Genomic DNA, 56,778 nt, shown 5'->3' with positions numbered 1-56,778 from the left:
CGGCGCTCGCCACCGACAGCCGCTTCACCGGCCCCGGCTGCGCACGGGTCCTGCTGCACTCACCGGTGGCCTTCGACGCCGCCACCTTCGAGGTCTGGGCGCCGCTGCTGAACGGCGGACGCGTCGTGGTGGCCCCGCCGGGCGCCGTGGACGCGGCCCTGCTGCGGCGGCTGGCCGCCGGGGGAGAGGTGACGGCCCTGTGGCTGACCGCCGGGCTCTTCCGGCTGCTGGCCCAGGACGCGCCCGACTGCTTCGACGGGCTGCGCCAGGTGTGGACCGGCGGCGACGTGGTCCCGGCCGCCGCCGTGCGCCGGGTACTGGCCGCCTGCCCCGGCCTGACCGTGGTCGACGGCTACGGACCGACCGAGACCACCACCTTCGCGACCTCCTTCGCCATGACCGACGCCGCCGCGGTCCCCGGTACCGTGCCCATCGGCCACCCGCTGGACGACATGCGCGCCCATGTCCTCGACGCCCGGATGCGGCCCGTACCACCGGGCACCGCGGGCGAACTCTTCCTGGCGGGCGAGGGCGTGGCCCGCGGCTACCTCGGCCGCCCCGGCGCGACCGCGGCCCGGTTCGTCGCGGACCCCTCCGGCCCGCCCGGCGGCCGGATGTACCGCACCGGGGACCTGGCCCGCCGGCGGCTCGACGGCACGGTGGAATTCCTCGGCCGCGCCGACGACCAGGTCAAGATCCGGGGCTTCCGCGTCGAACCCGGTGAGGTCGAAGGCGTGCTGGCCACCCACCCCGGCGTCGCCGACGTGGCGGTGGTGGCCCGCGAGGACCGGCCCGGAACCAAACGGCTGGTCGCCTACGTGGTGGGCCACAGCGGCGACAACGGGCACGACGGCGACAACGGCCACAACGGCCACAACGGCCACGACCGCCTCGACGCCGAGGCGCTGCGCGCCCACGCCCGCCGGACGCTCCCCGACTACCTGATCCCCACCGCCTTCGTCCCGCTGGCGGCGCTGCCGCTCAGCGTCAACGGCAAGGTGGACCGCGCGGCCCTGCCCGCACCCGCCGCCGGCCCGGACCGCCTTGAGCCGGTCGCCCCGCGCACCGAGGCCGAACGCCGCACGGCCGAGGTCTGGGCCGAAGTGCTCGGCGTGCCGGACGTCGGTGTCGAGGACGACTTCTTCGCGCTCGGCGGCGACTCGATCCTGAGCATCCGGCTGGCCTCCCGGCTGGCGGAGGCGTTCCGGGCCGAGGTGACCCCGCGCGCGGTGTTCACCCACCCGACCCCGGCCGCGCTCGCCGCGCTGCTGGAGCAGGAGGAGAGCGCCCCCGCGGGCCACGGAGCCATCCTCCCGGTCCCACGGGACACCGCGCCGCCGCTGTCCTTCGCCCAGCAACGCCTGTGGTTCCTCGACGCGTTCGCGCCCGGCAGCACCGAGTACATCACCCCGCTGGCGCTGCGCCTGCGCGGCCGGCTGGACACCGCGGCGCTCGGCGCCGCCCTGACCGCGCTGGCGGCCCGGCACGAATCGCTGCGCACCACCTTCGACTCCGAGGACGGCCAGGGCATCCAGGTCATCCACCCGCCCCAGGACGTGCCACTCCCGCTGCACGACCTGTCGGCACTGCCCGCGGCCGACCGCACGGCGGAGCTGGAAAGGCTGCTGGCCGAGGACCGCACCCGCCCCTTCGACCTGCGCCAGGGGCCCCTGCTGCGGGCCCAGCTGGTCCGGCTGGCGGACGACGACCACGTCCTGACGCTGACCCTGCACCACATCATCACCGACGGCTGGTCCACCGCGGTCCTCACCGGCGACCTGGCCCACCTTTACCGGGCCGCGCTCGGCGCCACCACGGCCGAACTGCCGCCACTGCCCGTCCAGTACGCCGATGTCGCCCACTGGCAGCGCACCGCACACGGCGCGGCCGCCGAGGAGCAACTGCGCTACTGGCGCGAACGCCTCGCCGGGGCCGAACCCCTGAACCTGCCCACCGACCGGCCCCGCCCGGCCGTACAGACCAGGAACGGCGCGACGGCCCCGCTCGTCCTCGCACCCGAAACGGCCCGCAGGCTGGCGGAGTTCGGCCGGGCCCGGCAGACCACCCTGTTCACCACGCTGATCGCCGCCGCGCAGACCCTCTTCGCGCGGCTGTCCGGACAGGACGACATCGCCGTGGGAACCGTCACCGCCGGCCGCGACCGCGCCGAGACCCAGCGCCTGATCGGCTTCTTCGTCAACACGCTGGTGCTGCGCTCGACCGTCGACCCCGACGAGCCCTTCCCCGCCTTCCTGGCGCAGGTGCGGGAGACGGTACTGGACGCCTTCGCGCACCAGGACGTGCCGTTCGAGCAGGTGGTGGACGAGGTCCAGCCCGTCCGCGACACCAGCCGCACCCCGCTCTTCCAGGCCATGGTCGTGCTCCAGAACGCGCCCGGCGCGGCACTGGACCTGCCCGGCCTCGACGTGAGCGACATCGAGCCGGACACCCACCACGCCGGCTTCGACATCACCCTGGAGTTCGCCGAAACCGACTCCGGCGCCCTGCACGGGCTGCTCACCTACAACACCGACCTGTTCGACGCCGCCACCGCCGAGCGGATGGCCGACCAGCTCACCACACTGCTGACCGGCATCGCCGAGAACCCGCACCGCCCCCTCGGCGCCCTGCCCCTGGCCCCGGACGACGCCCTGTGCCGCCTGCTGGCCCACGGACGCGGCACCGCCCGCCCCGTGCCCCCGGCCACCCTGCCCGAGCTGTTCCAGCGGCAGGCGGCCCGGACGCCCGACGCGGTGGCGCTGGCCGACGGCGCGCGCGAGCTGACGTACGCGGAGCTGGAGCGGGCGGCGAACCGGCTGGCACACCAGCTGATCGCCCGCGGGGTCGGTCCCGAGGACGTGGTGGCGCTGGCGCTGCCCCGCTCGGCGGAGACCGTGGTGGCCCAACTGGCCGTGGCCAAGGCCGGCGGCGCCTTCCTGCCCGTGGACCCGGCGTACCCGGCCGAGCGGCGCGCGTTCATGGTGCGCGACGCGGCGGCCGCCGTGGTCCTCGACGACCCGGCCGCCATCTGGCGAAGCGAAGGCCCCGACTCCGCGCCCACCGACGCCGACCGCCGCGCGCCGCTGACGGAGGCGCACCCCGCCTACGTCATCTACACCTCCGGCTCGACCGGCACCCCCAAGGCCGTAGTGGTCCCGCACACCGGACTCGCCGGCTTCGCGTCGGCCGCCGCCGAGCGGTACGAAGTGCGCCAGGGCGACCGGGTCCTCCAGTTCGCCTCACCCAGCTTCGATGCCTCCGTCCTGGAGCTGTGCCTCTCCCTGCTCGCCGGCGCCACGCTGGTCGCGGGGGAGGAGGGGCCGCTGCTCGGCGACCGGCTGGCCCAGGTGCTCGCCGAACGGCGGATCACCCACGCCCTGATCCCGCCCGCCGCCCTGGTCACCGTGCCGCCCGAGACCGCCGGCGCGCTGCCCGGCCTGCGCACCCTGATCGTCGGCGCCGAGGCCTGCCCCGCCGACCTGGTGGCGCGCTGGGCGCCAGGCCGCCGCATGATCAACTCCTATGGCCCGACCGAGGCGACGGTGGTGTCCACCTGGAGCGGCCCGCTGACCCCGGAAACGGGCACCCCGCCCATCGGCCGCCCCCTCGGCACCAGCAGGGCGTACGTCCTGGACGCCGCCCTGCGCCCGGTACCGGTCGGGGTGACCGGTGAGCTGTACGTCGCCGGGCCCGGACTCGCCCGCGGATACCTGGCACGCCCGGGCCTGACCGCGGCCCGGTTCGTCGCCGACCCGTTCGGCGCCCCGGGGGACCGGATGTACCGCACCGGCGACCTGGCGCGCTGGGGCGCCGACGGCGACCTGCGCTACGCCGGACGCGCCGACGACCAGGTCAAGGTGCGCGGCATCCGCATCGAGCCCGGCGAGATCGAGAGCGCACTGCGCCGCAGCCCCCATGTACGGGATGCGGTGGTCGCCGTACGCGCCGCGGCCGGCCGGCACCCCACCGGGCCGGCCCGGTTGGTCGCCTACGTGGTCCCGTCCGGCCTCCGGCCCGATGACCGGTCCGACGCCTCGCCCGGCTCCTCGTCCGACGTCGCGTCCGCCCGCACCCCGGAGCCGCCGCTCCTCCCGGAGCCGCTGCCCGTCCCGGAGCTGCGCGAGCACCTGGCCCGCCTCCTGCCCCCGCACATGGTCCCGTCGGTGTTCGTCCCCCTGGCCCGGTTGCCGCTCACCCCGAACGGCAAGACCGACCGGCGCGCCCTGCCCGATCCCGACCCGGCCTCCGTCACCACCGGCCCGCACATCGCGCCGCGCACCGACACCGAACGCCGGATCGCACAGATCTGGGCCGATGTGCTCGGCCTCGACACCGTAGGCGCCGAGGACAACTTCTTCGACCTCGGCGGCGACTCGATCCTGAGCATGCAGGTGGTGTCGCGGCTGCGCCGGGCCGGCCTGCACCTGGCCACCAAGGACCTGTTCACCCACCAGACGGTGGCCGCCCTGGCCACCGTCGTCACCACCGGCCCGGACCGGACCGACAGCGGTCCGGTGACCGGCGACCTGCCCCTCACCCCCATCCAGCAGTGGTTCCTCACCACCCCCCGCGCCAACCACCACCACTTCAACCAGTCCGCGCTGCTCGAACTCGACGGCACTCCCGACCCGGCCGCCCTCCACGCGGCGCTGACCGCCCTGCTGGAGCACCACGACGCGCTGCGTATGCGGTTCACCGAGGAGGGCGGCCGATGGCACCAGCACAACCCGCCGCCCTCCGAGCCGCACGGCCTCCTCACCCGGCACGACCTGACCGGTCTGGCGCCCGACGAGGCCGACACCGCCATGGAGAAGGCGGCCGACGACCTGCACACCGGCTTCGACATCGGCCGGGGCCCCCTCCTCCGGGCGGCGCTGTTCACCGGTGACCCGGACCGTCCCGCCTTCCTGCTCCTGGTGGCCCACCACCTGGTCGTCGACGCGGTGTCCTGGCGCATCCTGCTGGACGACCTGGAGACCGCCTACCACCAGGCCACGGCGGGGCGGCCCATCACGCTCGACGAGCGCACCACCGCCTTCCGGGACTGGGCCACGGGTCTGGCCGCCCACGTTGCCGAAGGCGGTCTGGACCACGAACTCCCGTACTGGGAAGAGGCGGTGACCTCTGCCCCGCTGCCCGTCGACCACGACACCGACACCCCGTCGGGCGCGTCCCGCACGGTCTCCGTGACCCTCGACGAGGCGGACACCACGGCGCTGCTGCGCGCCGCCCCCACGGCCTACCGCACGCGCATCAACGACGTCCTGCTGGCCGCCCTGGCCCTGGCCCTGGCCCGCTGGACCGGCCAGGAGCGGATCTGCGTCGACCTCGAAGGGCACGGCCGTGAGGACGTCCTCGACGGGGTCGACCTCTCCCGCACGGTCGGCTGGTTCACCACCGTCTACCCGGTCGGCCTCCAGGTCTCCGACCCCGCCGAGTTCGGCTCCTCCCGGGACTGGCGGGCCCTGGTCAAATCGGTCCGCCGCCAACTGCGAGCCGTCCCCGGCAACGGTCTCGGCTTCGGCGCCCTGCGCACCCACGGCCCCGCCGAGGTGCGCGAACGGCTGGACCGCACCGGCCGCGGGCAGATCGTGTTCAACTACCTGGGCCAGTGGGACGCGCGGCCCGGCGGCTCCTCCGGGTCACTCGTCCGCACCGAACACGGTTCCTTCGGCCAGGACCACGACCCCCGCGACGGCGGCTCCCACCTGCTGGAAGCCGTCGGCGCCGTGCAGGACGGCCGGCTCGCCTTCACCTGGCACTACCGCCCCGACGTGCACGAGGAGACCACCGTACGGGCGGTGGCGGAGGACTTCGCCGAAGCCCTCCGCCGGATCGCCCAGCACGCCCGGGACAGCGCATGAGGCGCCGACGGACCGGGCTGTCCATGCCCCCACCGCACCGTGTACGGCGGATTGCCGAAAGGCCCCCCGTACACCGGACGTTGACGGCACCCTGAACGAGATCAACTGCCGAATCAACTGCCGACGAATCCGCCCGACACGACGACCGCCCGACGAGACCTGCCGATCAGCAAGCCCCACGACCCCCGCCCGATCCAACCCAACCCAACCCAACCCAACCCGGCTCAACTCAACTCAACTCAACCGATGATGGGAGAGCGTGACATGGACGAGAACGCCCGCTACCAGGTGCTGCGCAACGACGAGGACCAGTACTCGCTGTGGCTGGCCGATCTGGAGGTCCCCGAGGGCTGGCACGCCGTGGGCAAGGAGGGCACCCAGGACGAGTGCTCCGCCTACGTCGACGAGGTCTGGACCGACATGCGCCCCCGCAGCCTGCGCGAGCGCATGGACCGCGCCGCCTCCTGACCGATCCGTCCCGCAGGGCCCCGGCTGACCGCCGCGCGCCCTGCCCGTTTCCGCATCACCCTCCGTGCGGGCCGCGACCACGAGCCACCGGCCGACGCGGCCCGCACGGCCCGTTCACCGCTTTCCCCTTGCGGCCGCACCTTTCGCGGCCTTCGAGCCGCCGCGCCTGCCGCGCCGCGCCGCCGTCCGCCGCGCCGCCGTCCGGGTCGCCGGGCCGCCCCGCGACCTTGCGCGCCGCCCGGCCGCCGAAGAACCCTCGCTGCTCACCGCCGGCGAAAACGATTTCCCGGCGCTGCTTCCCCTTTCCCCTGGTCGCAGTCCTGCGGCAGACATCCCGTTGTCCACGGTAAATGGCAGGGTACGCCTTAATTACCTGTCATATCGGATTTGGCGCCAGGTAGTGACGATAGGGCGTTATTACGCTATACCAGTGGCATGCGCCGCACAGGCCGGATGCCTGAGAGCGGAGTTCAAGACTTTTTACGGGGTGAGGGAACTGCGGATCGCGGGGGATTTTCTCAGTGGCCGGTCCGTGACATGGGCCTGTTTCGCCTGGCCGGAGCGTCGGGCACCACTCCGTTCCGCCATCGGGCCACGGCGGTCGACGGCATGACGGGGTAACTTCCGCCGCACGGCGCAGAGTTCGCACGAGATCACGCACTTTCACACATGCCCGGACACGGCCCGCGCCGCGCCCGCCGCACGACCGGCGCATTCCGGGAAGTCGGCCCCCATGTTCCACGCCGGCATTGCCTTTCATCTCACCTCATCTCACCTCACTTCACCCGGATCACTTGTGCTTTCCCATGAGAAGGGACCCTGAAATGACCCCGATCCTGCGCACCGACCGACTGATTCTTGCGCCCTACCGGCCCGAGGACGAGGAGGTCTTCGTGGCGCTGCTCGGTGACGAGGAGGTCTGCCGCTGGATGGGCCAAGACCGCGTACCCGAAGACCAGATCCGGGCCATATTCCAAGCGATTCTCAACGAGATCTATGCCAAGAACATGTTCGATGTATGGGCTGTGTGGTCCCAGGGCGTCTATGTGGGCCATGCGGAGATCAAGAAAACCGGCAACGTCGACGGCTACGAGATGATCGCCGCTCTGGTCAAGGAGAGCCGGGGCAGGGGGGTGGGCAATGAGTTGGTACGCGGTCTGCTGCGCTACGCCGCCGACACCCTGCGGCTCAACGAGGTCTACGGAATGGTGGGCGCCGAAAACGCCGCCAGTCTGGCGCTGGGCAAAAAGCTGGGGTTCACCCACGTCCGCGATGTCGTTGCGGACGACGGCACGGTGACGAAGATGCTGGTCATGCCCACCGGAAACAACCGGCACCCCGACCCCGGCGCAAATCCGGCCGCCGTCCCGGTGGGCTGACCGGGACCCTCCCGAGCGAAGGTTCTGCACACGGACCGGACCACAAGTCAGAGGCTGCCGGACCGGCTGCCGGCAGGCCGGTAGACCGGCAAACCGGCGGGCCGGTGGCTGTCCCGCCGTCGGCCCGCCCGTGGTGTCAGAGACAGCGCCCGAAGAGCTCCAGCATGCTGCGCCAGTGACGTGCGTCCGCCTCGGCGTTGTACGCGGCGGTGTCGGCCTGCGTATAGCCGTGGTCGGCACCTTCGTACAGCTCGCTGCGGTAGCGCACACCCGCGGTGTCCAGGGTCTGCTCCAGGCTCTTGATCTGGTCGGCCGGCATCGAATGATCGTGGTCGGCGTGGCCGAAGTACAGCTCCGCCGTGATGCGGTCGGCGAGCCGGTGCGGACTGTCCTCGGCGTCGGTCCCCAGGCGGCCGGCGTGGAAGGCGGCCGCGGCGCCGATGCGGTCGGGATGGGCCGCGGCGGTGCGGATGGCGAGGACCCCGCCCATGCAGTAACCGGTGGTGCCCATCGGGCCGTCGGTGACCTGCGGGGAGGCGGTCAGCCAGTCGAGGTAGGCTCCGGCGTCCCGCACCGCCAGGTCCGGAGTGAGGGTCTGCAGCACCGGGAAAAGCTGCTCGAAGATCTCCGGCCGCTGGGAGGGATCGATGAAGTCCGGCAGCTCCACCACCGGGGCGCGTCCGGCGCGGTAGAAGACATTGGGCACCAGCACCGTGTAGCCGTGTCCGGCCAAGCGCCTGGCCATCTCCTCCAGCGACGGCCGCAGTCCGAAGGCGTCCATGTACAGCAGGACACCGGGGTGGGGCGCGCCGTCGTCCGGGTGGGCGAGAAAGGCATCGGCGAGGCCGTCCGGAGTGGGGATGTCCAGGGGGCCACCGTGCACGCTCGTCATGTCCGCACCTTTCATCAGGTTCCGGGCAACCCGCAAGACGCCGCCCGCCCGCCGGCCGACACCCCGACGGACTCCCCACAGTAGCCACCCGCGCGAAACGGAGTCCTCTGACGAGACCGCACGGCCACGCTTCCGGCGGGGAGCTCCTCCGCCGGAAGCAACAGCAGACCCGCTTCCACATCGCCCCGCGCCCCCGCCCCGCACCCCCGGCACTGCCGGCCCCTGCCACTGTCGATCTGTCAGGGGCCCACCACGGACGCCCCTCAAGTCTGTGCACGCCCGTAGAAGTCCCTTACATTTCCCCCGTGTTGGAATCCAGGTATGGCCACTACCTCTCCCGACCCCGTGCCGCTGCCCCGCAACGAGCCCTTGAGCCGGCCGCGAGCCGAGGTCGAACGGCTGTGTGACGAAGCGACGCGGCAAAAGGACCTGGCGCACCGCAGGGCCGAGTTCTGGGTCAAGGCCGATATCGCTCTGGGCTTTCCCGCGGCTCTCCTGGCCGGTGTCTCCGGAGCCGCGGGCCTGGCGTCAGCGGACGCCCGCGTGCCTGCTGCGTTGGTGGCCCTGGCCGCGGCGGGGTGCGCGGCGGGCGCCGGCTTCCTCCGCAGCGACAACAGGCGCCTGGCCAACAAACGCGCCCGGCAGGCATGGGCTCTCGTGGAGGCCAGGGCCCGTATGAAACTGGCACAGGACCGCGTGCTCCCCAACGACCTCGCCGAGATCCTGGAGAGCCGCCAAGCAGCCCTGGCGGCCTACGAAGGCGAAGACCCTCCACCCGGCCCGACCCCGACGGCCACCCCGGGCTGACGGCTGATGCACCGCCGGCCCTCGACCGAGCGGCGGTTCACCGCCAAGCCGCGGTGCGCGGTCATGGTCATCGTCATGTGCCTGCAGGTCGTGGGGCTCAGACCAAAGTGGAGAGGCAGAACGGGTGTCCTGCGGGGTCCAGCAGGACGAGCCACCGGTCGGGGTCCGGCTGAAACGCGGGCTCGACGGCCCCCAGGGCGAGCATCCGGTCCCGGGCGGTACCCAAGTCATCAACGCCCAGGTCGATGTGGGCCTGCTTTTCCTGGGAGGGGTCCGGCCAGGTGGGACGGCGGTAGTCGGAAAGCCGGTTGAACCCCAGCCCGGCCCCGCCGTCTTGGCCGAGGAGGACGAAGTCGTCAGTGGAGAAGACGAGGGGCAGGCCAAGGGCCTCGCCGTAGAAGCGGGCCAGTTCGGCGGGGTCCGGGCAGTCGAAGGTGACGGCCGCATAGCGGAACGAGGGCGCGGAGGTGTGTGCCGTACTCATGAAGCAGACGCTATGGCGGGACCAGGACAGCTTCGGTCCTGGTCGTGTGGAACACTCCAGAATGTGATCAGCGCATCCGCCCGCCTGCTGCGACTGGTCGCCTTGTTGGCCGCCCGGCCGTCGTGGACCTGCGGCGAACTGGCCGACCGGATGGCAGTCACCGAACGCACGGTGCGGCGGGACATCGCCAAGCTCAGGGAACTGGGCTACGCCGTCGAGTCCGACCCCGGCCCGTGGGGCGGCTATCGCCTCCGGGCCGGAGCGCGGGTTCCCCCGCTGATCCTCGATGACGAAGAGGCGCTTGCCGTGGCCGTCGGGATGCGCGAGGCCGCGCTCAGCGGCGCTCTCGGCGGCGACCAGGCTGCCCTGTCAGCCCTGCTGAAACTGCGTCAGGTGCTGCCGCGGCGGATCGCGGAACGGATGGGTGAGATGGACGCCACCTTCGTCCACACGCCCAGATGTGACGAGCCGCAGATCTCGGCCGGCATGCTGCTGGAACTGGCGGCCGCTTGCCGCCGGGGCGAGCGCACCCGACTCTCGTACCGCGACTGGGAAGGGAGAGCCACGGTCCGGGACGTCGACCCGTACCGCCTCGTCCACACCGAACGCCGGTGGTACTTCGTCGCCCGGGACGTCACACAAGCCCGGTGGCGGACCTTCCGGGCCGACAGGGTCGACCGACTACAGCCAACCGGGCAGCTGGTGGAACTCGTCGACCCACCCGACCCGGCGCTGCTCGTCTCCCGCTCCGTCGCGACCGGTCCCTACCCGCTCCATGCGACGATCCGCCTCCCGATGCCCATGGACCGAGCTCTGCGGCTGATCCCGTCGTCAGTGGGTTCCCACCGTCCCGAAGGCCCCGATGCCACGATCGTCGACATCGGCGGCCCCGACGCAGAAGGCCTCGCGGGATACCTTCTCGGCCTGGCCACACCCCTGCACGTCCTGTCGCCGGAGGCGGTACGGCAGGCCCTGCTCCGCCGTATCCAGGAACTCTTCGAGCACAACGCGAACGGTCAGCTACCGATCGAAGCGACGCCACCTGGCGGCACCACCCGGCCTTCAGAGACCGGCATCCCGTTCGGCCAGTCTCTTGAGGGTCAGTAGCTGCTTGCGCATCATGATGAGATCGCCCCAGGCCAGAAGCGCGCGGCGCAGCCTGCGGGGGAGCGGCCCCCCGGCCTCGGCAGCGACCTTCACCACCAGACGGCAGCCCGCTCCGAGCGGAGTCAGGGTGTAGCTCACCGCCATCTGGCCGTGTCGTGCGGCGAGTTGGGCCGGCAGCACACCGGTGATGTGCGTCCCGGTCTCGAAGCTCGCGATCTCGAACACGAGGAAGGGCTGTCCCAGGGCCAGTTCCGGCAGTCCCTGGACCAGCGTGCGCGGGCTCTTCCGCCCGCGGACATCGATCCAGTCGTAGCTGTACGGCGCGAGGGTCAACTGCCGCAGCCAACGGAAGACGAGGCCGGGCGGCGCCGCCACGTCCACCGCCCGGACCCACCCCTCGGCAGGCCCCGCCACCAGAGGATCACAGGGATACCGTGCTTCCTGCTCCGTAGCGGTGGCGCCCCAGACCTTCCCGGTCAAGAACATGCCCTGACCCTACGTGACCTCCCGCCGTCCCTCGCCGGCGGACCTGGCGTCCGTCCGCCGTCACGGGTCCCTGGACCTCGACGACCGCCTTCTGCCCGTGGAATAGCGGCCGCTATCGCCTGCAGGCTGATGAGCAGGGGGTGACCTGTGAGCGTACTGAGCGGCGGTTCCGGCAGGGGGAGCCGGTCCGTGCGCTGTCCGTCCCTGATGAACTACGTTGATCATGCAAGGACCGGCACCGGGGCGTCGCGTGCAGGACAAGGCTGCCTGTCGGCAAGGGCAGTTCAGCGACGCCCGCCCGGCCGGCGCGCCACAGGCGGCGACGGTGGGGGAAAACAGCCGGCGATGACGTCACCAGAATCGGAGAACAGCAATGCGGTACGAGTCGTCCGCGCAACCTGACACGCGCGGTACGCCATCCCTCGTGAGGCCGACCTCGCGTCGTTGGCTGCTGGGAGTGTCCGGCGCGGCCCTCCTCACAGCGGCTTGCAATCCCCAGGGCAGTAAGGAGGCGAGCGGCGAGGGGAGTTCGCAGACGAATACGCAGACGAATGCGCGGAGCGGCAGCGCACCCATCGGCGAGGCGCCGGACGGCGCGCTCGGGGTGAACTTCAACGAAGATCCCTCCGACATGGATTTCGCCGAGGTGAGCGCCCTTTCGGCGAAGTGGGTGCGCGGCTTCGTCCCGATGACGGACGACCTCGACGCGAACCCCCCGGCCCAGCAGCAATCCATCGCCAGGCTGCTCGACGCGAGCGGGAAGGACTTCCGGACGATCCTCTCCCTGAAGTTCCCCTTCCTGACCCTCGGGCAGTCGCTTCCCAAGGTGGGCAGCAAGGAGATGGCAACGCAGCTGAAGCGCGTGGACCGGGTGCTGGACGCTGTCATGGGGAAGATGGACATCCTCACCATCGGCAACGAGCCCTTCCTCGAGACCGGGAAAGACGAGCGCGACGCACGCCTCAATGTGTTCTACGAGCACGTCGCCGAGCACGTCATCGACTACCGCGGGAAGAAGTTCCCGCACGGCTGCCGGACCCGCCTGTACATGGGTGCTCTCAATCACCTCGACACGAAGGAGGGGCGTACGCCGGCCACCGAGCGGTGGGTCACCTTCGTCAACAGGAAGCCGGAGCTGGAAGGCCTCGACATCCATCCGCACGTTGACTCCCTGGAGGCGGCCGGCAAGTACGTCCAGTACGTCGTGTCCCGCCTGGACAAGAACAAGAAATTTCTCGCCACGGAGTTCTCCCTGGTACAGCTCTGGGAACAGCACATGGGCGACAAGATCCCGGCGGCCTACGCAGAGAAGTACAAGGTGCCCCCGAACACCCGCGTGTGGCAGGTGATCGGCAATGCCATCGAGAAGCCCTTCCCCCAGAAGAGGTGGGACGACTTCCTCGCGATGAGTCCGTGGTTCGCGCCCCACAAGGACTATCTGACGCAGCAGATGCGGATGTTCCGGGAGACCGGGAAGCTCGCGGTGGCGACCTACGGGGTGACGCAGATCAAATCCATGCAGACGGGCTGGGGCGCTCACAAGAAGCCGTGGATTCTCAACCCCCTGTACGCGAACCGCACCGTCCGGAAGGAAAACGGAAAGGTCGGGCGGACCACCGTCTGGTTCGACTCGTTCCGCGCCCTGCAGGATTCCCACTGAAACGACGTTTGCGGCGGACGCCCTGATCCGCATGACGCACCAGGGCCACCGCAACACATCGAGGACAGGGCATGCCGCGCCCGGAAGTACTCGGGCGCGCGCTCGGCTCCGTGGCGGCCGGCTGCGGCGCTCAGCGTTGGTGGCGCTGCGCCTGGGCGATCTGCTGGACGAGGGAAGCGGGCGAAGCCCTGCGCTGGGCGGCAGCGGCCAGGGTGGGGAAGAGTCCGCCGATGGCGCTGCCCAGGCGTGGTTGCCGGTCGGCAACTGCGCCACACGCGACGGCCCTTGCTGTCAAAACGGGGCATCAAGGCCGGTCGAGTGAGTGGGCAGCGTTCGAAGGACGATAGAAAGGGGGGATGGCCGAGCGTGAAGCCCCTGCGGGGGACGTGAATGATGTGGATGCGGTGACCCGTGCGGTGCTCACGGCGTCGAGACTGCTGGTCGCGGTGTCCGCGCGTTCGCTGGCGGCGGTCGAGGAGCGGGTGACGCTGCCGCAGTTCCGGATGCTGATGGTTCTCTCCACGCGCGGAGCCACCAAATTGGTCGTCCTCGCGGAACTGCTCCAGGTCGCCCCTTCGACCGCGATGCGCATGGTGGACCGGCTCATCACGGCCGGCCTGGCAGACCGGCAGATCAACCCAGGCAATCGTCGCGAGACCCTGCTGACGCTCACGGGGGAGGGGCGTCGCACCGTTGAGGATGTCACCCGCCGACGCCGCGCCGAGATCAGTGAGATCGTCGAACGGCTGGCCCCCGGTGAGCGGGCCGCTCTCATCAAGGCGTTGACCGCTCTTAACGAGGCGGGTGGTGAGCCGCCCGCGCATGGTCTGGAGCTGCATCCGCTGGGGTGGACCGACGCCTCGGCGCAGCGTGGTGACTGAGGCCGGTGGAACCGGGACGGCGACGAGGCGAACTCGGCTGAAGCGTCAAGGGGCGCCCGGCGAGGCGGTCGCCGGAATCGTTGCGGCCCGCTGGCCCGCTGGCCCGCTGGCCCGCTGGCCCGCCACCTGGCGTCTTGCTCACTTGGGAATGGTTGAGGCGACGTCATCAAGGGTGGAGTCCTTGACCAGACCGGTGTCCTCCATGACATCCATGTGGTCCTGAACGGTGTTGTTCGTCTGCGTTGCCAGCCGCCGGATCAGGGTGTTCTTGGTGGATGCCCGGACCTCGCCGATGGTGATGAAGATCTTGCCGTGGGAGGCCCGCAACAGGTCCACGAAGAGTTGGTCGAAGGCGCGGCCTTGGGCGTTCTTCAACTGGGCGATCCAGCCCTGCTGTTCGGCAGTGGCCTGATCGGGGATCGGTACGTTCAGCGCATCGGAGTCCTCACGGGCCAGCTGGTCGAGTTTGCTGTGCCCTTCGAGCAGATGCATACCGGCGCGTTTGATGGCTTCGCTCGAGGCGTGCGTCTGCGCGAGCCGTCCGGCCGGTATCTCCCACAACCCGGCCTGCCGGACCTTGGTGAGGAAGGTCTTGTCCAGCGCCGTGACCGCCCCGGTGTTACCCGATGGAGGGGCCGCCGGGCCGGCCTCTGCTGCCGGGAGGTGGGCGGAGACCGCCTCGTCGGCGGAGCTGTCTCGCTGGGCGAGCCACACGGATACGGTGGCGATGACCGCGATGAGAGCGACGGTGATGGTGATCACCCGGCCACGGCCGGCCGGCTGCCTGACATTGCGAGCATGAGACTTCATCATGCCTCCTGGAGTGCGCGACAATGCGCTGACGAGCGCTGTGGCGCAGCGGACTGCTGGGGCATGAGCCACGCTAATCTTTGCATGGGGCAAAGAAATCGATTCAGCGATGATGCGCAAAAGCGGTTGACGCTCGATGCCTGTCGGATAGGATCCCCCGCCTTCGTCTCGCCGCTCGGCGTCCGTATACCGCAGACCGCCTGCCGCCTACCGTCGACCACCCACTACCGCCTACCGACCGCCGACTACCGACCACCGCCTACCGCCGCGGCCAGGCATGCCCTTTGCTCCTCTGAGACCTTCCGGGCTTTGCCGGTACGCACCGCCACGCGAGGCCTGCGGCGGCCAGGTAGGCGAGCGCGCCAATCGCCATGCTCAGGCGTGTCCCCGCGTTGTAGTCGGCGGCGGTGGCGAGCAAGGTGCCGCCGAGTGCAACCCCGGTGGCGCTGCCGATCTGGCGGGTGGTGTTGAACAGCGCGGAAGCGGTTCCCGAGTACTCCTCAGGCGCGGCGCCCATCACGGTGGAGGTCGAGCCGGTGAGGGCGAAGGAGGTGCCGAAGCCCGCGGCCATCATCGGGAGCACCAGCAGCGGGTAGGCCGGGGCGGCTCCCGCCGCGGCCCAGCCCGCCAGCCCCAGGGCCGCCAGAAGCATGCCGCAGACCACCAGCGGACGATCGCCGGTGGTGCGGGTCAGCCGCCCGGACAGGACGGAGGCGAACATGGTCATCGCCACGGCCGGGAAGAGGGCCGCGCCGGTGCCGAGGGCGCTGTAGCCGCGCTGGTGCTGGAAATCCAGGCTGGCGGTGAACACCATGCCGTAGAAACCGAAGTTGAACAGCAGGCCGATCAGGGCTCCGCCGCTCATCGCACGTGACCGCAGCAGGCGCGGTGGCAGGGCGGGAGACCGGGCCAGCCGCTCGCGCGTCAGCAGTGCCGCGACCGCCGTGGCGGACAGGCCCAGCCCCGCGAGCACGGCCGGATCGGACCAGCCGCGACGTCCGGCCTCGTTGAGGGCGGCCGTCAGCAGTGCCACCGCCGCCACGACGAGGCATTGCGCCGGCCAGTCCAAGGCCCGGCCGGCGCGGCGGGGCGAGGGTGCCACCTGCCGCAGCGTCAGTACCAGACAGGCCAGGCCAACGGGCAGATTGATCAGGAACACCCATCGCCAGCCCGCGGTGGAGACCAGCAGTCCACCCAGCAACGGCCCGGCGGACGCCGCGATACCCGCCATCGAACCCCATAGCCCGAAGGCCCGTGAGCGTGCGGCGGCTGCCGGGTAGGCCTGCTGGAGCAATGCCAGGGAGCCGGGCACGATCAGCGCCGCGCCGAGCCCTTCCACCAACCGGGCGACAATCAGGAACGGGGCACTCGGCGCGAGCGCGCACGCGGCCGAGGACGCGGTGAACACGGCCACGCCCGTGCAGAAGACGCGACGGTTCCCCAGCCGGTCGCCCAGCGCCCCGCCGGTCAGCAGAAACCCGGCGAAAACCAGGGTGTACCCGTCGGTGATCCACTGAATGCCGGTGAGCGAGGCCGACAGCTCCCGGCCCACCACCGGCACAGCGACGTTGATGATCGTCACGTCCAGGATCACCATGAAATACCCGGCGCACACCGCCAGCAGGGGCGCCAAGGACTGCCGCCCGGACTCCGGGGGCCGCTCCGGAGCAGGCACGGCCCCGCCGCCGTCGGCTGCCGCCGCGCACATCATGTCGATCACTCCATCCATCCCGCCTGCGGCGAATTGCCCGAGAGGAACCGTAAGGCGCGTGGGGCGCATCGTGCGGGATCCGGGCTGAGACGCCGGGGCCGTCGCGGCCGATCTTGCGCGGCCAGGCATCGCCCGGCTCCTGCTACGCCACACCTTCCGCGCCTTCCACCGGGCGGGCCGGCGCTCCTGCACCCTGTGGACGCACGCGGACACCGGCGCGCTCGACCTGTATCTACGGATGGGCATGACGGTCCGGCACAGCTCCACGGTCTTCCGCGAAGATCTGCGTGCCTGGCTAGGCTGCTGCCCCCGGCACCAGCCTCGACAGCCTCGGCCCAGGAGCACCCCTCATGTTCGACCACGCACAGAAGCCCCCGTACCCCGACGCCCTTCGACCGGACGAAGCACCGGCGCCGCACGCCCTGCTCGCTCCGGTGCTCGGGCTCCTCGGTACCTGGGCCGGACAGGGGCGCGGCGAGTACCCGACGCTCGACGAGCAGTTCACCTACGCGCAGGAAGTCACCTTCAGCCATGACGGGCGTCCCTTCCTCCACTACGAGGCACGCGCCTGGCTGCTCGATCCGGACGGTGCCCCGCTGCGCCCGTCGGCCAGGGAGAGCGGCTGGTGGCGGCTGCAGCCGGAAGGGCGGGTGGAAGCACTGATCACCCAGCCCACCGGCATCGCGGAGATCTCGGTCGGCCGCGCCGACGACAGTACGGTCGACCTCTCCACCCACGAGGTGGCTCTCACCCCCACCGCCAAGGAGGTCACCGCCACCCGCCGCCGCTACGCCCTCACCGACAAGGACACCCTCACCTTCGTCCACGACCTCGCAGCGGTCGGCCGGCCGCTGCAGCACCACCTGTCCGCGCGGCTTCGACGTCGGGGCTGACGCCAGCCACGCCGTTGCCGCACGCTCCTCCTGCATCGACTGCCGGTCGGTCAATCGACGGTCGGCCAGTCCCACCCCAACTGCAGGAAGAGGCCGAGCCGGTCGGAGACACCGCGGATCTCGTTGATCCGGCCGGTGGTGAGGGTGAAGACGAAGATCGCCTCGTTCTCGAAGCTGCGGCCGGTCGGCACGGGCATCCGGGGGTGAGCACCTGAGCTGACCCCGCTCTGGGTGACCCGGGCGACGACCTTGTCGCCCTCGGCGATCAGTTCGTCGATCCGTGCGTGGTAGGGCGCCAGCGCCGAGAGCTGGGTGGCGATGGCCGCGAAGGCTGCGCCGGGCTCATCCGGTTCACCGTGGATGACCTTGTTGTGGTCCACCACGTCCGCCGCCAGGTAGTTGCCCAGATCGGCTAAGCGGACTTGGTTGAGTGCGGTGAAGAAGTCCGTGACGAGCTGCTTGTTCTCGTGGGTGGTGACCATGCCCCTCACCCTTTCTCTTACGTCGTAAGGTTTCGGCTGCGTGCTACCTTCGCCTTACGGCGTAAGAAAGTCAAGGGAGCTGCCGGCGAATGGGAACGACCAGCAAGCGGGTGGGGCTCACCCGCGCCAAGGTGCTGCGCGCGGCTCTGGAAGCCGCCGACCGGGACGGCGTCGAAAAGCTGTCCATGCGCCGCCTGGGCGCCGAGCTCGGCGTCGAGGCAATGACCCTCTACCACTACCTGCCCAACAAGGCCGCCCTGCTTGACGGCCTGGTCGAGCTGGTGGTCTCGGCCGTGCGTCCCTCCTTCGACGGGCCGGCGGATGAATGGCCCCTGCGCCTGAAGGAGTTTGCCGTCGCCTTCCGGTCTGAACTGCTCCGGCATACGGGAGTGATCGCACTGGTCGCCACGCGCCCCGTCCGGTCCCCCGTAGCCCTACAGGCAGTTGAGGACACGGCAGCAGCGCTGGGGCGCGCCGGGATCGCACCCGTCGAGGCCCTGCGGGTCGTCAACTCCGTCACCACGCTGGTGATCGGACACTGCCTTGCCGAAGCAGCTGACACCCCCGGCCACCCTGAGCGGCCCACCGACGATGACCTCGACCTCGCCGCGTACCCCACCCTGTCCGAAGCGGTCGCCGGCGGACTCGGCACGCCGGCTGACCACCAGGCCCGCTTCGACCTGGCACTGGACGCCCTGCTGGCGGGCCTCCGAGGGGCCGTTGTGCCGACGGGGCAGAACTAGCGGGCAGCGGCCGGAGGCCCTTTGGTGCACGTGCGTCAGCGTGTCTCTCCACGTCGGTCCGGTTTCCGTTCCTGCCGTCCGTCGATCTCCTCGAAGCCCAGTGACGCGAAGGGGTGAGCCGCCCGCGTACCGGCGACGGTTGAGGGCGGCGAACTGTGTCCCCGGCGTTCCCTTTCAACGTTCCAGGTGACGCGTATATCCGCTGGTCACGGCTGGTTCGGATGTTCCCGTATCCCGAACTTCCCGTCGCTGGTGGCAGCTGGGACGGAGCATGCCGCAGGCTCAGAGCCGCCTCGGCAATGAGCGGCCGGACCACCGAGGCACGTAACGGCGCGGCACGGCTGATGGCCGAAGGCTGCTGTCCCACCCGGGCGTTGACCCGATGAAAAGAGCTGGGAGTGCCCTGGTGGCCTTACGGATAGCGATCACCGCTGAACCGATACCTTCGCACGTGTCCGCGCTGGACTACGTCACCTGCCCGGCCCGTGAGCAGGGCCACCAGGTCACGCTCCACGCTCCCCTCATGTTCCGCCGCGAAGCCCGGCGGCGCGGGGTGGAGTTCCGTGTCGCCGGTACGAACTGGACATGCGATCCCGGCGTCCAACAGGCGGCGAGCGAGGTCTGGCAGAGGTACGGAAACGCCTCCTTCAACCGGTACGTCTTCGGCCACCTCTGGCCCGAGCAGGCCGAGGCGAAGGCCCATGACCTGCTCACCTCGTGGACACAGGAGCCACCCGACCTGGTGATCGCCGAGTGCAGCGACCTCGGCGCGCACCTCGCGGCCAGGGTCTTGCAACTACCCCTGCTCGCAGCGGACAACGGCCTCGGGCCGGTGCTCCTGAATCTCTGGGACACCCAGATCGCGCCCGTGCTGCTTCCCCTCTGCAAGCAGCACGAGCAGGACACCCCCACGCTCCCCCCGATGCTCACCCCCGCACCGGTCCACTGGTTCTACGCGACGCCCCCGCCCTCGGCGCGCGCGGTCCGACGCACCGTCGCGGACTTCCGCACCGTCCTCCCTGAGTGTCGGGCCCCCTCCTCCCGTCCGTCGCGCCCGCTCGTCTACGTGAGCCTCGGCACCCTGACCACCGCGATGTCCGGCCTGCGCGCCACCGTCGAGAACGTATACAAGGAGATCATGGCCGCACTCCGTGCAATCGACTGCGACGCGATCGTGTCCGCGGGAGATCTCGCGCAGCACCTGCCGAGCGAGAGCCCTCACATCAAGGTCGTCGAGCACGCCCCACAACCCGCCCTGCTGCACCGGGCCGACCTGTTCGTGACGCACGGAGGCCGGGCGTCCCTGCTCGACGCGGTGCAGGGGGCAACGCCCGTCCTGGGGCTGGGTGTTCTCGCCGATCAGCCCGACAACGCCGCCGCGTTCTCCCGCCGCGGCCTGGGGCGGGCGCTGGACATCACGGCGAGCCGCGGCGAGATCGCCGACGCCCTGACGGAGCTCCTGGGCACCTCGCGCTACGGCGCCGCCATGAGCGCGGCCGGGTCCGAGCTGCGTCAGCTGCCGCCCCTGGACCTTACGGTGATACGGGACAGTCTCTAGGCTTGTTCTTCAACCTGCCATGTCTGCTACGCCCTTCAGGTGAAGCGGGGTGTACTGGTCGGCCGTCCGGCTTGGTTCATGAAGGCGGCGTGCGGCAGAGCGCTACGGAGCGAACATGTGGGACGGCCCCTTTTACCGAGTCAGGCGTGACGGCTACGAGATCTGTTTCGTGCCCGGTGCGGGAGAGGACCTCGACGAGGTCTGCAATGTGGACATGTGGGTCATCCGCGATGATGGCGATCGCTGGTCCGGAACCGTGTTCACTCTCGATGAGGTGCACCGAATCATGGACCGCCGGCGGCAGGCAGGCGAACCAGAAGGCGACTACTGGTGGTGCTGGGACGGCCTCATCGTCCGCGACGCGGGTGCGCCGTCGATGGCCAAGGTCATCGACGGGCTCGTCGCCGCGGGCGGGCACGAGACAGTTCTTCGCCACGTGGGACCCGAAGAGGACGTTTGATCTTGTTGACTCGGGCTTACCGAACGATGACCCGAACATGATCGCTCGTACCGGGATTCCGCATACGTGAAAACGGCCTCCGTCTGATCCTGTGCTCCGGCCCAAGAGGCACGTGACCAGCACGAAGGCCGTGGGGCACGAGTTGCTGCCTCACGATGTCCGGCGGGAAGCGTTCGCGGCGGCGTCACACTTCCATGGATGTGCCGCGGCTGCGGCAGGTGTTGGCCGGGCTGCCCCGGCCCGTGGCCGACGGGCGTTGCGGTCACGATCCCTTGCGGTCTGGTCGTGGTCTTCGGCTACTGGCCTGTCGGGCGAGGGCGAGTTCGCGTACGGGATCCCGCACCCGGACTCCGCGCCCGAAGGCCGCCCGCAGCCCCCACGGAGACCGCGCAAGGGCCCCTCGTCAACAGCACTGCTCACCCGGCCGGCCTCCCCGGTCTCACCGGCCCCCCTCGGACCGTGCGCCGATGTCGGAACGGAATCCTCCGAATCGGGGTGCGCGCCGGTGCGGTACCCGTCCCTGCTGGACTGTACGGCCTGCGTGGCGTCACTGCACCGGCCTGCCGCGTCACCACGATTGGCGCCTGACCTGGGGCGGTGGCCGTCGGGCGGTTCCTTCTCGGTTTCCCCTCTCCCCGCGCGTGTGCTCGCGGATGGCAGGGGATCCGACAAACAGCGGGTCCCTCGCTTCCCCGACCTGACCCCTGTGCGGCGTCCTACACGGAATCCGAGTCGGACTCGCCGTTTCGAGTGATCCGGTGCTCCGTTTGACGACTGTGCTTCTGCGAGGTGGTTCATTCGGTGCTGGGCTGGCGCCAGAAGCCGCCACCAGCAGTGCGCCGGCTGCCTTCGGCGTGCCCTTGTTCCTTTCCCGCGTCCAACTCCACGTCTCTTTCCACTTCTGCGTCCCTTTCCACGTCCGCGTGTTCAGGAGCCGGATTCGCCCTCCTGCGAAGCCCCTTGGTGCTCCGAAGCACCGAAGACCCAAGCACCGAAGACCGAAGCGCCAAAGCACCGAAGCGCCAAGGCACCGAAGTCCCAGCGAAGGAGAAAAGTGACCACCATCGAGGAACGGTCATGAACGACATCCGCCCTGGTCGCCGCCCTGAGCACACCGGGGCCGAGCGGGCCACCGAGAAGACCTATCAGCAGCTCGCCCGTGAACTTCTGCTGGTCGGTCCCGAGCCGGCCAATGAAGACCTCAAGCTGCGCTATCTCGACGTACTGATCGACAACGGGCTGGAACCGGCCGTCGACCCCAAGCGCATCCTGATCGTCGGAGCGGGCATCGCCGGCCTGGTCGCCGGTGACCTGCTGACCCGCGCCGGGCACGAGGTGACGATCCTGGAGGCCAATGCCAACCGGGTCGGCGGCCGGATCAAGACCTTCCACGCGAAGAAGGGTGAGCCGCCGCCCTTCACCGACCCCGCGCAGTACGCGGAGGCCGGGGCGATGCGCCTGCCCAGCTTCCATCCGCTGACCCTGGCGCTGATCGACAAACTCGGCCTGAAGCGGCGGCTGTTCTTCAACGTCGACATCGATCCGTCGACCGGCAACCAGAGCGCCCCGCTACCCCCGGTGATCTACAAGTCGTTCAAGGACGGCAAGGTCTGGACGAACGGCGCCCCCAGCCCCGAGTTCCGGGCCCCGGACAAGCGCAACAACACCTGGATCCGCACCAACCGCACGCAGGTACGGCGCGCCCAGTACGCCAAGGACCCGTCCGCGATCAACGAGGGCTTCCACCTCACCGGCTGCGAAGCGCGGCTGCCCGCCGCCGAGATGGTCCACCAGGCACTGGAGCCGGTGCGCGACTACTACTCCGTGCTGGGGAGCGACGGGACCCGGGTCAACAAGCCCTTCCAGGAGTGGCTGGACGGCTGGGCCGAGGTCATCCGGGACTTCGACGGCTATTCGATGGGCCGTTTCCTGCGCGAGTACGCCGGGTTCAGCGATGAGGCCATCGAGGCGATCGGCACGATCGAGAACATGACCTCGCGGCTGCACCTCGCGTTCTTCCACAGCTTCCTGGGCCGCAGCGACATCGACCCCGCCGCCACGTACTGGGAGATCGAGGGCGGCAGCCGGCAGCTTCCGGAAGCACTCGCCAAGGATCTGCGGGACCAGATCGTGATGGGCCAGCGGATGGTCCGGCTGGAGTACTACGATCCGGGCCGCGACGGCCACCAGGGCGGGCTCGCCGGGCCCGGCGGCCCCGCTGTCGCCATCCAGACCGTGCCCGAGGGCGATCCGTACGGCGAGCCGCAGACCTGGACCGGTGACCTGGCGATCGTCACCATCCCCTTCTCCAGCCTGCGCTTCACCACCGTGACCCCGCCGTTCTCCTACAAGAAGCGCCGCGCCGTCATCGAGACGCACTACGACCAGGCCACCAAGGTGCTGCTGGAATTCTCCCGCCGCTGGTGGGAATTCACCGAGGAGGACTGGAAGCGGGAGCTGGACGCCATCGCGCCCGGTCTGTACGAGTACTACCAGCAGTGGGGCGAGGACGACGCCGAGGCCGCGGTGTCCGTGCCGCAGCACGTGCGGGATCTGCCCACCGGCCTGCTCGGCGCCCATCCGAGCGTGGACGAGAAGCGCATCAGCCAGGAGCAGGTGGAGTACTACCGCAACTCCACACTGCGCGGCGGCGTACGGCCGGCCACCCACGCGGTCGGCGGTGGTTCCACCACCGACAACCCCAACCGCTTCATGTACTACCCCTCACACCCCGTCCCCGGCAGCAGCGGAGGCGTGGTACTGGCCGGCTACTCCTGGTCGGACGACGCGGCCCGCTGGGACTCCTTCGACGACGCCGAGCGATACAGCTACGCCCTGCTCAACCTCCAGTCGGTGCACGGCCGCCGGATCGAGGTCTTCTACACCGGCGCCGGCCAGACCCAGAGCTGGCTGCGCGACCCGTACGCCTGTGGTGAGGCGGCCGTCTACACCCCGCATCAGATGACCAGCTTCCACCTCGACGCGATCCGGACCGAGGGACCGGTGCACTTCGCCGGTGAGCATGTCTCGCTCAAACACGCCTGGATCGAAGGCGCGGTGGAGACGGCCGTCCGAGCCGCCCTCGCCGTTCACGAGTCTCCCGCGGCGTACGAGAGCGCCGCCGCCACCGCGCGGACCGCGGAACCCCGAGAGAGCCGGGCAGGCGCCACACCGCCGGCCCCGTCACGAGAGGACGTGGTGACCTCATGACCACCTCACACACCTGCACCGTCGCCGAGTACCTGGCCCTCAGGCTGGAACAGCTCGGCATCACCCATCTGTTCGGCGTTCCGGGCGACCATCTGGGCCCGTTCCTGTCGACCCTGCACGAGAAGACCACGGTGCGCTGGGTGGGCACCCCGACCGAGGGGGGCGCGGGCCAGGCCGCCGATGGTTATGCGCGGGTGAAGTCCGCCGACGCGCAGATCGCACTCGGCGAGCAGGGCATCGGCGCGGTCGCTGTCACCTACAGCGTGGGCGCGTTCAACCTGCTCAACGCGATCGGCGGGGGCTTCGCCGAGTACGTGCCGCTGATCGCGATCAACGCCGCGCCGTCCTACGAGCAGTGGCTCAACCAGCGGGCGATCGGCCTGCTCACCTCGCACATGTCCCAGCGCCCTGAGAGCAACCTGGAGGTCTACCGCCAGGTGACGGTGGACGCCCAGGCGATCTCCAACCCCGGTCTGGCCCCCACCCAGATCGACAGCGCGATCACCGCGTGCCTCTCCCACCGCCGGCCGGTCTATCTGGAGGTCATGGATGACGTCTGGGGGGCGCGGTGTCCCGCACCCCAGGGCCGGCTGACGCGGCGGGAGCGGCCCGTCACCGCCAAGAACGAGCGGATGCTCGACCAGGCGGTCACGGCGTGCATGGAACTGGTGCGGCACCACCGCAACCCGATCCTGTGGGCCGGTGAGGAGATCGACCGCTTCCGGCTGTCCGACGAGTTCGAGAAGCTGGTGCGCGAGACCCGCATCCCGTTCTGCACCACCATCGGCGCCAAGTCCGTGGTCTCCGAGTACACCCCGGGCTTCTCCGGCGTCTACAACGGCAAGGCCAGCAGTCCGGAGGTCGCCGAGGTCTTCAACAGTGCGGGCTGCCGCATCGGGCTGGGCACCTGGGCGACCTCGAAGAACCTCGGCGGCGCGCGGTCGATCGGCGACGACTGGGCGGTCGCCGCCCACGACGGTGTGCACGTCGGCGCTTCGTACTTCCCCGATGTGCAGCTCGCCCGGTTCATTCCGGCGCTACGGGAACGCCTGGTCGCCGAGTTCGGAAGCGGTGCCTTCGAGGCGGACTACTTCACCCGCGCACATGACGAGGGGCTGGACGTCCCCGGCAGCACCGCCGCCTACCTGGACTCCCAGACCGGCGGCCCGTACCCGCAGAACGTGACGTACGACAGCCTCTTCCGGCACCTCAACGCCTTCCTCGAAGCGCAGACCAGCGAGTCCCGGGGCGAGCGCACCAACCCGTTCACGGTGGTGTGCGACGCCGCGTTCGCGCTGATCGGCTCGATGAACCTGCGGATGGCGGAGCGCGCCTCGTACGTGGCGCAGAACAGCTGGCTGTCCATCGGCTATTCGGTCGGCGCGGCCACCGGTGTCGCGCTCGGCCGGCGCCAGGCCGACAAGCGCCCGCTGGTCTTCGTCGGCGACGGCTCCTTCCAGGAGACCTGCCAGGAGATGTCCACCCATGTGCGGCACGGTCTGCGCCCGGTGGTGTTCGTCCTGGACAACGAAGGCTTCTACGGCATCGAGCAGATGCTCGTCCAGCCCTGCTACTACCAGGAGGGGACACCGGCCTCCGACGGCGCCGAGTTCTACAACGAACTGCACCCCTGGCGGTACGAGAAGCTTGCGGAGGTCTTCGGTTCCGCCAAGCACCCGATGAACGGCGCCAGCGTCCGCACGCACGACGAACTCGCCACCCTGCTCCAGCGGATCGCCGAGCCCACCGACACGATCAACCAGGGCCCGATCGTCGTACGGGTGCGGCTCGGGCGGCACGACTACCCCCAGGCACTCAAGTACAAGATCGCCGAGAACTGTCCGCCGCCCGGCGGCGCACCGGGGGAGGGGGCCGCACGATGACCGGAGCCGCCGGACGGTGGACCGGGGTGGCTGATCGGGGCGGCGGACCGGAGGCGGCGGACCGGAGTCGGCGGCGCCACCGCCGATTCCGCGCAGGCCTTCCGGCACGCCTTGAGCGGCCTGTCCGGGCCGCCTGACCGAGCGGTTCCGGGGGCCGGCCCGCCGACACCTTCGGCGAGCCGGCCCCTTGCGTTCGGCCCCTCGGGTTGCCACGGGTCGCTCGCTCCCGGCCACGGGACAGCGCCAACGGCAACCCTGCGTGCCTCAGGCCGGGCGCGGGATGTAGGCCAGGCCGTGGGCACCGGGCTCGCCGAGCTTGGCGATGTCCAGCCGGGCCAGGCTCCGCAGTGTGTCCAGGTCGACGAGGTGGACGGTGGAGGAGCCGACACAGGCCACATAGGCGATCCGGCCGTCGGGTGACGAGGTGATGGTCAGCGGCAAGAACCCCACCTCGGCCTCGCCCAGCCGCTCGCGGGTGTCGGCGGAGAACACCGTGAGCCGGCCCGGCGCAGGGCGTCCGAGCCGGGAGCCCGGGTCGGGTGCCATGGGCGATTCGCCCACGAGCAGCTTCCCCGTTGCCGTCAGGTGCACCGGCAGGACGATGTGCTCCGTGGGCAGCATGTCGACGACGGACGCCGTCCGGGCATCGATGACCCGGATGCCGGTGGGCTTCCGCTCCTCGGCGGCGGAGAAGGAACCAGCGTAGGGCGAGGCGACGAAGACGTGCGTGCCGTCGGCGGAGACGGCAAGTCCCTCACTGCCCGGCACCTCGACCTTCGCGGTGAGGGCTCCCCGTTCGAGGTCGACGACCGATACGAACGGCGCTTCCTTGTTGGTGGCGTAACCCGTCTTTCCCGCCGGATCGATGGCGAACCAGTGCGGCCCGGGGGCGTCCGTGCCGATCCTGCCCAGGGGCCGCCGGGTCTCCGTGTCGATCACCACGACACCGCCGGGCCGGTCCTTAGAGCCCTCCACGCTGACGTACAGGCGTCGACGGGCCGGGTCCAACGCCAGCCCGTGCGGGCCGTGTTCCGGAGCGAGGTCGACGACCTCGACGATGCGGCGGGTGCCTGGGTCGATGACGGTCACCTCGGTGCGACGTCCGCTGTTCGCGTGGTAGTAGCCCGAGTGATACGCGGTGGTGCACCACAGCAGCCGCTGCGTCGGGTCGAAGCACAACTCGTGGGGCTGGGCGGGGACTTCGACCGCACCGAGGTGCCGGTCGGAGGCGGCGTCGAAGAACGAGACTGTAGGCCCGCTCTGACTGACCACGGCCAGGACATCGCCTTCTCGGCCGGCACGGGGGGAGTACTGCACCAAGAGCTCCTTGAACGGGGCGGATGGGACGTCACGCGTCTTCGCGGACTCCTCCACTCTCGGCGCGAGAGAATTCCGAAGCAATGCAAAGATTGGCACCCAATAGTTGACCCATCCGTAAAAGTGCAGCTCAGGAGTGTCAATGGATCTCAACCTGCTGCGAGCCCTGGACGCCCTGCTCCAGGAGAACAGCGTGACCCGCGCCGCGGAGCGACTCGGTACCTCACCCGCAGCGGTCAGCCGCACGCTGGCCCGGCTCCGCCGTGCCGTCGGCGACCCCCTGCTGGTCCGTGCGGGCCAGGGGATGGTCCCGACCCCGCGCGCCCTGGAACTGCGTGATGAGGTGGGCGGGTTGCTGAGCCGCTGCGACAACGTCCTGCGGCCCGGTGCCGGTTTCGATGCCGTGCATCTCCAGCGCACCTTCACCGTGCAGGCCGCCGACCTGCTCCTGGCGGGGCTGGCCGGGGCCCTGACCGACCAGGTCCACGCGGAGGCTCCGCACGTGGACGTGGTCTTCCTGCCGGAGGCACTGGAGGGCGGCCCCGCATTGCGGCAGGGCTGGGTGGACGTCGAACTGGGCGTCCTCGGACACCTGGACCCGGAGATCCGGACCCGACAGCTCGCCCGGACGACGCTGGTCGGCATCGCCCGCAGCGGTCATCCCCTCTTCGACGGGCGGATCGACGCCCGCCGTTTCGCCGCGGCCGACCACATCGGCATCTCCCGGCTCGGCAAGCGCCTCGGGCCCATCGACAGCGCACTCGCGGAACTCGGCCTGCGGCGCCGGACCGCGGTCGTGGTACCCAGCCATACGAGCGCGATGATGCTCGCCCGGGACACCGACCTCGTCGCCCTCACCCTGGCCGACTGGCTCCCCGACACCACCTCCGCACTGGGGCTGCGCACCTTCCCCATCCCGCTCGACCTGGCACCTCTCGACCTCGGGATGGCCTGGCACCCCCGCAACTCAAGCGACCCCGGACACCGCTGGTTCCGTGACCGCTTGGCGGCCGCTGTCCTGACGCCGTCGGGGACGGGGACGATGCCGGTGACGTGAGGACGAGAGGGACGTGAGGACGAGTAGGACGTGAGGGCGAGAAGGACGTGAGGACGAGGGTGACGTGAGCGGGAGGGGGCTTCGCCCCAGCGGATTCCTCCGGCTGTCGGAGCAAGGACCGGCTACCGCCCGGCGTTCTGGGCGGCACCACCGCCATGCCGACGGCCGAGCGTGACCGTGACCGTGACCGCGGGGGAGCCGGTGGCGGTGGCTACGACGTGTACGTGCAGCCGTGCTCTCCGTAATACCACTCGTACTGGCCCATCACCCAGGGGTCCGCCGTGATCCTGAAGGTGCCGTGCGGGCGGGGACAGTGGAACGTCGTGGTGACGAGGTCACGGCCTGGTGGGGGAGGCCCCGGCGACGCGGTGGCCGCGGAGGCGGCGCCGGCGCTTCCGGCGCCGAGCAGAGCAGTGATGAACGCTATCGCGATGATCTTCTTCATGGCGTCTCCCAGTTCCCTCGCGTGCCGGAACTGACTCTGAGGACGATACACGCAATCCCCCAATTCAGGACAAGAGTAAAAATCTCCCGATATGCAGGGGGAGCCGGTTTCAGGGTCTTGTCGCAGCCTCACTCCAGCTCATCGATGCGCAGATAGTCGAGCGCCCGACGCGTCAGCTCGGCGATGCCCTCCGGTTCGCCCTGCTGGGCCCAGTACTCCAGGGCGATGTGGATCGCGTCGAGCAGAGTGGTGGTCAGGAGTCGTACTTCGAGGCTGTCCGGTGGCGCTCCCGTGCGGGCCGCGAGTAGCGGCAGCAACCGGTCCTGCAGGTCCCGCCCGGCGGCCAGCCACCGCATCCGAATCGCCGGTACGCCGCCCATGACGCGCACCAGTCGACGGGCGCGCTCCGTGTCCGCGAGGTGCGGGGGTGAGGCCGGTGCGTCGAACGCCGCCTGCACCGCGCCGGTCAGCGGTTCATCGGCCGGCCATGTGGCCAGCGTGTCGACGAGCCGGCCGAGGCCGGCGGTCAGCAGGGGAGTGAGTGCGTCCTCCTTCGCCGCGCAGTAGCGGTAGAAGGTGCGTAGCGAGATACCGGCAGCCGAGGCGATGTCCTCGACCGTGGTCGCGTCGTACCCCTGCTCGGAGAACAGGGTGGCCGCGGTCTCCGCGATCTCCAGCCGGGTCTCCTGTCGCCGCCGTTCGGTCAGCGACGGCCTCCCGCGCGACGCCGTCATCCGTCGCTCCTCGCCGTGCGGTCCTGCCCCTGCTCTTGCGCCTGTTCCTGTTGCCGCATGCGGCGATTCTGTCACGGACCAGCTACTTGGCACGACGTGTCAAAAAAGAGGTATGTTGGCTCCGCCGGACCGGTCGGATAGGTCGGATCCCTGAACACCCTTAAGAGACCGACGACTTGGGGTCAGACGAGGACAGGTCGGCGTGCGCTATGTCATTCCAAGGGGCCACCCGGGCCACCCGGGCACATCAGCGAGGAGCCGACCATGTCCCGTACCTCTCCTGCCTCCCGCGCCTCCCGTACCTCCGGCGCCTCGGGGCGTACTTACCTCATCACCGGAGCCGCCTCCGGCATAGGCAAGGCCACCGCCTCCCACCTCCGCCAACGAGGCCACACCGTGATCGGCGCCGATCTCAAAGGCGCCGACATCTCCGCGGACCTCGCCACCCCCGAAGGCCGTACGGAACTGGTCGACCGTGCACATGAGTTGACCGTCGGCCGGCTTGATGCCGTCATCGCCTGCGCCGGCCTCGCGCACTTCGCTCCGGCCACCGTCCAGGTCAACTACTTCGGCGTGGTCGCCACTCTCGAAGGGCTGCGCCCGCTGCTCGCCGCCGGAACCGAGCCGCGCGCCGTCCTGGTCTCCTCGGTCACTTCCGTCCACCCGCACGACACCGCCATCGTCGACGCCGCGCTCTCCGGGGACGAGGAGGCGACCGTTGCCGCGGCTCAGGCCGCCATCGACCGGGGCGAGGGCTATGCGATCTACCCCTCGTCCAAGGCTGCCCTCGCGCGCTGGCTCCGTCGCACGGCGGTCACCGGTGACTGGGCGGCCGCCGGCATCCCGCTCAATGGCGTCGCCCCCGGCACGGTCGTCACGCCGATGACGGAGGGCATGCTCGCCGATGCCGGTATACGCAAAGTCGTCGACACGAGCGTCCCGATGCGCCTGCACGGCCACGCGCGTCCTGAACAGATTGCCCCGCTGCTGGCCTGGCTGACCTCCCCGGAGAACTCACACGTCACCGGCCAGGTCATCTTCATCGACGGCGGTGCCGAGGCCGTCCTGCGAGGCGACAGCACCTGGTAGTCGTCGGGCGGCGGCGATTGTGAACGTAATGCTGCGCGCGCATGGCAGGAGAATCAGCACGTGAGACAAGGGCTCTCACCGCATTGACGTGGCTGAATTTCGCTGCCAGCCTCCCAAGTGTGAGCCATTCGGAGAACTTCACCGCACGCCTGCACGTCGATCTGCGACGCCAGGCCAGTGCCATTTGTGCCGCCGGTTTCTAGGGCCTGTCTTCAAGCGGCCGGCGCCCTCAGCTTCTGAGCGCCCCCTGAGCGGCCCTTAAGCGGCCTTTGAGCCGGGGCCCGGTGCACTTGTCTGCCCGGGTTCTCCTCGTCGCTCGGTGATTGTCGCCGCGTACCCACTTGGATTCTCCCGGGTTTCGGCGCACGGGCCGATGTGTTTCCCACCCCACCGTGCGTGCGGCTTTCCCTTGCCCCTTCCCTTCCTCTTCCTTTCCTCTCCCTTCGCCCTTCGCCCTTCCCTTTCCCTTTTCGCACCAGGGGCCTCTATGTCCGCCGGAAGCGGAGCTGCGGTCTGCGGACTGCGGTTCTGGCAGGCCGCGAAGGGCTTCACCCGGGCGCTGCCGATGCGCACCACCGTCGAACCACCGCATTCCACCGCGCTCCACCCACCACGCGAACAGGACCTTTCCATGGGCACGCTGATCACCTCGTCGAGCCGACGACAGTTCCTCACCCTGCTGGGCCTCTCGGCGGTCGCGGTCAGCTGCGGCTCCGGAGGCGGCGTTGCGGCCAAGGACCAGACCAAGACCCTGCGATACCAGGGGTGGGCCGGGGCCGTCATCCTGCCCGAACTGGCCGAAGATCTCGGCTTCCTGGAGGACGTGAAGCTGAAGTGGGTCGGCAACACGATCAGCGGGCCACAGGACATCCAGTCGGCGGCCACCGGGCAGGTCGACTTCGGCGGCGCGTTCAACGGAGCCGTCGTCAAACTCGCTGCGAGAAAAGCTCCCATCACGGCGGTCATCAGCTACTACGGCGTCGACAAGGCCGCCTACAACGGCTTCTACGTACTCAAGGGCAGCCCGGTCCACTCGGCCCGTGACCTGATCGGCAAGAAGGTCGGGATGAACACCCTCGGCGCGCACTCCGAAGCCATGCTCGACATCTACCTGCAACGCCACGGACTGTCGCAGGCGGACATCAAGAAGGTCGAACCCTTGGTGGTGCCCCCGGTCAACACCGAGCAGTCCTTGCGGCAGAAACAGATCCAGGTGGGCGTCCTCGGCGACATCCTGCGTGACAAGGCCCTGCAGACCGGCGGTCTCAAGCCCCTGTTCACCGACTACCAGCTGCTCGGCGACTTCTCCGCCGGTACGTACGTGCTGAACGACCGATTTCTGAAGGAGAACCCCGACACCGCGCGCACCTTCGTCACGGGCATCGCGCGCGCCATCGAGTGGGCCCGCGCCACACCACGGGACGAGGTCATCGCCCGGCAGATCGAGATCGTCAAGAAGCGTGGCCGGAACGAGGGCACGGCTCCGCTGAAGTACTGGAAGTCCTTCGGCGTCGCCGAGACCGCCGGACGCATCACCGACAAGGAGTTCCAGCTGTGGATCGACTGGCTCAGCGAGCGCGGTGACATCAAGAAGGGCCAGGTCAAGGCGTCGGATCTCTACACCAACGAGTTCAACGCGTACAGCCGGAAGGCCAAGCCGTCCACGGCCAAGCCTTCCACGGCCAAGACGCCCTCCAAGAGCGGGAGCTGATCGCATGTCGGATGCCATCACACCCAAGATCGAGTTCGACCAGGTGCGCAAGACCTTTCCCGCCAAGAAGGGGAAGGCCCAGGGCCGCGGCCCGGCGCACGGCGACGGTGAGTTCACCGCTCTCGACGGTGTCGACCTGCGGATCGAAGCGGGGGAGTTCGTCGTCGTGGTCGGCCCCAGCGGATGCGGCAAGTCCACGCTCCTGGAACTGCTGGGCGGGCTCGCCCGGCCGACCGGCGGACGGATCCTCCTGGACGGGGAACCGGTGACCGGACCCGGCCTGGACCGCGGCATCGTCTTCCAGCAGTACGCCCTGCTGCCCTGGCGCACCGCCCTGGGCAACGTCGAGTTCGGCCTGGAGGCGACCGGCGTGCCACGCCGTGAGCGCGCGACGCGTGCCCGCGAGTACCTGGACCTGGTCGGGCTCACCGGATTCGAGAACCGCCACCCGCACGAACTGTCGGGCGGTATGCGCCAGCGCGTGGCCATCGCCCGCTCTCTCGCCTACGACCCCGACGTCCTGCTGATGGACGAGCCGTTCGCCGCACTGGACGCCCAGACCAGGGAGTCGCTGCAGGACGAGCTGCTGCGCATCTGGCAGCGCACCCGAAAGACCGTCGTCTTCATCACCCACGGCATAGAGGAGGCCGTCTACCTGGGCCGACGGGTGGCCGTCATGACCTCCCGGCCCGGCCGCATCAAGCAGGTCGTACCCATCGGCTTCGACTCCCGCACAAAGACGGACGACCTGCGGTCCAGTCCCGAGTTCGCACGGTACCGGCACGAGATCTGGACGCTGCTGCACGACGAGGTGACCAGGACCCAACTGCTGGAGAAGGAGGAGGTCTCTGTATGAGCCTCGCAAGCGGTGTGACCACGGAGGAGCCCGCTGCCGCCCCGCCGAACGCCCCGCCGATCGCGCCGGGCAGGGCGAGGCCCCGCCGCCCACCCGTGCTGCCCCGCATCCTGCGCGCGGTACTGACCGGCGTCACCAAGTCGGCGGCGATCGTCGCCCTGCTGCTCGGGTGGGAGCTGGCGCCCCGCTTCGGACTGGTGGACCGGACCTTCCTGCCGCCCTTCAGCGAGGTCGCCGAGGCATGGTGGGGACTGGTGGCCAACGGCCAGCTCGCCGACAACGCACAGGCGAGTCTGGTGCGTTCGTTCACCGGATTCGGCACGGCCGTGGCCGTGTCCGTACCGCTGGGCCTGCTCATCGGCTGGTACCGGCCCGTCGCCGATCTCCTCAACCCGTTGCTGCAGGTCTTCCTCAACACCGCGGCCCTGGCCCTGCTGCCGGTGTTCGTGCTGCTCCTCGGCATCGGCGAGACGTCGAAGATCTCCATCGTGGTCTACGCCTGCGCATGGCCGATCCTGTTCAACACCATCAGTGCGGTACGCACCGTCGATCCCACCCTGCTGAGGCTGGCGAAGTCCATGGACCTGTCAGCGCCGCGGCTGTTCCAGAAGGTGATCCTGCCGGCCTCGGTGCCGACGATCTTCACCGGAATCCGGCTGGCCGGGGCGGTGTCCATCGTCGTCCTGGTCGCCGCCGAGATGGTCGGCGCCAAGGCCGGGCTGGGCTATCTCATCAATGCGTCCCAGTACAACTTCGCCATTCCGCAGATGTATGCGGGCATCGTCACGATCTCCGTCATCGGCGTGGCCTTCAACCAGCTGCTGGTGGCCGTGGAGAAGCGGCTCAGCTCATGGCGGGTCCCCGCGACGAGCTGACGCCGCTGCCTCGGCCCACCTGAATCCCACGAACTCCAGGGTCCTCCCTGCCCCCACCCCTGCCCTCACCTCCTGAGATTGCCGAAACCCTCGAAAGGAATACGCGCATGAGCACCAGCACAGGCTTCGACATCCGCCGCATCGGCGGACGCATCGGCGCCGAGATCGTCGGCGCCGACCTCTCCGCCGACCTCGACCCGGGCATCGTCGCCGAGATCAACGCGGCTCTGCTGGAACACAAGGCGCTGGTCTTCCGCGGCCGGCATCTGGACGATGCGGCCCAACTGCGCTTCGCCTCCCTCTTCGGTGAACTCACCACCGCCCACCCCACGGTGCCCTCCGTGGACGGGCAGCCCAACATCCTGCCCGTCGACGGGGACGAGGGCATCCGCGCCAATCACTGGCACACCGACGTCACCTTCGTCCGCACACCCCCGAAGGCGTCGACCCTGCGCAGCATCGTCGTCCCGCCCTACGGCGGCAACACGCTCATCGCCAACTCGGCCGCGGCCTACCGGGACCTGCCCGAGCCGCTGCGCGAGCTCGCGGACAAGCTGTGGGCGGTGCACACCAACGCCTACGACTACGCCGCCCCGAAGACCGACAAGGCGGCCCAGCACCGCAAGCAGTTCGTCTCGCGCACGTACCGCACCGCCCACCCGGTGGTACGCGTGCACCCCGAGACGGGGGAGCGCGGCCTGTTCATCGGCGGCTTCGCGCAGACCATCGAGGGGTTGAACCCCTCCGAGTCGCGGGACCTGCTGCGCATCTTCCAGTCGTATGTGACGCGGCCGGAGAACATCGTCCGAATCACCTGGACGCCCGGTGACCTGGTCCTCTTCGACAACCGCAGCACCCAGCACTACGCGCCCGACGACTACGGAGACCTTCCGCGCCTGCTGCACCGGGTGACCGTCGCCGGGGACGTCCCGGTGGGTATCGACGGCACCTCCAGCCGCGCCCTCGAAGGCGGTGACGCGGCCCACTACACACCCGCCGTGGCCTGAGGCCCCCGGGGCCGGCTGCCGCCGAGAGTCAGGTTCCGCCACCTCCTGGGGCACCGGCCCCAGGAGGTGCACACGCTGAGTGGAACGCCACATCCCCCGAGTGATCAGGAGTGGCCGGTGTCACTCGGGCTGATGGCGATGGGTGATCCCGTCGTCGACGCTGCGTATGCCCCGTGTGCGATTGTGACGGGGCCGATAGCGCCGCCGTGACGCCTGTGCGCATCCTTCCCGGGACCAGCGAGAGAGCGAGAACGGCGATGCCCATTCCCCGCAAGTCCATGGCCCTGACGGCCGGTGTGCTGACCGGCACCACCTTGGTGGCGACGGTCTGCGCCCTCGGTGGCGCCGCGGCGTCCCAGCCCGACCACGCCAGGGGCGGGAACACGTCCGCCCCGGTGCTGCCCGCGCGCTTCACACAGCAGAAGATCCAGTGGACGGCCTGCGGTGCGGACGTCACCGCCAAGGCCGTACCCGGCGCCGAATGCGGCTGGGTGAAGGTGCCGGTGGACTACGCCGCCCCGGACGGGAAGACCGTCGAACTCCGGGTGTCGCGGGTGCGGGCAAAGGACCCCAGCCGTCGGCTGGGATCACTGCTCTACAACCCGGGCGGGCCCGGCGCGGGCGGTGCGGCCGACGTGGCCGATGGAAACTGGCAGGCCGGCCCCCAGGCCCGGTCTCGCTACGACCTGGTCGGCTTCGACCCCCGGGGCATAGCCGGTTCCGGGCAGATCAAGTGCCCCGACGGCGTGCCGCAGCAGCCCGAGAACCCGCCGCGTACCGAGGCGCAGGCCGAGAAGGCGTTCGCCGACGCGTCCAAGCGCGGTCAGGCCTGCCAGAAGGCCAGCGGCGCTGTTTTCGCGCACATGGACAGCGTGAGCGTCGCGCGTGACCTGGACGTGCTCCGTACGGTCCTGGGTGATGCCAAGTTGAATTACACCGGCTTCTCCTACGGCACCTTCCTCGGCCAGCAGTACATGAAGCTGTTCCCCGGCAAGGTGGGCCGGATGGTGCTCGACAGTGTCGTCAACCCCGCGGCCGACATGCAGCACGTCGCCCGCCGCGACGCCAAGACCTCCGATGACGCGATGCGTCGCTACGCCCAGAATCTCGTCGCGCGCGGGGACGACCGTCTGGGAAGCACGGCCGGGGAGATTCTGCGGAGGGTCACCGGGTTCGCCAAGAGGCTGGAGCGGAAGCCACTGCGAGGACCGGACGGCGAGGCATTCACCGACGCCAACCTGTCCATGTACCTGGACTCGGCGGTGACGGACAAGGAGAGCTGGAAGCCGCTGACCAAGGCGCTGGTCGCCGCCCTGCACGGGGACGGGGCCGCCTTCGAGCGCTTCGACAAGGAGACGGCCGGCGGCAGCGGTGGCGGGAAGCCGACGCCGCAGGAGGAGAAGGCCGAGGAAGACGAGTCCGCGAGCATGCCGGCGGTGCTGTGCCTGGACTCGCCGTCCGCGCCGAAGTCCCCGAAGGAGATGCTTGACACCGCCGACGCGTTCGCCAGGCAGTCGCCGTTGTTCGGGCGCTCCTTGGCCTGGCAGATGATCGACTGCGCGACGTGGCCGGTCGCCCCCACCGGCGCGGCCGAACCGATCAAGGCATCCGGGGCGGCACCGGTGCTGCTGGTGTCGTACACCAACGATAAGCAGACTCCGCTGGCCAACGCGCAGGAGGTGCACCGGCAGTTGGCCCACAGCTCGCTGCTGGTACGCAAGGGCCACGGGCACGCGGCGTACGCCTCGGAGAATCCGTCCACGTGCACCGACCGCGCCGTCGACAGGTATCTGGTCGGCGGAAAGCTGCCGGACAAGGTCGCCACCTGCCCGCGCTGACACTTACGTGTGGTCCACGGGGGCGGGGCGCCACCTCACGGCGGGTAGGCGGGTAGGCGGGTAGGCGGGTAGGCGTAGGCGTGGGGGCGTGCGCTTATGCGGGGGCGTCCGAGTCCGGACCACTGCGATCAGCGCCCGCCACCCTCAGCCGCCGAGGGCACCTGCTCTCCCGGCCGCCCAGCGCGCGGGCCGCGTCGCCCGACCCACCACCACAGAGCCAGCAGGAGGCAAGCCGTCAGGCAGCCGGCTCCTGCCACGGCCAGCGGCCCGTTGCCGCCGGTCGCCGCGGCGCCGCCGGGATCGGCCGTGGGGCCTGCCGCGACCACGCCCAGCCCGGCCGCGACGGTGATGACGGTCTTGGTCACCCCGGAGGCTTCACCGGCGCGTTCGGGCCGGATGACGCCCTGGGTGGCGGTCAGCGTCAGCGCGTTGCCGAGGCCCAGCGCCGCCCCGCCGCCGGTGACCGCCGCGAGGTACGGCGGCAGTCCGGAGACGAACGCCGCACCCAGCAGCATCACCGCGCCCGCCCCCAGGCTCGCCGCCATGACCGGTACGGCGCGGGCGCCGGACGCCCGCCCCGCGAACGGCCCCGCGGCCGCCATGGCCAGCGCGGGGCCGACGAAAGCCACCCCGGCCGCCAACGGTGTGAGCTGCCGGCCGTCCTGGAGCGAGAGCGGCACGACGAACAGGAACACCACGGTCGCGGCGTTGGCCACCGCGCCCGCCGCGGTCAACGCCACGAAGGAGCCGTTACGGAAGAGCGCGGGCATGATCAGCGGCTCGCGAGTGCGCAGTTCGATCCGTACGAAGGCCGCCGAAGCCAGCGCCACGAGGCACAGCGTGCTGACGCCGGCGGGGGACACCCAGCCCCACACCGGGCCGCGGTCGATGAAGACGGCCAGGGCCGCGATGGCGCAGGTCCCGGTGCCCAGCCCCGGCCAGTCGACGTGCCCGGACGCCGTGGTGTCCCGCGATTCCCGGGCCCGGCGAGCACCGAGCGCGGCCACCACACCCAGCGGCACGTTGAGCCAGAACACCGCCCGCCACGACACCATCTCCGTCAGGACACCGCCGACGAACGGGCCGCAGGCGGTGGCCAGTCCGCCGATGCCCAGCGCCCACCCCGTGGCCCGGCCGCGCAGGGCGGGCGGGAACACGTTCGTCAGCAGCGCCAGCCCGGCCGGCATGATCAACGCGCCACCCGCGCCCTGCATCACGCGGGCCGCCACCAGCACCGGCAGCGAGGGCGCCAGTGCACACCACAGCGACGCCAGTCCGAAGAGCGCCAGCCCCGCGGTCAGCAGACGGCGTCGGCCGAACAGGTCACTCATCCGGCCCGCGCCCAACATGAGCGTGCCGCACGACAACAGGTAGGCACTGACCGCCCATTGCAACTGCCCGGTGGACACGCCGAGTTCCGCCTTGATGCGCGACAGGGCCAGGTTCAGGGCGAAGGAGTCGAGCTGGATGCAGAAGACACCCAACGCGACCGAGGCCAACGCCCACCGGGCGCCACTTCGCCCCTCGACTTCACACCCCGCCGCAGCAATTTCCGGCACCGTCACCGCACTCTCCTCAGCATTTCCCTCGCCACTGCCCGGCCGGACAGCGGCGTCATCGCGCGCCTGAACGTCTCTGGTGGGAGGGCGTGGGGGATGGGCGCGCCGGAAGGCACCGGTGCGCAGGTGGATCGGCCCGAGTGCTGATCAGGTGAGTGAGCGCGTCCCCGTGGTCTCGTGGTCCCGTGGGACGCCGCACTTTCGATACGCGCGCTAACGCTCCAGCAGCCGGCGGACCTCGCCCGTGCCCAGTGTGATCACGGCCCGGGGCCGCATGGGGCCCTCGCCGCGCCGGGAGAGCAGGACCACCTCTTCGACCACAGCCGACATCGTGCCGAGCCGGGCGGCGCACTCGACGGCCAGAGGGCGCGGATCCTGAGTGCGGCCCAGGGACAGATGCGGCGTGAAGCGATCGCCACGCCCGCGGCAGAGGGGGAACCGGGAGCCCAGCTCCCGGTGCAGACGTGCCCACGGTGCCAGACCCGCCGCGGCCGGGTCGAGCCACACCGTCGCGTCATGCCGGTGCCGGAAGTACCGAACGCCGGCCAGCCGCGACGTGAACGCCGCGCTCTCCGCTGCGCCGGCGGAGAGCAGTGGCACAGCCCGTGCGAACTCCTCCTCCGGCGCGAAGCCGAACAGCAGATTCACATGCGGCGGCCACCGCCGTACCTGCGGATCATGCGCCCAGCGGATTTCCTGAATTGCCGGCCAGAGCTCCTGCGGCGGCAGCCACGCCACCGCCGTCCGGGCCGTCGGCGCCACCTCGAGCACGTCCAGCGGCGCGGCCCCGCCGGAGACCGGATTCCATCCCACGCTCCCATGGTCCGGGCCGCGCCCGCATCGCACGAGCCGAGTTGCCCGCAACGGCCGGCCCGGCCGACCACTCCAGTGGGTGCCGCGAAGCGACGGACTGTCGCGATACGCCTCTGACGTGCGGCGAAGGTCCGCCCTCTAGACGGAACCCAGGTCGGCCGACACCCAGTGTTCCGGCTGCATGAAGAGGACGACGTGCTCACCGAGCTGGGCGTGGTCGTACTCCACGAAGCCGGCGACCTTGTCCGGTGGGAGGTAGCGCGCGGCCATCTCCCAGGACCGCTCGCGGCTGTCCGGTTCCGTCCTGGTGACCGGGCCCTCCACCGACACGTAGCGCACGGTCGGCTCGGCCCGCTGCACCATCAGACTGAAGCGCCCCGCGGACCGGATCGCTCGCGCTTTCCGGGAATCGGGCCCGGTACGCACCCACAGTTCGCCGCCCGGCGTGTAGTGGTACCAGATGGGTACCGTCAACGGTGCGCGGTCCGGCCGCTCGACCACCGACAGCGCACCGATGTGAGGTTCCGCCAGAAACTGCTCTCGTTCTCGCATCGACAGTGCCATGTGCCCGACCATAGTCCGGCTCACGGCTCATCGACGTGACATGACCTGATCCGGTGCCTGCTGGCACCGCGGGCACCACACCGTGTGCCGGCCGGCCCAGCGCCCGCCGCAGAGCCGTTCGCGGCAGCGGGGGCAGACGGGGTCCGCGTCGTCCCGGTGGCCGGTGAGCCATGACCTGCGGGGCGGCACCCGGCCGGCCGCCACCGCCGAGCGCAGTGTCCGTCGCAAGGCCGTGTACATCCGGTCCAGCTCCTGGGTGGTGAGCGTGCCGACGGGCCGGGCGGGGTGCAGCTTCGCGCGCCACAGGATCTCGTCCGCCAGCAGATTGCCGAGGCCGGCCAGGACCGACTGGTCGAGGAGTGCCGACTTGATGCCGCCGCGCCGGCCGGCCAGAGCCTCGTCGAATCCGGGGCGGCCGACAGCCAGCGCATCGGGGCCCTGATCCTTCATCATGCGCGCCACGGCGGGTTCGTCCGCCAGCCAGAGCCCCTTGAGTTTGCGCTGATCGCGGTAGCGCAACTGCCGGTCGTCGCCGAGGGTGAAAGTGACCCGGTCGTGCGGGTGCAAAGGCTCGGCCGGCGGACAGCAGACGAGCTGCCCGGTCATGCCGAAATGCAGCAGCAGGGTCGGGCCTCCCTCGGTGGGGGCCAAGAGCCATTTCCCCCGCCGCTCGGGCTCGGCGATGCGCCGCCCCTCCAATGAGCGCCGCAGCCGGCGGGCGCTCACACCGTTCAGTACACCCGCGTCGTGCACCTCGATCCGCAGCAGGCAGGCGCCCCGCGCGCAGGAGTCGAGAATCTTGCGGAAGGCCTCCACATCGGGCAGCTCAGGCATCCAGCCCTCCGTCGTTCATGCCTCTTCCTGCCTCCTGTCCACTGCCTGCCTCCTGTCCACTGCACGCCTCCTGTCTACGACGCGGCCCCCCTGCGCGCGACCCGAAGCGTGCCCCGGTAGCTGCCGACAGCGGCGTCGGCCCTCGGCCGGCCGCATGGACGCATGCCGCATGGACGCATGGACGCATGGCCGGTCCGCCGTCCTGCGCATCCCTGCCGGCACCTGACCTCCGTGCCGGCAGGAATGCGCCACCGGAGGCATGACTGCCGCCTTCGCGGAAACACCCTGAGGAGACTCGACAAGGAGCCTGGATCATGCTGATGCCCGACCCCAAGGACGTGCGGACCCTCCTGACCCGGTATGCCGATGCACGTTTGGTGCACGCGGAGAGGTCGACGCGCGAGTCCGCCACCCAGCTGGAGGATGTGTCGTACACCTTGTGCGTGGCCACGGCGACCACAGAGATCAACGACGCCCTGGCCGTCGCCGACCGCATTCTGGCGCAGTCCGCTTCTCCTGCCCTCAGCCGCCCGTGAGGGCGTGCGGCACGGCGGTGCCGGTGGGCGGCGCCGCCCGGGTGGCGGTGCGTGCTCACTGGACGTGGACTGGTATTGCCCACGGCAGAGCCGCCGGGAAGGCTGACCGAAGAAGGGATGAGCAGCCGTGCCTGCAGGATCAAGCAAGAAGCGTGAACGGCAGTACGAACACATCAAGGAACAGGCCGAGGAGCGTGGCACCTCGCAGAAGCGGGCCAAGGAGATCGCCGCCCGCACGGTGAACAAGGAGCGTGCCCGCTCCGGCGAAGCCAAGACCGCCGCCAAGGCCTCCCTCCGCGACCCGAAATCCGCTCCGCAACGCGGCGGGGAACGGTCCCACCGCGGGCCCGGTGGCCCGACCAGGGACCAGCTCTACGAAGAGGCCAAGAAGAAGAACATCGAGGGCCGCTCCTCCATGAACAAGGACCAGCTCCGCCGGGCCGTCGGCCGCTGACCCCCGACGGCAGCCCGGCCTGCGGAAACAACTGCCCGGCGCAGCCCAGGCGCGCCCCGAAGGGGGCGGCGGGCCGCGCCGGGCAGCGAGCCATGCCTTGGAACGGCATTCGCCGGGCATACGGGTGCAATGGACCAACGTAGCGCAAGCAGGACATCACCGACGGGCCCCGCCTGGGCAGGGTGGCTCTACCTCGGGCTGGCGGTGCTGGCCGGAACCCAGCTCCTGGCGACCCTGCTGCAGTCGGGGGCCGGCGATCCGGGTTTCGTTCCCAGCCTGGTCGGTGTGATCGCGTTTCCAGCCCTGGCCGGCGTCTCGGAAGCCGGCCGCGGACAACGGAACCGGCCGGGCGGAAGCCGTCCCTGACCTTGCCGCGCCCTGAGGCGCGCAGCGCTTGCCCGCATCACGGCGTGCACGTTTGCCAGGCCGAGGCGGGCCAGTTTCCCGCGCGGGACGTGCCGGGCCTGGCCGTCGGCGGAAATACCGCGGCCCCGCGGGAACTCGGCGTACCACCGGCCCGACTAGTGGGCTGTGGAACGGAGCGAGGAGTGTGCAGGGTCCCCAGTGGAGCGGCAGCCGGGCGGTGCGGGCGGCCTTGAGGTGCGGCTTCGGGGGGTGGTGTGTCGCCATGGCCGTCTGGAAGCGGTGACCGGGGTCGATCTGGAGGTGCGGGCCGGTGAGCGGATTGCTCTGACCGGTACGAACGGGTCGGGGAAGACGACGCTGTTGCGGGCGGTGCTCGGTCTGCACCGGCAGGTCGACGGGGAGATCGTGGTCGGTGGCCGGGGCTGCCGTAGCGCTGCCGAGTGGGCGTGGCGGAGAAGAGCGTGCGGGTGGATTCCGCAGCGGCCCGCACCCGGGCGCTTTCCGCTGCTGGCACGGGAGTTGCTGGCGAGCAGCGGCGACCTGGCGGAGGCGGAGCGGGCGGCCGAACGGTTGGGCATGGGCGGTCTGGCGAACCGGCCGGTGGGCAGCCTCTCGGGCGGTCAGTTGCAGCGTATGCACCTGGCGCGGGCGGTGGGCTGTGTGGCGGCCGGAGCGGGCGTGCTGCTCGCGGACGAGCCGACGGCGGCGCTGGACTTCGCGGGCCAGGAGGAGGCCGCCGAGGTGCTGACCACGCTGCCGGTGACGCTGCTCGTGGTGACCCACGACCGGGCCATGGCCGCGCGCTGCGACCGGACGCTGGAGATGGCCGCCGGGCAGCTGCGGGAGGTGTCGTGAGCGCGTGGGGGCAGGTCGGTGACCTGTGGGAACTGGTCCCGGTGCAGCGGGCCGGGGCGGGGCTGCTGCTGGCCGCCTTCGGGCTGCCGGTCGTCGGTGTGGTGATCGTCGGGCTGGACATCATGCCGGTGCGTTTCGCGATGATGCATGTGGCGCTGCTGGGCATCGCCGTGGGCCAGCTGGTGGGCCTGGACCCGGTGTTGTGCGCGCTGGTGGCGTGCGCGCTGGCCGGCGCGGGGGTGGCGCCGCTGGCCCGCACCGCCGAGGGCCTGTCCGGGGCGATGGGCCTGCTGATGAGCTTGGCCATTGCTGCCGCCTTGTTGCTGCTGGCGCTCTCCGGGGTGAATGCCAATGGAGCATTCGCGCTGTTGTGGGGGTCGATCCTGGCGGTGCGGCCGGCCGATCTCGTCGTGCTGGGTGTGCTGGCCGTGGCCGTACCGGGGCTGTTCCTCTGGCGCCGCCGCGATCTGGCGCTGCTGCTGCACGACCGGGAGCTGGCGCTGTCCTCCGGCGTGGCGGTGCAGCGGCTGACCGTGGTGCTGCTGGTCCTGGTGGCGGTCGCGGTGGCCGGTGCCATCCGTCTGACGGGCGCGCTGCTGGTGGACGCGCTGACCTTGCTGCCGGCCCTCGCCGCCCGCCGTCTCGGCCGTTCGCTGGTGTCGATCACGCTCTGGGCGATCGGCATCGGCGTCGTCGTGAACGTCGTCGGCTTCCTGATCTCGCTGGCCTGGGACCTGCCACCCGGTCCGGTCCTCGTCCTCGCCGCGGGGGCGGTCGCCCTTGCCGCTCATCTCATACCCGAACGGAGAACCTCATCATGGCGCACGTCCGCGTCCTCTTCCGCCCCCTCGCCGCAGTCACCGCACTGAGCGCGGGGCTGCTCCTGCTGACCGGCTGCGGCGACGGAGCCGCCAAGGCCGGTACGGACAAGGCCGGAGAGTCGGGGCCGGCGTCGTCCGGTCCCGTGGTGGTCGCCACCTCCAGCTGGGAGGCGGCGCTGGCCAAGGCGGCCGGGGCCAAGCACGTCAAGTCCCTTGTTCCCGCCTCGGTGCGGCATGCGCCCGACTACGACCTGAAGCCGTCCGACCTGGCAGCGGTTGCGGGGGCCGATTACGTCCTCTACGCCTCGTTCGAGCCGTTCGCGGGCCGTATCAAGGAAGCCGCGGGCTCCAGGGCGAAGCTGGTCGAGGTCAATCTGGACAATGCGCCCGCGACCACCAAGGCCGAGGTGACGAAGCTGGGCAAGAAGTTCGGGACGGAGCGGACCGCGGCCAAGTGGAACAGCAAGTTCACGGCGGAGTGGGCCTCCCTCGCCAAGCAGGTGAAGGGCACTTGGCCCGGTGGCAAGGCTCCGGCGGTGACGGCGCAGAAGTTCACGACGTGGGCGGCCGCGCTGGCCGGGGCGAAGGTGGTCGGCACCTACGGCCCGGAGGCGGTCACCCCGGCCCAGCTGTCCGCACTGTCGGCGAAGAAGCCCGCCTTCGTGCTGGACAACGAGAACATGTCGGCCGGGACCGTACTGCCCGGCTCGGGCGCCAAGCAGCTGAACGTCGTGAACTACCCGGGCGCGGACCTCGATCTGCTCGGGGTCTACCGCAAGGCGGCCGGCCAGATGGAGAAGGCGTTCTCCGGTTCCTGAACCGTGCCATTCGAGCGAGGCCTTGCACGAGACCTCGCACGAGAGCTCGCATGAGAGGGGGAGGGGCCGCTGGGTGCGGTCCCTCCCTCGTGCTTTCCCCCGGTGGCTTCGCTCCGGTGCCTCAGCCGGCCTGTGCGTGGTCGGTGGGGAACTCGGCGGCTGCCCTCTCCCGTAGTGCGGCGCGATCGGGCTTACCCGCCGGGGTGAGGGGCAGTTCGTCGGTCACCAGCAGCAGACGCTCCGGGTGTTTGCGGCGCTCCAGACCACGCGCGTCCAGGTGGGCGCACAGCGTCTCAAGTCCGGGCTTCCGTCCGGCTCTTGGCACCACACACGCCGCGAGCCGTTCGCCCATCAGGGGATCGGGGACGCCGACGCACATCACCTCGCGGATGTCCGGGTGGGAGGAGAGCTCGCCTTCGACCTCGGCGGGGCTGATGTTCGCACCGCCGCGGATCACGATGTCCTTCAGGCGGCCGACGACCCGCAGCGTTCCGTCGGCGTCCAGCATGCCCAGGTCGCCGGTACGGACCCAGCCGTCGGCGGTGCGGTACCGCATGTTCAGCTCGGGTGCGCCGACGTAGCAGAGCGGGGTCATCGGGCCGCGCGCCACGATTTCTCCCGGATCACCGGCGGTGCCTCCGGGCAGCGGGGCGATACGGATCTCACACACGCCGGGGACGGGCCGGCCCACCTTGATCCCGGGGCCGCTGTCCGGGTGGCCGTCGGGGGCGTTCTGCCCGGTCAGGCCGCCGTGGCAGTTGACGCCGTCGGCGGAACCGTAGAGATTGACCACCGCGCAGCCGAAGGCCCGGCTTGCTTCGTCGCGGGTGGCCGTGTCGAGCGCGGAGCCGCCGAGTATCAGGGCGGTCAGCCCGGTCGGGGTCTCGCGGGTGTCCGGCAGCCGGTCGAGCATCATGCGCACCATGGTGGGCACGCCCAGCACGTGGGTGGGCCGGTGGGCGAGGATCGCCTCCAGGGCCGCGTCGGGCGTGAAGCGGTCGAGCAGGACAAGGGATCCGCCGTGCCGGGCGAGGGTGACGGCGGTTCCGCTGCTGCCGAAGGCCGAGGCGAGCGGCACCAGGAAGAGGCAGCGCGGCCGTATGCCGTCGCGGAGCAGCGGCGCGAGCGTGTTGCCACGGCCGCCCGCGAGCGCATTGTGCGAGTACGCCACCATCTTGGGCTCGGCCTCGGACCCGGAGGAGACCAGGATCCGGGCCGCGGTGTCGGGGTCGGGGCGCGCGGGAGTGAACGCGGTCGCGTCAGCGCGCAGCAGACCGGCCAGCGACAGGCAGCCGTCGGGGGCCGGGCCGGGGCCGGCGGCGATCACGGCGCGCAGGGCGGGCAGTTCGCCGGACAGTTGGGCCAGCTCCCGCGCGTGCTCGACGCCACGGTGTGCGGAAGCGGCGATCACCGCGCGGGCCCCGGAGCGGCCGAGCAGCGACACGGCCTCCTGCCCGCCGCGGCCGACCGGGAAGGGCAGGACGACAGCGCCCAGCGCGGCCACGGCGAGGTCGGCCGCGACCGCCTCTCTGGTATTGGGGAGCTGGACGCCCACCACGTCCCCGGGACAGACGCCTGCTTCGGCGAGCCCGGTGGCCAGACATCGTGCCTGGTGGTCCAGTTCCGCGTAACTGACCTCGCCGCCGGCGTCGATCACGGCTGTGGCGTGCGGGTCGGCGATCCGGCGGGCCCGGAACAGCGCGTACAGGTCCAGGTCGGGGCAGTGGCCGTCGGTGGCCCAGGAGCGCCGCAGCGTTGCGGGGACCAGATCGTGGAACCGGGAGGGGAGCGGGGCTGTCATGCGAACCTCCAGGGCGAGGGGACGACGAGGGAACCATGGAAATCGCGGGTCAACGCCCCGCGCAGGCGTGGGTCTTGAGGAAGGGCGCCGAGGTCGGTGGTGACGGCGGTGGCAGACCCGCCTTGCGCGCGCAGGGCTGCGACGGCCTGGTCGGACGGCAGCTCCCGCAGGCGCGCCGACGCGGCATGTGCCGTACGGGAGGAGTCGTCGGCCGGCGCCAGCCATCCGTCGGCGGTCGCCAGCGGACGGCGGAATCCGGCCGGGCGGCGGGGGTCTTGGCCCGCAGCGGCCCGTCGCACCGCGGGTGCGGTGAGCGTTTCCGCGGCACCGAGCAGTGAGGACTCCACCCGGACGCCGCGCCCGCTGCGCTCGCGGAGCAGCAGACCGGCGAGCACGGCCTCGGCGCCGACGAGTCCGCCGAGCACATCGATCAAGGTCATGAGGGAAGGGGCGGGCGGCTCGTCGGCCGGCCGGGCCGCTTCGCCGACGGCGGTACGGGCCTGCACCATGAAGTCGGTGCCCATGGGGGCATCGGGCAGGCGGCCCGCCCAGCCGCTGGTATGGGCGTACACCAAACGCGGGTTGACGGGTGCCAGATGACCGGCGCCCAGCCCGAACTGTTCCGCCTTGCCCGGGGCCCAGTTGTGCAGGAAGACGTCCGCGCCGGCGGCCAGCTCCCGCAACTCTGCCTGCCCGGCGGGCGACTTGATGTCGACCTCCACGGCGCGCTTGCCACGGTTGAGGGCGAGCCAGCGCGCGGAGACCCCCGCGGCGCAGGGCGGCATGCCGCGCAGCGGGTCCCCGCCGGGCGGCTCGATCCGTACGACGTCCGCGCCGAGCAGGCCGAGCAGATGGGCGGCGAGCGGGGCCTGGACACGGCGGCCCGCTTCCAGCACGGTCAGGCCGGAGAGCGGAAGGGCGCCGGCGGACAGAGGGCTGGAGGACAGGGGGCTGGTGGACAGGGGACTGGTGGCCAGGTCGGTGGCGGTGAGGGGCGGTGTCCCTGCCTCGGGAAAGGCCGCCAGAGTCCATGGTGCGGCCTCAGGTGCCACCTCCGCCGCCCGCCCGGCCAGCGTATGCAGGGCGCACACTTCGGCCCCCGACGAAGCGGCTGCCTCCCGTATGAGCGTCCAGGGCACAGCGCGCGCTGTCCGGTGCAGCTCCTCGGGCAGGCGGGCGCAGGCGGTGGCGTAACGGAACTGGAAGGCGGGCCAGCCGGCGCGTATCGCTTCCTCGGGTGCGCCGAGCGTGCGCCAGAACCGGGCCCAGGGCGCGGGCTCCAGTGCCTCCAGCTCGAAACGGGTGCCACAGGCGGCGGTGAACGGCGGCCCGCCGGGAGCCGGGGTGACGGCCTCCGCCTCGGGCGCGTTCGCCGCCGCGGCGTACTGGGAGATCGTCAGCAGCGCTGCCCGGTCGGCCCCCGTGGCGAAATCCGTGGCTCCGCCCCCGCCTCGCGCCCGGCCGAGGAGCGCGGCGAGCAGGCCCTGCACGGTGAGGACGGATGCGCAGGTGGCTGCGTAATCGACGGCCAGGCCCCGGGGCGCGCCGTCGCGTCTGCCGTGGACATGCATCATCCCGGTGGCCGCCTGGACGGTTGCCTCGTCGTTGGCGTCCGCTTCCGGCAGGACGTCCGCCCAGGCGGTGTACGCCGTCACCTCGCCCAGTCCACCGCCGGTTGCGGTGAAACGCGCGGGCCCGGTCCGCGCGGCCGGCGTCTCCGGCGCGCCGGCGCCCAGCGACCGCAGGTGGGCGAGTGCCGGCGCGGTGAGTGCGGCAGGCCCCGAGACCTGTACGGCCACCTCCTCCAGCGGCCGGTGCGCACCGATGACAGGGGGGCCTCCCACGGCATGCACGGTATTCACGGCATTCACGGCGTTCCTCTCCGGCGACGGCGGTGTGCGCCGCGTGTTGCGTACGGCGTGGACGTACGGGCGTGGACGTACGGGCGTGGACGTACGGGAACCAGACGACGACCGGGGCCGACCAACTCCACGGCCAGTAAGTCGGACTGCCGGTTCACCGAGTTCCCGGTGGATACGGAGGAAAGCGGGGAACTCAATGGATCGTGCGCAGGACGCCGTGAGACTTCCGAACGCGAACGCGAACGCGAACCCGGACGCGAACGCGAACCCGGACGCGGCCCTCGGCCCTGGCCCCTTCGGACTGCCGGACTGTCCGCCCGGGGCCGTCGGGCTGCGGGGGCGCGTAGCGGCGTTCGTACGGGAGCGGGTGATGCCCGCCGAGCCGGTGCTCGACGCGGGCGGACCGGCCGCGCAGGCCGCGTCGCGCAGGCTCCGGACGGAGGCGAAGGACGCCGGGCTGTGGGCGCTGCCGCTGCCCGTGGAGTGGGGCGGACAAGGGGTGCCGCTGTCCCGCTACGCGCACCTTGCCGAGGCCGAGGGGGCGAGCGACCACGGTCCCGCCGCACTCGGTTCGGGCTCCCTGCTGGACGTGCTGATGCTCAGCCGTCACGCCGCCGAGCCCGTTCGTGAGCGCTATCTGCACCGCATCGCGGCGGGGGAGCTGCGCACCTGCTACGCGATGACCGAGCCCGACACGCCCGGCACCGACCCCGCGCTGACCGCGACCCGCGCCGACGGCGGCCCCGACGGGACGTGGACCCTGCACGGCCGCAAGTGGTTCATCACGGGAGCGGGCGACGCCGACCTGGTGACCGTGCTGGCCCGGACCGGCGACGACCTGACGCTGTTCCTGGTGCCCACGTCGGCGCCCGGATTCCGGGTGGTGCGCGAACTGCCGGTGCTCGGCGTGGGCGGCCAGTGGGAGATCGAACTCGACGGGGTCACCGTGCCCTCGGACCATGTGGTCGGCGAGCGTGGCAAGGCCCTGCGGATCGCCGGGGAGCGACTGGGACTCGGCCGTGTCCTGCGGTGTCTGCGCTGGCTCGGACAGGCCGAACGGGCCTTTGACCTGATGTGTGTCCGCGCCCGGTCGCGGAGCCAGTCATCCGGCCCGCTGGCCGACCGCCAGCTCGTCCAGCAGCTCGTCTTCGACGCACTGCTGGCGATCCGCACGACCAGGCCGCTGGTGTACGAGGCGGCGGCCCGTCTGGAGGCGGGCGACGACGCCCGGGTGGAGACCGGGCTCGCCAAGGTCGCGGCCGCCCGGATGCTGCAACAGGTCGCCGACGCCGCGATCCAGGTGCACGGCGCGGCCGGCCTGGGGCCGGACACCGCGCTGCCGGGGCTGTTCCGTATGGGCCGCGCGGCCCGGCTGCTGGATGGCCCGGACGAGCTGCATATCGCTGCGGTGGCCCGCCGTGTGCTGCGCGATCACGGCGACGCCCCGTGAACTCGGTCGGCCACACCGTGACTCTGGCGGCCACGCCGTGAACTCTGGCGCTCACCCCGCGAATTACCTCGGCCACGCCGCGAAGCACGTCGGCCACGCCGTGAATTACGCGGGTCGCGTGGGTCCTTCCGCTCTGGTCACATCGTGAACGGCTCCGCCGGCCCGGTGAGTACCGCCAGCCCCCAGGCGAGGAAGAAGTCTCCCCAGATCAGCTCATGGTGCGTGGCGAGGCCGCCCCCGGCGTCGTAGCAACCGTCCAGCAACGCGCCCGAGTCCGACTGGTGGGCCTCGGTCAACCGGCGCAGGATCAGCCGTCCCCGGCTCGTCAGGCGGTCGGCTTCCTGTCCATCGCCCGCTGCTCGTGCGAGCGTGCTCAGCTTCAGCGCGGCCACCGCCTCGATCGCCGCGGCGGACGTGTCCAGGGGGCCGCGCAAAATCCCGTCCTGAGCCGGCGGGATGAGCGGTGTCCCCGGGGCGAGGCGCAGTGCGGCAAGCCGCTTTGCCGCCTCCCGCAGGCGGTCGTCGTCCCCGAACGAGTGGAGCCCGTCGGCGGCCCCCAGCAGCAGCCACGCGACCGTACGGCTCCAGCCGGGCGCCGGCTCGGCGCAGGCCGTCCAGGTGCCGGGCTGCCGGGCCTGCCAGGCGGCGCGCGGCGGGGCCTCGGAGAGGCACAGGTCAAGATGCCGGGTCAGATGGCCGTAGGCGGCAGCCTGACCACTGCTCCTGCCGCCTCCCTTGCCCCTACCGTCTCCACTGCTCCCACGGCCCTCGCGGCTCCCACGGCCCTCGCGGCTCCCACGGCCCTCGCGGCTCCCACGGCCCTCGCGGCTCCCACGGCCCTCGCTGCTCCCACCGCCCGGCGTGCGGGCCAGCAGCGGCACGAGCCCCGGTACCCCGTCCGCGCGCGCCAGCAGCCGCGGCCCGCCGAAGGCATCGCCCCACGGCACCAGCCCCCACTCACCTTCGTACGCGGCCAGGCAGGCCCGCGCCGCCTCTTCCCTCAGCCGGACCGCCGCCTCGTCGCCACCGGGGCCGGCGGCCAGAGCGGTGCCGTACCAGAGCACCAGCCCGCGGGTGGCGGTGTCCTGCCGGACCCAGTACCGCAACCGCTGGGTGCAGTCGGATGCCGCCGCACGGTGCGCCGGGTCGCCCGAGGACAGGGCACGCAACCACAACAGGCCCGCCCAGAACCCGCCGGTCCAGGAACCCCGGGAGGTGGACTTCCACGAGCCGCTGTCCCCGTCCGCGTACAGCGGGAAGCGGGGACCGACCTCGTCCGCCGTCACCGAGACCCGCTCCAGCAGGGAGGCGAGCGCCTGGCCGGCCCAGCCCGCCGTTTCCGAGTCGGTCCGGCCCACAGCTTCCGAGTCGGTCCGGCCCGCCGTTTCCGAGGACGTATGCATTCCGTCTCCCTCCTTCTCCTTCATCCGTCCTCCTCTTGGCGGCGCGACCGCAGCGTTACGGCCACCATGGCCGCCCCTGCGAACTCGGCTGCCACCAGCAGCCATCCCGGCCCGTAGCCGGTGGCCGAGACCAGCGCGCCGAACAACGGCGGGCCCACCGCGAATCCGGCGAAGAAGCCCGCCGACACCAGCGCCGAATCCTGCCCGGCACGCCCCGGCGCCGCTCGTTGCAGCACCAGGACCATGGACACCGCGTTCGCCGACACCGCGAACGATCCGACGGCGATCGCGGCCACCCACACCAGCAAAGGCGCCAGGACCGCGACGGCGAGAAGCAGGGCCGCGCCCACCGCCCCGGCCGCCAGCAAGGCGGGCAGCGCCTCGGCTCGTCCCGGCCGCCCTGCCACCCGCGACCACCCCATGCGTCCGCCTATGCCGGCCACGCCCAGGACGGCCACCAAGGCGGCGGCCGTGGCCGGGGAGAGGCCCAGCCGCTGCGAACCGAACAACGCCAGGTAGGTGTTGACCGAGGCGATTCCACAGCCGAGCAGCAGGGAGAAGACCGCCAACTGCCGGGTCAGGCCGCGCACGGGCCGGGAAGGGCGGCTGCGCGGAGCCGCCGCGGCCGCGTCGGGCGGCAGCACGAGGGCTGCCCACACCGCGGCCAGCGCGGCCGCGCCCGCCGCCGTCCACACCGCACCACGCCAGCCCACCCCCGCGGCCAGCAGCGACAGCGGAAGTCCCGCTACGAAGGCACCGAACTGGACCCCGGACTGCTTCAGCCCGGTGACCCCACCCCGCTGCTCAGCGGGGACGCGGGCCAGGATCAGCTTGTTGGTCGCCGGGTTGGCCAGGGCCTGCGGCAGACCACCGAGCGCCACCGCCGGCAGCAGCACCGCTGTCCCCGGAGCGGCGCCGATCAGCGCCAGCGAGACGGCGGCGAGCAGCAGCAGGGCCACCAGACAGCGCCGTGGCCCCACCCGGTCCACCAGGCGCCCCGCCGCCGGCGACAGCAAGGCCGCCGCCCCAAAACCCGCCGTCGTGGTCAGACCCAGCACCGTACGGGAAATCCCCAGCTCGCCGAGCAGCCGCGGTCCGAGCGCGCCGATCAGGAAGAGCTGCATCATCGAGAAGGCCATCGCGGACGTCAGCAGCAGCGTCACCGCCGGGCCCGCATGCCGCGGCCGCGTCGTATCGCCGTCGGGCCCAGCGGATCCCGATTCCGTCGCACGCTTCACCCGCACCGCAGCCCTCCCGAAACACCGGCCCCCGGCCTCCCATGAGGCCGGGCCCAGTCAGTCGTACGGACCGGGCGCTCAGTTCCCGGAGAGACCCGCCGGGTGGGGAAGCCCGAGCAGAGGAGACCCAGCGGAGGCACGACGCCTGCCCCCATCCCGCCCGCTCTGCCACCCGGTTGACCACCCGCGAGCGGGTTTAGCGGATCCGGACAACAACTGGGACCGGGGCGCCATGCGCCCTCCCCTACGGATGAACCGGCTGGCACGATGACCAACATGACTGCCGGGTCGGTTTCACGAGCTGCGCGCGCCGCGATCTTCGCGGTGGTGTGCGTGACGACCGCAGCCCTGGGACATGCGTTGATGTCCGCACAGCCGGTGCCCGCGGGGGCGCTCGTAGCCGCGCTGGGCGCAACGGGCGCGGCGGCTTGGTGGTCGGCGGGGCGGGAACGCGGCGGGTTCGCCGTGACCGGTTGTGCCGTCGTGGCCCAACTGGCTCTGCACTCCCTGTTCGGCCTGGCGCAGTCCTGCCGGTCCGTCCTCGGCCAGGAGACCGCGCACTCCGCGTCGATGGCGCCAAAAGGCGAGATGACGGGGATGAGCCATCTGGCGGGCATGGCCGGCCGGCTCGCCGCCTCCACCGCGTACAGGGGCGATATCGGTGCCATGCGCGGCGAGATGAGCGAGTTGCGGATGGTGCACTCCGGCCACGGCACCCTCGGTATGTTCCTCGCCCATGTGCTGGCCGCGCTGGTGTGCGGGCTGTGGCTGTGGCGCGGCGAGGCCGCCGCGTTCCGGCTCGCCCGCAGTGTGGCCGCGGTGTGGTTCGCGCCCCTGATGCTGGTCCTGGCGACGCTGGACCGGCGGGGCCTGAAGCCGACCGCGCGTCCGGTGGCCGGTGGCGGTCATGTCCTGCGCCTGCGCGGGGTGTTCCTGCACCACGTCCTGTCCCGCAGAGGCCCGCCGAAGCCGTCCTTCTGCTGCTGACCGCCCGCCTGCTCTGGGACCCTCCCGGCAAGCGCCCGGGACTCCGCGACGCGGTCGTGGACGCCACTTTCGTCCATGACTCGCGTTGCCGCGGGAGTCCGGGAGCGCCGCTCCACTTTCTGCAAGGTCCCTTTTCCGCAAGGTCCGTTGCCTCCGGCAAGGTCCCTCGCATCGGTGGCGGGCGGAGTACCGGCGTGTCCACGCGGCTGCCGCCCTCGTACCTCCGGGTATCTCCGTGCGCGCCGCCGGACCACACGCCGGCCCCTTGCCCCGCGGCTCCCCGGCCTGCCCGTAACGCCCGTCGACCGTCGTCCCTGGACGGTGTCACCGGCCTTCGCACGGGTTCCCGGAATGCCGCTCACCGACGAGGCCGTGCCACGCCCTGGTACGCCCCGCACCCTCCGAAGGACGTGTGGCGATGATTCCTGCCCTTTTCGATCCGGCCGGCGGCAAGCGGACCGCCGCGGACGACGAGCAGTTGACCGCCCTGGCGCTGGCCGCCCGGAACGGCGACCCCGAGGCCGCAGAGCGATTCATACGCGCCTCCCACCGCCATGTATGGCGCTTCGTGGCCCACCTGAGCGGCGAGACGAGCAGCGCCGACGACCTCGCCCAGGAGACGTTTCTCCGCGCCCTCACCGGTCTGCCGGGATTCGCCGGCCGCTCCTGCGCCCGTACCTGGCTGCTGTCGATCGCCCGCCGGGTGGTGATCGACCGCTACCGGTCTGCCGCCGCCCGTCCGCGCATCGCCGATGTCGACGACTGGCAGGCCGTCGCGGAACACCGCCAGCCCAGCGGACTGCCGGGCTTCGACGACGGTCTGGCGCTGAGCGAGCTGCTGGAAGCGCTGGACCGCGAACGGCGCGAGGCCTTCGTGCTCACCCAGTTGGTCGGGATGCCGTACGCGGACGCCGCGGCGATCGTGGGCTGTCCCATCGGCACGGTCCGCTCCCGGGTGGCCCGTGCCCGCGCCGACCTCACCGGCTGGCTGAGGTCCGCCGAGAGGTGCGCACGACGCCCTCAGGCGGTCGCGGCGTGACCCACCCCGGTTCCGGGGGATCAGCGTGTTGCCGGTGCGCCGCCCCGTACGGCGGTGGCACCCTCCGGGGTGGCGTACCGGCAACTCCCGAGGAGCCATGGGCCGGAGCCGTTCGCCACGTGCCCGGCACCGAAGACGGGCTCGCCATAGTTTCCTCACGGAAATAGTTGCCTCATGGCAGTTTTACGTGTGCTCATCGGGTAGGTGAGGGCGTGACGGCATGACGGGGAGATCAGGGAGGAGTAGCCATGGCAATGGCAGCGGCGCAGGCCCATATCTCGGTGAACCGCTCGGACAGGAGCGCCGCAGGTGAGGCTGCTCGGTCGGCTGTGCCGCAGGTGGAGGAGGCCCAGCGCGTTGCCCCGCAGGACGCGCGCCGCCTGTCGAAGCTGTTCTTCGAGCAGCTGTCGGACCTGGAGGAAGGCACCCCGGAGTACCAGTACGCGCGCAACACGCTCATCGAAATGAACCTCTCGCTGGTGCGCTACGTGGCGCGCCGGTTCCGCAGCCGCGGGCAGGAGATGGAAGACATCACACAGGTCGGGACGATCGGTCTGATCAAGGCCATCGACCGCTTCGACGTGTCGCGCGAGAACGAGTTCACCACCTTCGCCATCCCCTACATCACCGGCGAGATCAAGCGGTTCTTCCGTGACACCACCTGGTCCGTGCACGTGCCGCGGCGTCTGCAGGAGTTGCGCGTGGACCTGGCCCGCGCTCGCGAAGAGCTCGAAGGGCGCGGCAATCCCGAGCCGTCCGTTGCCGACTTCGCGGTCCACCTGGGGCTGGAAGAGGAGGAGGTCATCGAGGGGCTGGTCGCCTGCAACGGTTACGACGCCGGCTCCCTCGACCGGCCCATCGAAGCGGGTGGCAGCAAGCAGCAGACCGGGCTCGTCGCCGACCTGATAGGCAACGAAGACCCCGCTCTCGCCCTGGCCGAGGACCTTCAGGCCCTCAAGCCGCATCTGGCCCAGCTGGACGAGCGTGCGCGCACTCTCCTCGAACTCCGCTTCGGCTCGGAGATGACACAGACCGAGATCGGCGAGGAAATGGGCCTGTCCCAGATGCATGTCTCCCGCCTCCTCACCCGCACCTACGCCACCCTGCGCGAAAGCCTCCTCGCCGAGGCATAGCCAAGGACTTGCCGGCACGGTATGCGGCCGGCGGCGTCTCCCCCGGCCGCATACAAAGTGCCATTCTCCCAGGTCAGGGCCGCGTCGTGCGGGCGAGCGCACGGCGCCCCGGCCCGTTGTGGACACCTCTTGACGGCGGCGTGCCGATCACCGTGCGGTGCGGCGAACCACAACAGAAAAGACCACCGAAGATGCTGCGCGGGAGAGCCCATACCCCAGTGGTGTGGCGCCGAAGGAGCAAATCCTCCCCGGAAACTCTCAGGCCTCGTTACCGCGCAGTGGAGGTGGACTCTGGAAAGCAGGCGCTGATGCGCCTCGCCCACGGTGCAAGCCGCGCTCGTCGCGGTGAAGCTCTCAGGACGATGACAGAGGGGGAGGCTCACTCGATCGCGTGCCCCGTCCGACGCCCGGACCGAAGCCGAGCGGCGCGCCCGTCTCCACGTGCACCACAGGTTCCACCTGGCGCACGGCGGGAGAGGGCCCGGCGCCGGCCCGATGGCCGTGCGTGAACACCTGGTGCCGTATCTGCGCTCACACCCCCTGCACTCGGACCCCGCGCCACACGAGGGCGGAGCCCGGAACACGGCGGCTCGCCCCCTGACGACGGCCGACCGCGACAAGTACCGGCCCACGGCCCGCCGAGTCGACGGTGCGCACGGCGCCCGCGATCCCGTCTGCTCCCGCCCGTCGACCGACGCCTGCGAGAGCTGAACGCCGCGCAGGTCAGTGGTACTTCGGCCAGCGGCGATCCGCTCGCTTCTCCCCAGCACCCGCTCCACAGCACCCTGCGTCCTGCCCTGCCCCGCCCTGCCTGCCCACCCCCCGAGCGACCTGTGTGAGCGGCACCGGAGCCGAACTGCCCGCCGCGCCCGGCAACTCATGAAGGACACCGGCGCCGACCTGAGCGTCAAGTTCCGATCCGCTCCCATCGCCTCTTCCCGAGAGGAGACACACCCTCATGTCGTCTCATCCGTCGGCCCGCTTGCGCGGGGCCCCACCGCCCACGGTCACGGAGAGCCTTCCGGCCCCGCCGTGTGCCGACGCGGACCCTGAGGTCGCGGCGGCCCTCGCGGCAGAACTGCGGCAACGGCAGCGCTCCTTGGCGATGACCGCTGCCGGACAACGCCCTCTCCCCGCGCCCCCGGAGCACGCCGCGCTCGAACGCCTCACGGACCGCCGGGCGAAGGCCCTCTTCGACGGGAAATTCGCCCATGTCCTGGGCGCTCACATCATCGGTCCCGGCGCGAGTGACCTGATAGCGGAGGCGGCGCTCGCCGTGACGCACGGTGTGACGCTGACGGGACTCGCCGACACCATTCACGCGCACCCGACCCTCGGCGAGGCCACCATGGAGGCGGCGATGGGGGCCCTCGGCCTCCCGCTCCATACCGCGCCCGTGCGCCAAAGAGGCTGAACCGCGGTTCGTCCCTGGGGCCGCGGTACCCGGGTCACCGGCCCGCGGCCTCCTTGCGGCGCAGTTCCGACCATGCCCGGCCGCCGAGTTCGGGGCGCAGCAGCACGTCCGCGGCGGTGCGGGC

General features: G+C 71.0%; 50 protein-coding genes and 1 riboswitch (2 of these 51 running past the window's edge). Of the genes, 31 read left to right on the top strand and 19 right to left on the bottom strand.

Features of this window, described 5'->3' with window-relative positions; all coding sequences use genetic code 11:
- The 3 genes from ABZ851_RS21365 to ABZ851_RS21355 all read left to right on the top strand — a co-directional run.
- Positions 1-5,864, top strand: partial view of a non-ribosomal peptide synthase/polyketide synthase gene (locus ABZ851_RS21365; RefSeq protein ID WP_361129861.1) — the 3' portion only. 14,356 nt of this gene lie to the left of the window's left edge; 5,864 of the gene's 20,220 nt are visible here — the last part of the coding sequence; its start codon lies off the left edge, out of view; its stop codon occupies positions 5,862-5,864.
- Positions 5,865-6,128: 264 nt separating this feature from the next.
- On the top strand, positions 6,129-6,332 hold the full coding sequence (locus ABZ851_RS21360) for an MbtH family NRPS accessory protein (RefSeq protein ID WP_336051915.1): 204 nt from the start codon (positions 6,129-6,131) through the stop codon (positions 6,330-6,332).
- Positions 6,333-7,156: 824 nt separating this feature from the next.
- Positions 7,157-7,711: a GNAT family N-acetyltransferase gene (locus tag ABZ851_RS21355; protein WP_361129857.1), complete on the top strand. Its 555-nt coding sequence runs from the start codon at positions 7,157-7,159 to the stop codon at positions 7,709-7,711.
- A 136-nt stretch (positions 7,712-7,847) separates the two neighbouring features.
- Here the strand turns inward: ABZ851_RS21355 and ABZ851_RS21350 are convergent, their stop codons facing one another.
- Positions 7,848-8,603: a dienelactone hydrolase family protein gene (locus ABZ851_RS21350; RefSeq protein ID WP_361129854.1), complete on the bottom strand. Its 756-nt coding sequence runs from the start codon at positions 8,601-8,603 to the stop codon at positions 7,848-7,850.
- 321 nt (positions 8,604-8,924) lie between these two features.
- Here ABZ851_RS21350 and ABZ851_RS21345 point away from each other — a divergent pair, with 321 nt between their 5' ends.
- On the top strand, positions 8,925-9,410 hold the full coding sequence (locus tag ABZ851_RS21345; RefSeq protein ID WP_361129851.1) for a hypothetical protein: 486 nt from the start codon (positions 8,925-8,927) through the stop codon (positions 9,408-9,410).
- A 97-nt stretch (positions 9,411-9,507) separates the two neighbouring features.
- Here the strand turns inward: ABZ851_RS21345 and ABZ851_RS21340 are convergent, their stop codons facing one another.
- On the bottom strand, positions 9,508-9,894 hold the full coding sequence (locus ABZ851_RS21340; protein WP_361129848.1) for a VOC family protein: 387 nt from the start codon (positions 9,892-9,894) through the stop codon (positions 9,508-9,510).
- 63 nt (positions 9,895-9,957) lie between these two features.
- Between ABZ851_RS21340 and ABZ851_RS21335 the strand changes: the two genes are divergently transcribed.
- Positions 9,958-11,001: a YafY family protein gene (locus ABZ851_RS21335; RefSeq protein WP_361129845.1), complete on the top strand. Its 1,044-nt coding sequence runs from the start codon at positions 9,958-9,960 to the stop codon at positions 10,999-11,001.
- Here ABZ851_RS21335 and ABZ851_RS21330 read toward each other — a convergent pair.
- The gene (locus ABZ851_RS21330; protein WP_361129842.1) at positions 10,957-11,487 is read right to left on the bottom strand and encodes an SRPBCC family protein; all 531 of its coding nucleotides are present in this window, start codon (positions 11,485-11,487) and stop codon (positions 10,957-10,959) included. The two genes, ABZ851_RS21335 and ABZ851_RS21330, sit on opposite strands and share 45 nt — an antisense overlap.
- Before the next feature lie 424 nt (positions 11,488-11,911).
- Here ABZ851_RS21330 and ABZ851_RS21325 point away from each other — a divergent pair, with 424 nt between their 5' ends.
- The gene (locus tag ABZ851_RS21325) at positions 11,912-13,147 is read left to right on the top strand and encodes a hypothetical protein (RefSeq protein WP_361129839.1); all 1,236 of its coding nucleotides are present in this window, start codon (positions 11,912-11,914) and stop codon (positions 13,145-13,147) included.
- 130 nt (positions 13,148-13,277) lie between these two features.
- Here the strand turns inward: ABZ851_RS21325 and ABZ851_RS21320 are convergent, their stop codons facing one another.
- Entirely contained in the window at positions 13,278-13,442 is a 165-nt protein-coding gene (locus tag ABZ851_RS21320) for a hypothetical protein (protein ID WP_361129836.1), read from the bottom strand.
- Between the two features lie 61 nt (positions 13,443-13,503).
- On the opposite strand from ABZ851_RS21320, the gene ABZ851_RS21315 reads away from it, so the two are divergent.
- Positions 13,504-14,028 (top strand): MarR family transcriptional regulator, encoded by a 525-nt coding sequence (locus ABZ851_RS21315; protein ID WP_361129833.1) that lies wholly within the window; start codon positions 13,504-13,506, stop codon positions 14,026-14,028.
- Positions 14,029-14,166: 138 nt separating this feature from the next.
- On the opposite strand, the gene ABZ851_RS21310 is transcribed toward ABZ851_RS21315, so the two are convergent.
- Together ABZ851_RS21310 and ABZ851_RS21305 are read right to left on the bottom strand one after the other, a co-directional pair.
- Positions 14,167-14,838, bottom strand: a complete 672-nt coding sequence (locus ABZ851_RS21310; protein ID WP_361129830.1) for a DUF4142 domain-containing protein — start codon at positions 14,836-14,838, stop codon at positions 14,167-14,169.
- Between the two features lie 259 nt (positions 14,839-15,097).
- Complete coding sequence (locus ABZ851_RS21305; RefSeq protein ID WP_361130184.1) at positions 15,098-16,471, bottom strand: MFS transporter; 1,374 nt, start codon at positions 16,469-16,471, stop codon at positions 15,098-15,100.
- A gap of 428 nt (positions 16,472-16,899) precedes the next feature.
- On the opposite strand from ABZ851_RS21305, the gene ABZ851_RS21300 reads away from it, so the two are divergent.
- Positions 16,900-17,442, top strand: a complete 543-nt coding sequence (locus ABZ851_RS21300; protein WP_361129827.1) for an FABP family protein — start codon at positions 16,900-16,902, stop codon at positions 17,440-17,442.
- 50 nt (positions 17,443-17,492) lie between these two features.
- On the opposite strand, the gene ABZ851_RS21295 is transcribed toward ABZ851_RS21300, so the two are convergent.
- Positions 17,493-17,924, bottom strand: a complete 432-nt coding sequence (locus tag ABZ851_RS21295) for an ester cyclase (protein ID WP_361129824.1) — start codon at positions 17,922-17,924, stop codon at positions 17,493-17,495.
- 89 nt (positions 17,925-18,013) lie between these two features.
- Between ABZ851_RS21295 and ABZ851_RS21290 the strand changes: the two genes are divergently transcribed.
- From ABZ851_RS21290 to ABZ851_RS21270, 5 genes are all read left to right on the top strand, one after another.
- Positions 18,014-18,667 (top strand): TetR/AcrR family transcriptional regulator C-terminal domain-containing protein, encoded by a 654-nt coding sequence (locus tag ABZ851_RS21290; protein ID WP_361129821.1) that lies wholly within the window; start codon positions 18,014-18,016, stop codon positions 18,665-18,667.
- A 451-nt stretch (positions 18,668-19,118) separates the two neighbouring features.
- A complete protein-coding gene (locus ABZ851_RS21285) occupies positions 19,119-20,225 on the top strand; it encodes a glycosyltransferase (RefSeq protein ID WP_361129818.1) in 1,107 nt (368 codons plus the stop codon).
- A gap of 115 nt (positions 20,226-20,340) precedes the next feature.
- A complete protein-coding gene (locus ABZ851_RS21280; protein WP_361129815.1) occupies positions 20,341-20,685 on the top strand; it encodes a hypothetical protein in 345 nt (114 codons plus the stop codon).
- A gap of 1,077 nt (positions 20,686-21,762) precedes the next feature.
- Positions 21,763-23,895, top strand: coding sequence for an FAD-dependent oxidoreductase (locus tag ABZ851_RS21275; RefSeq protein WP_361129812.1), 2,133 nt, complete (start codon positions 21,763-21,765; stop codon positions 23,893-23,895).
- Complete coding sequence (locus tag ABZ851_RS21270; protein WP_361129809.1) at positions 23,892-25,778, top strand: thiamine pyrophosphate-binding protein; 1,887 nt, start codon at positions 23,892-23,894, stop codon at positions 25,776-25,778. The genes ABZ851_RS21275 and ABZ851_RS21270 overlap by 4 nt, the downstream gene beginning before the upstream one ends.
- A 264-nt stretch (positions 25,779-26,042) precedes the next feature.
- On the opposite strand, the gene ABZ851_RS21265 is transcribed toward ABZ851_RS21270, so the two are convergent.
- Positions 26,043-27,095, bottom strand: a complete 1,053-nt coding sequence (locus tag ABZ851_RS21265) for a YncE family protein (RefSeq protein WP_361129806.1) — start codon at positions 27,093-27,095, stop codon at positions 26,043-26,045.
- 142 nt (positions 27,096-27,237) lie between these two features.
- Between ABZ851_RS21265 and ABZ851_RS21260 the strand changes: the two genes are divergently transcribed.
- Positions 27,238-28,152: a LysR family transcriptional regulator gene (locus ABZ851_RS21260; protein WP_361129803.1), complete on the top strand. Its 915-nt coding sequence runs from the start codon at positions 27,238-27,240 to the stop codon at positions 28,150-28,152.
- Between the two features lie 211 nt (positions 28,153-28,363).
- On the opposite strand, the gene ABZ851_RS21255 is transcribed toward ABZ851_RS21260, so the two are convergent.
- Together ABZ851_RS21255 and ABZ851_RS21250 are read right to left on the bottom strand one after the other, a co-directional pair.
- Positions 28,364-28,597, bottom strand: a complete 234-nt coding sequence (locus ABZ851_RS21255; RefSeq protein ID WP_361129800.1) for a hypothetical protein — start codon at positions 28,595-28,597, stop codon at positions 28,364-28,366.
- Positions 28,598-28,725: 128 nt separating this feature from the next.
- Complete coding sequence (locus tag ABZ851_RS21250) at positions 28,726-29,331, bottom strand: TetR family transcriptional regulator (protein WP_361129798.1); 606 nt, start codon at positions 29,329-29,331, stop codon at positions 28,726-28,728.
- Positions 29,332-29,595: 264 nt separating this feature from the next.
- On the opposite strand from ABZ851_RS21250, the gene ABZ851_RS21245 reads away from it, so the two are divergent.
- The 7 genes from ABZ851_RS21245 to ABZ851_RS21215 all read left to right on the top strand — a co-directional run bounded on the left by ABZ851_RS21245 (position 29,596) and on the right by ABZ851_RS21215 (position 36,707).
- Positions 29,596-30,420 carry an SDR family oxidoreductase gene (locus tag ABZ851_RS21245; protein ID WP_361129795.1) on the top strand — a complete coding sequence of 275 codons (825 nt, stop codon included), beginning with the start codon at positions 29,596-29,598 and terminating at the stop codon, positions 30,418-30,420.
- A 41-nt stretch (positions 30,421-30,461) separates the two neighbouring features.
- The gene (locus ABZ851_RS21240; protein ID WP_361129792.1) at positions 30,462-30,623 is read left to right on the top strand and encodes a putative leader peptide; all 162 of its coding nucleotides are present in this window, start codon (positions 30,462-30,464) and stop codon (positions 30,621-30,623) included.
- A gap of 428 nt (positions 30,624-31,051) precedes the next feature.
- Positions 31,052-32,131, top strand: coding sequence for an ABC transporter substrate-binding protein (locus ABZ851_RS21235; protein ID WP_361130181.1), 1,080 nt, complete (start codon positions 31,052-31,054; stop codon positions 32,129-32,131).
- A 4-nt stretch (positions 32,132-32,135) separates the two neighbouring features.
- Positions 32,136-32,987, top strand: coding sequence for an ABC transporter ATP-binding protein (locus tag ABZ851_RS21230; protein WP_361129790.1), 852 nt, complete (start codon positions 32,136-32,138; stop codon positions 32,985-32,987).
- Positions 32,984-33,862: an ABC transporter permease gene (locus ABZ851_RS21225; RefSeq protein WP_361129787.1), complete on the top strand. Its 879-nt coding sequence runs from the start codon at positions 32,984-32,986 to the stop codon at positions 33,860-33,862. Before ABZ851_RS21230 ends, ABZ851_RS21225 begins: the two co-directional genes overlap by 4 nt.
- Before the next feature lie 107 nt (positions 33,863-33,969).
- Positions 33,970-34,869, top strand: coding sequence for a TauD/TfdA family dioxygenase (locus tag ABZ851_RS21220; RefSeq protein ID WP_361129784.1), 900 nt, complete (start codon positions 33,970-33,972; stop codon positions 34,867-34,869).
- Positions 34,870-35,126: 257 nt separating this feature from the next.
- Complete coding sequence (locus tag ABZ851_RS21215) at positions 35,127-36,707, top strand: alpha/beta hydrolase (protein ID WP_361129781.1); 1,581 nt, start codon at positions 35,127-35,129, stop codon at positions 36,705-36,707.
- Between the two features lie 128 nt (positions 36,708-36,835).
- Here ABZ851_RS21215 and ABZ851_RS21210 read toward each other — a convergent pair whose 3' ends face one another.
- The 4 genes from ABZ851_RS21210 to ABZ851_RS21195 all read right to left on the bottom strand — a co-directional run bounded on the left by ABZ851_RS21210 (position 36,836) and on the right by ABZ851_RS21195 (position 40,477).
- Complete coding sequence (locus ABZ851_RS21210; RefSeq protein ID WP_361129778.1) at positions 36,836-38,272, bottom strand: MFS transporter; 1,437 nt, start codon at positions 38,270-38,272, stop codon at positions 36,836-36,838.
- A gap of 207 nt (positions 38,273-38,479) precedes the next feature.
- Positions 38,480-39,079: a 2'-5' RNA ligase family protein gene (locus tag ABZ851_RS21205; protein ID WP_361129775.1), complete on the bottom strand. Its 600-nt coding sequence runs from the start codon at positions 39,077-39,079 to the stop codon at positions 38,480-38,482.
- 138 nt (positions 39,080-39,217) lie between these two features.
- Positions 39,218-39,643 carry a pyridoxamine 5'-phosphate oxidase family protein gene (locus tag ABZ851_RS21200; RefSeq protein ID WP_361129772.1) on the bottom strand — a complete coding sequence of 142 codons (426 nt, stop codon included), beginning with the start codon at positions 39,641-39,643 and terminating at the stop codon, positions 39,218-39,220.
- A gap of 27 nt (positions 39,644-39,670) precedes the next feature.
- Positions 39,671-40,477 (bottom strand): DNA-formamidopyrimidine glycosylase family protein, encoded by an 807-nt coding sequence (locus ABZ851_RS21195; protein WP_361129769.1) that lies wholly within the window; start codon positions 40,475-40,477, stop codon positions 39,671-39,673.
- A gap of 314 nt (positions 40,478-40,791) precedes the next feature.
- Between ABZ851_RS21195 and ABZ851_RS21190 the strand changes: the two genes are divergently transcribed.
- The 5 genes from ABZ851_RS21190 (at position 40,792) to ABZ851_RS21170 (ending at position 44,327) form a co-directional block, all read left to right on the top strand.
- Entirely contained in the window at positions 40,792-41,013 is a 222-nt protein-coding gene (locus tag ABZ851_RS21190) for a DUF5133 domain-containing protein (RefSeq protein WP_361129766.1), read from the top strand.
- A 127-nt stretch (positions 41,014-41,140) separates the two neighbouring features.
- Positions 41,141-41,467: a plasmid stabilization protein gene (locus ABZ851_RS21185; RefSeq protein WP_361129763.1), complete on the top strand. Its 327-nt coding sequence runs from the start codon at positions 41,141-41,143 to the stop codon at positions 41,465-41,467.
- 636 nt (positions 41,468-42,103) lie between these two features.
- The gene (locus ABZ851_RS21180) at positions 42,104-42,688 is read left to right on the top strand and encodes an ATP-binding cassette domain-containing protein (RefSeq protein WP_361130178.1); all 585 of its coding nucleotides are present in this window, start codon (positions 42,104-42,106) and stop codon (positions 42,686-42,688) included.
- A complete protein-coding gene (locus ABZ851_RS21175; protein WP_361129760.1) occupies positions 42,685-43,557 on the top strand; it encodes a metal ABC transporter permease in 873 nt (290 codons plus the stop codon). Before ABZ851_RS21180 ends, ABZ851_RS21175 begins: the two co-directional genes overlap by 4 nt.
- Positions 43,506-44,327, top strand: coding sequence for an ABC transporter substrate-binding protein (locus ABZ851_RS21170; RefSeq protein ID WP_361129757.1), 822 nt, complete (start codon positions 43,506-43,508; stop codon positions 44,325-44,327). Before ABZ851_RS21175 ends, ABZ851_RS21170 begins: the two co-directional genes overlap by 52 nt.
- A 121-nt stretch (positions 44,328-44,448) precedes the next feature.
- Here ABZ851_RS21170 and ABZ851_RS21165 read toward each other — a convergent pair whose 3' ends face one another.
- Together ABZ851_RS21165 and ABZ851_RS21160 are read right to left on the bottom strand one after the other, a co-directional pair.
- On the bottom strand, positions 44,449-46,128 hold the full coding sequence (locus ABZ851_RS21165; protein ID WP_361129754.1) for a class I adenylate-forming enzyme family protein: 1,680 nt from the start codon (positions 46,126-46,128) through the stop codon (positions 44,449-44,451).
- A complete protein-coding gene (locus ABZ851_RS21160; RefSeq protein ID WP_361129751.1) occupies positions 46,125-47,972 on the bottom strand; it encodes a CoA transferase in 1,848 nt (615 codons plus the stop codon). The genes ABZ851_RS21165 and ABZ851_RS21160 overlap by 4 nt, the downstream gene beginning before the upstream one ends.
- Positions 47,973-48,291: 319 nt before the next feature.
- Here ABZ851_RS21160 and ABZ851_RS21155 point away from each other — a divergent pair, with 319 nt between their 5' ends.
- Positions 48,292-49,440 carry an acyl-CoA dehydrogenase family protein gene (locus ABZ851_RS21155; RefSeq protein WP_361130175.1) on the top strand — a complete coding sequence of 383 codons (1,149 nt, stop codon included), beginning with the start codon at positions 48,292-48,294 and terminating at the stop codon, positions 49,438-49,440.
- 137 nt (positions 49,441-49,577) lie between these two features.
- Here the strand turns inward: ABZ851_RS21155 and ABZ851_RS21150 are convergent, their stop codons facing one another.
- Both ABZ851_RS21150 and ABZ851_RS21145 read right to left on the bottom strand, forming a co-directional pair.
- The gene (locus tag ABZ851_RS21150) at positions 49,578-50,867 is read right to left on the bottom strand and encodes a sugar ABC transporter permease (RefSeq protein WP_361129748.1); all 1,290 of its coding nucleotides are present in this window, start codon (positions 50,865-50,867) and stop codon (positions 49,578-49,580) included.
- On the bottom strand, positions 50,864-52,006 hold the full coding sequence (locus tag ABZ851_RS21145; RefSeq protein ID WP_361129745.1) for an MFS transporter: 1,143 nt from the start codon (positions 52,004-52,006) through the stop codon (positions 50,864-50,866). The genes ABZ851_RS21150 and ABZ851_RS21145 overlap by 4 nt, the downstream gene beginning before the upstream one ends.
- Positions 52,007-52,357: 351 nt before the next feature.
- On the opposite strand from ABZ851_RS21145, the gene ABZ851_RS21140 reads away from it, so the two are divergent.
- The 4 genes from ABZ851_RS21140 to ABZ851_RS21125 all read left to right on the top strand — a co-directional run bounded on the left by ABZ851_RS21140 (position 52,358) and on the right by ABZ851_RS21125 (position 56,654).
- Positions 52,358-53,068, top strand: a complete 711-nt coding sequence (locus tag ABZ851_RS21140) for a hypothetical protein (RefSeq protein WP_361129742.1) — start codon at positions 52,358-52,360, stop codon at positions 53,066-53,068.
- A gap of 418 nt (positions 53,069-53,486) precedes the next feature.
- On the top strand, positions 53,487-54,107 hold the full coding sequence (locus tag ABZ851_RS21135; protein WP_361129739.1) for a sigma-70 family RNA polymerase sigma factor: 621 nt from the start codon (positions 53,487-53,489) through the stop codon (positions 54,105-54,107).
- 254 nt (positions 54,108-54,361) lie between these two features.
- Complete coding sequence (locus tag ABZ851_RS21130) at positions 54,362-55,240, top strand: SigB/SigF/SigG family RNA polymerase sigma factor (protein ID WP_361130172.1); 879 nt, start codon at positions 54,362-54,364, stop codon at positions 55,238-55,240.
- Between the two features lie 189 nt (positions 55,241-55,429).
- A riboswitch (glycine riboswitch) is annotated at positions 55,430-55,524 on the top strand.
- Between the two features lie 674 nt (positions 55,525-56,198).
- The gene (locus ABZ851_RS21125; protein ID WP_361129736.1) at positions 56,199-56,654 is read left to right on the top strand and encodes a hypothetical protein; all 456 of its coding nucleotides are present in this window, start codon (positions 56,199-56,201) and stop codon (positions 56,652-56,654) included.
- A gap of 34 nt (positions 56,655-56,688) precedes the next feature.
- Here the strand turns inward: ABZ851_RS21125 and ABZ851_RS21120 are convergent, their stop codons facing one another.
- Positions 56,689-56,778, bottom strand: the final stretch of a protein-coding gene (locus tag ABZ851_RS21120) for an amidohydrolase (RefSeq protein WP_361129733.1). 1,101 nt of this gene lie beyond the right edge of the window; the window shows 90 of its 1,191 coding nt (coding positions 1,102-1,191); its start codon lies beyond the right edge, outside the window; its stop codon occupies positions 56,689-56,691.

The sequence above is a fragment of the Streptomyces sp. NPDC047049 genome (assembly GCF_040643995.1).
In the GTDB taxonomy this organism is placed as follows: domain Bacteria; phylum Actinomycetota; class Actinomycetes; order Streptomycetales; family Streptomycetaceae; genus Streptomyces; species Streptomyces mooreae.
The sequence above is the reverse complement of the archived record's forward strand: the minus strand, read 5'-3'. Positions and strand labels throughout refer to the sequence as shown.

Bases quoted from the DNA above. Each gene is read 5' to 3' on its own strand.
- ABZ851_RS21360 (WP_336051915.1), top strand. From the start codon at position 6,129: ATGGACGAGAACGCCCGCTACCAGGTGCTGCGCAACGACGAGGACCAG.
- ABZ851_RS21355 (WP_361129857.1), top strand. From the start codon at position 7,157: ATGACCCCGATCCTGCGCACCGACCGACTGATTCTTGCGCCCTACCGG.
- ABZ851_RS21350 (WP_361129854.1), bottom strand. From the start codon at position 8,603: ATGACGAGCGTGCACGGTGGCCCCCTGGACATCCCCACTCCGGACGGC.
- ABZ851_RS21345 (WP_361129851.1), top strand. From the start codon at position 8,925: ATGGCCACTACCTCTCCCGACCCCGTGCCGCTGCCCCGCAACGAGCCC.
- ABZ851_RS21340 (WP_361129848.1), bottom strand. From the start codon at position 9,894: ATGAGTACGGCACACACCTCCGCGCCCTCGTTCCGCTATGCGGCCGTC.
- ABZ851_RS21330 (WP_361129842.1), bottom strand. From the start codon at position 11,487: ATGTTCTTGACCGGGAAGGTCTGGGGCGCCACCGCTACGGAGCAGGAA.
- ABZ851_RS21315 (WP_361129833.1), top strand. From the start codon at position 13,504: ATGGCCGAGCGTGAAGCCCCTGCGGGGGACGTGAATGATGTGGATGCG.
- ABZ851_RS21310 (WP_361129830.1), bottom strand. From the start codon at position 14,838: ATGAAGTCTCATGCTCGCAATGTCAGGCAGCCGGCCGGCCGTGGCCGG.
- ABZ851_RS21300 (WP_361129827.1), top strand. From the start codon at position 16,900: ATGTTCGACCACGCACAGAAGCCCCCGTACCCCGACGCCCTTCGACCG.
- ABZ851_RS21295 (WP_361129824.1), bottom strand. From the start codon at position 17,924: ATGGTCACCACCCACGAGAACAAGCAGCTCGTCACGGACTTCTTCACC.
- ABZ851_RS21290 (WP_361129821.1), top strand. From the start codon at position 18,014: ATGGGAACGACCAGCAAGCGGGTGGGGCTCACCCGCGCCAAGGTGCTG.
- ABZ851_RS21280 (WP_361129815.1), top strand. From the start codon at position 20,341: ATGTGGGACGGCCCCTTTTACCGAGTCAGGCGTGACGGCTACGAGATC.
- ABZ851_RS21275 (WP_361129812.1), top strand. From the start codon at position 21,763: ATGAACGACATCCGCCCTGGTCGCCGCCCTGAGCACACCGGGGCCGAG.
- ABZ851_RS21270 (WP_361129809.1), top strand. From the start codon at position 23,892: ATGACCACCTCACACACCTGCACCGTCGCCGAGTACCTGGCCCTCAGG.
- ABZ851_RS21260 (WP_361129803.1), top strand. From the start codon at position 27,238: ATGGATCTCAACCTGCTGCGAGCCCTGGACGCCCTGCTCCAGGAGAAC.
- ABZ851_RS21255 (WP_361129800.1), bottom strand. From the start codon at position 28,597: ATGAAGAAGATCATCGCGATAGCGTTCATCACTGCTCTGCTCGGCGCC.
- ABZ851_RS21250 (WP_361129798.1), bottom strand. From the start codon at position 29,331: ATGACGGCGTCGCGCGGGAGGCCGTCGCTGACCGAACGGCGGCGACAG.
- ABZ851_RS21245 (WP_361129795.1), top strand. From the start codon at position 29,596: ATGTCCCGTACCTCTCCTGCCTCCCGCGCCTCCCGTACCTCCGGCGCC.
- ABZ851_RS21240 (WP_361129792.1), top strand. From the start codon at position 30,462: ATGGCAGGAGAATCAGCACGTGAGACAAGGGCTCTCACCGCATTGACG.
- ABZ851_RS21235 (WP_361130181.1), top strand. From the start codon at position 31,052: ATGGGCACGCTGATCACCTCGTCGAGCCGACGACAGTTCCTCACCCTG.
- ABZ851_RS21230 (WP_361129790.1), top strand. From the start codon at position 32,136: ATGTCGGATGCCATCACACCCAAGATCGAGTTCGACCAGGTGCGCAAG.
- ABZ851_RS21225 (WP_361129787.1), top strand. From the start codon at position 32,984: ATGAGCCTCGCAAGCGGTGTGACCACGGAGGAGCCCGCTGCCGCCCCG.
- ABZ851_RS21220 (WP_361129784.1), top strand. From the start codon at position 33,970: ATGAGCACCAGCACAGGCTTCGACATCCGCCGCATCGGCGGACGCATC.
- ABZ851_RS21215 (WP_361129781.1), top strand. From the start codon at position 35,127: ATGCCCATTCCCCGCAAGTCCATGGCCCTGACGGCCGGTGTGCTGACC.
- ABZ851_RS21200 (WP_361129772.1), bottom strand. From the start codon at position 39,643: ATGGCACTGTCGATGCGAGAACGAGAGCAGTTTCTGGCGGAACCTCAC.
- ABZ851_RS21195 (WP_361129769.1), bottom strand. From the start codon at position 40,477: ATGCCTGAGCTGCCCGATGTGGAGGCCTTCCGCAAGATTCTCGACTCC.
- ABZ851_RS21190 (WP_361129766.1), top strand. From the start codon at position 40,792: ATGCTGATGCCCGACCCCAAGGACGTGCGGACCCTCCTGACCCGGTAT.
- ABZ851_RS21170 (WP_361129757.1), top strand. From the start codon at position 43,506: ATGGCGCACGTCCGCGTCCTCTTCCGCCCCCTCGCCGCAGTCACCGCA.
- ABZ851_RS21165 (WP_361129754.1), bottom strand. From the start codon at position 46,128: ATGACAGCCCCGCTCCCCTCCCGGTTCCACGATCTGGTCCCCGCAACG.
- ABZ851_RS21150 (WP_361129748.1), bottom strand. From the start codon at position 50,867: ATGAAGGAGAAGGAGGGAGACGGAATGCATACGTCCTCGGAAACGGCG.
- ABZ851_RS21140 (WP_361129742.1), top strand. From the start codon at position 52,358: ATGACTGCCGGGTCGGTTTCACGAGCTGCGCGCGCCGCGATCTTCGCG.
- ABZ851_RS21135 (WP_361129739.1), top strand. From the start codon at position 53,487: ATGATTCCTGCCCTTTTCGATCCGGCCGGCGGCAAGCGGACCGCCGCG.
- ABZ851_RS21130 (WP_361130172.1), top strand. From the start codon at position 54,362: ATGGCAGCGGCGCAGGCCCATATCTCGGTGAACCGCTCGGACAGGAGC.
- ABZ851_RS21125 (WP_361129736.1), top strand. From the start codon at position 56,199: ATGTCGTCTCATCCGTCGGCCCGCTTGCGCGGGGCCCCACCGCCCACG.